Origin of the sequence: Pseudovibrio flavus (assembly GCF_009711345.1) — a bacterium.
In the GTDB taxonomy this organism is placed as follows: domain Bacteria; phylum Pseudomonadota; class Alphaproteobacteria; order Rhizobiales; family Stappiaceae; genus Pseudovibrio; species Pseudovibrio flavus.
On record NZ_SMMA01000058.1, the window covers coordinates 49,794 to 102,800 of the forward strand.

The 53,007-nt window shown below is 53.7% G+C and carries 47 protein-coding genes; 31 read left to right on the forward strand and 16 right to left on the reverse strand.

Features of this window, described 5'->3' with window-relative positions; genetic code table 11:
• The first annotated feature begins 548 nt into the window (after nucleotides 1–548).
• The 3 genes from E1162_RS06890 to moaA all read left to right on the forward strand — a co-directional run bounded on the left by E1162_RS06890 (nucleotide 549) and on the right by moaA (nucleotide 4,404).
• Nucleotides 549–2,183, forward strand: coding sequence for a fumarate hydratase (locus E1162_RS06890; protein WP_155128659.1), 1,635 nt, complete (start codon nucleotides 549–551; stop codon nucleotides 2,181–2,183).
• Between the two features lie 378 nt (nucleotides 2,184–2,561).
• Complete coding sequence (locus E1162_RS06895; RefSeq protein ID WP_155128661.1) at nucleotides 2,562–3,164, forward strand: L,D-transpeptidase; 603 nt, start codon at nucleotides 2,562–2,564, stop codon at nucleotides 3,162–3,164.
• Nucleotides 3,165–3,396: 232 nt separating this feature from the next.
• On the forward strand, nucleotides 3,397–4,404 hold the full coding sequence (gene moaA / locus E1162_RS06900; protein WP_155128663.1) for a GTP 3',8-cyclase MoaA: 1,008 nt from the start codon (nucleotides 3,397–3,399) through the stop codon (nucleotides 4,402–4,404).
• A 95-nt stretch (nucleotides 4,405–4,499) separates the two neighbouring features.
• Here moaA and E1162_RS06905 read toward each other — a convergent pair whose 3' ends face one another.
• The 3 genes from E1162_RS06905 to E1162_RS06915 form a co-directional block, all read right to left on the reverse strand.
• Nucleotides 4,500–4,658 (reverse strand): Flp family type IVb pilin, encoded by a 159-nt coding sequence (locus tag E1162_RS06905; RefSeq protein ID WP_155128665.1) that lies wholly within the window; start codon nucleotides 4,656–4,658, stop codon nucleotides 4,500–4,502.
• A 417-nt stretch (nucleotides 4,659–5,075) separates the two neighbouring features.
• Nucleotides 5,076–6,017, reverse strand: coding sequence for a DMT family transporter (locus E1162_RS06910; RefSeq protein WP_155128667.1), 942 nt, complete (start codon nucleotides 6,015–6,017; stop codon nucleotides 5,076–5,078).
• 398 nt (nucleotides 6,018–6,415) lie between these two features.
• A complete protein-coding gene (locus tag E1162_RS06915; protein WP_155128669.1) occupies nucleotides 6,416–7,537 on the reverse strand; it encodes an Mrp/NBP35 family ATP-binding protein in 1,122 nt (373 codons plus the stop codon).
• Nucleotides 7,538–7,791: 254 nt separating this feature from the next.
• Between E1162_RS06915 and E1162_RS06920 the strand changes: the two genes are divergently transcribed.
• Complete coding sequence (locus tag E1162_RS06920; RefSeq protein WP_155128671.1) at nucleotides 7,792–9,765, forward strand: bifunctional 2',3'-cyclic-nucleotide 2'-phosphodiesterase/3'-nucleotidase; 1,974 nt, start codon at nucleotides 7,792–7,794, stop codon at nucleotides 9,763–9,765.
• Nucleotides 9,766–9,874: 109 nt separating this feature from the next.
• Here the strand turns inward: E1162_RS06920 and E1162_RS06925 are convergent, their stop codons facing one another.
• On the reverse strand, nucleotides 9,875–10,450 hold the full coding sequence (locus E1162_RS06925; RefSeq protein WP_155128673.1) for a hypothetical protein: 576 nt from the start codon (nucleotides 10,448–10,450) through the stop codon (nucleotides 9,875–9,877).
• 366 nt (nucleotides 10,451–10,816) lie between these two features.
• Between E1162_RS06925 and E1162_RS06930 the strand changes: the two genes are divergently transcribed.
• The 7 genes from E1162_RS06930 to E1162_RS06960 all read left to right on the forward strand — a co-directional run bounded on the left by E1162_RS06930 (nucleotide 10,817) and on the right by E1162_RS06960 (nucleotide 17,271).
• Nucleotides 10,817–11,275 (forward strand): BLUF domain-containing protein, encoded by a 459-nt coding sequence (locus tag E1162_RS06930; RefSeq protein WP_155128675.1) that lies wholly within the window; start codon nucleotides 10,817–10,819, stop codon nucleotides 11,273–11,275.
• A 151-nt stretch (nucleotides 11,276–11,426) separates the two neighbouring features.
• A complete protein-coding gene (gene mobA, locus E1162_RS06935) occupies nucleotides 11,427–12,098 on the forward strand; it encodes a molybdenum cofactor guanylyltransferase MobA (protein ID WP_257098724.1) in 672 nt (223 codons plus the stop codon).
• 51 nt (nucleotides 12,099–12,149) lie between these two features.
• Nucleotides 12,150–13,382 (forward strand): molybdopterin molybdotransferase MoeA, encoded by a 1,233-nt coding sequence (locus E1162_RS06940; protein ID WP_155128679.1) that lies wholly within the window; start codon nucleotides 12,150–12,152, stop codon nucleotides 13,380–13,382.
• Between the two features lie 356 nt (nucleotides 13,383–13,738).
• Nucleotides 13,739–14,515, forward strand: coding sequence for an ABC transporter substrate-binding protein (locus E1162_RS06945; protein ID WP_155128681.1), 777 nt, complete (start codon nucleotides 13,739–13,741; stop codon nucleotides 14,513–14,515).
• Nucleotides 14,516–14,603: 88 nt separating this feature from the next.
• Nucleotides 14,604–15,314 carry an ABC transporter permease gene (locus E1162_RS06950; RefSeq protein ID WP_155128683.1) on the forward strand — a complete coding sequence of 237 codons (711 nt, stop codon included), beginning with the start codon at nucleotides 14,604–14,606 and terminating at the stop codon, nucleotides 15,312–15,314.
• A 2-nt stretch (nucleotides 15,315–15,316) separates the two neighbouring features.
• Complete coding sequence (locus E1162_RS06955; protein WP_155128858.1) at nucleotides 15,317–16,204, forward strand: ABC transporter permease; 888 nt, start codon at nucleotides 15,317–15,319, stop codon at nucleotides 16,202–16,204.
• A 188-nt stretch (nucleotides 16,205–16,392) separates the two neighbouring features.
• On the forward strand, nucleotides 16,393–17,271 hold the full coding sequence (locus E1162_RS06960; RefSeq protein ID WP_155128685.1) for an NAD(P)-dependent oxidoreductase: 879 nt from the start codon (nucleotides 16,393–16,395) through the stop codon (nucleotides 17,269–17,271).
• A 66-nt stretch (nucleotides 17,272–17,337) separates the two neighbouring features.
• Here E1162_RS06960 and E1162_RS06965 read toward each other — a convergent pair whose 3' ends face one another.
• On the reverse strand, nucleotides 17,338–17,826 hold the full coding sequence (locus E1162_RS06965) for an Lrp/AsnC family transcriptional regulator (RefSeq protein WP_503328169.1): 489 nt from the start codon (nucleotides 17,824–17,826) through the stop codon (nucleotides 17,338–17,340).
• 569 nt (nucleotides 17,827–18,395) lie between these two features.
• Here E1162_RS06965 and E1162_RS06970 point away from each other — a divergent pair.
• The 3 genes from E1162_RS06970 (at nucleotide 18,396) to E1162_RS06980 (ending at nucleotide 20,443) form a co-directional block, all read left to right on the forward strand.
• Complete coding sequence (locus tag E1162_RS06970; protein WP_155128689.1) at nucleotides 18,396–18,611, forward strand: hypothetical protein; 216 nt, start codon at nucleotides 18,396–18,398, stop codon at nucleotides 18,609–18,611.
• 4 nt (nucleotides 18,612–18,615) lie between these two features.
• Nucleotides 18,616–18,921, forward strand: a complete 306-nt coding sequence (locus tag E1162_RS19755) for a DUF4410 domain-containing protein (protein WP_371311847.1) — start codon at nucleotides 18,616–18,618, stop codon at nucleotides 18,919–18,921.
• A gap of 136 nt (nucleotides 18,922–19,057) precedes the next feature.
• Nucleotides 19,058–20,443 (forward strand): MmgE/PrpD family protein, encoded by a 1,386-nt coding sequence (locus E1162_RS06980; protein ID WP_257098725.1) that lies wholly within the window; start codon nucleotides 19,058–19,060, stop codon nucleotides 20,441–20,443.
• Nucleotides 20,444–20,476: 33 nt separating this feature from the next.
• Here the strand turns inward: E1162_RS06980 and E1162_RS06985 are convergent, their stop codons facing one another.
• A complete protein-coding gene (locus E1162_RS06985) occupies nucleotides 20,477–21,160 on the reverse strand; it encodes a uracil-DNA glycosylase family protein (protein ID WP_155128693.1) in 684 nt (227 codons plus the stop codon).
• On the reverse strand, nucleotides 21,100–21,729 hold the full coding sequence (locus E1162_RS06990; protein WP_155128695.1) for a glutathione S-transferase family protein: 630 nt from the start codon (nucleotides 21,727–21,729) through the stop codon (nucleotides 21,100–21,102). Before E1162_RS06990 ends, E1162_RS06985 begins: the two co-directional genes overlap by 61 nt.
• Before the next feature lie 283 nt (nucleotides 21,730–22,012).
• On the opposite strand from E1162_RS06990, the gene E1162_RS06995 reads away from it, so the two are divergent.
• The gene (locus E1162_RS06995) at nucleotides 22,013–23,446 is read left to right on the forward strand and encodes a sensor histidine kinase (protein WP_371311838.1); all 1,434 of its coding nucleotides are present in this window, start codon (nucleotides 22,013–22,015) and stop codon (nucleotides 23,444–23,446) included.
• Nucleotides 23,447–23,540: 94 nt separating this feature from the next.
• Here E1162_RS06995 and cobT read toward each other — a convergent pair whose 3' ends face one another.
• Complete coding sequence (gene cobT / locus E1162_RS07000) at nucleotides 23,541–24,578, reverse strand: nicotinate-nucleotide--dimethylbenzimidazole phosphoribosyltransferase (protein ID WP_155128697.1); 1,038 nt, start codon at nucleotides 24,576–24,578, stop codon at nucleotides 23,541–23,543.
• A 130-nt stretch (nucleotides 24,579–24,708) separates the two neighbouring features.
• Between cobT and E1162_RS07005 the strand changes: the two genes are divergently transcribed.
• From E1162_RS07005 to E1162_RS07020, 4 genes are all read left to right on the forward strand, one after another.
• Entirely contained in the window at nucleotides 24,709–25,551 is an 843-nt protein-coding gene (locus E1162_RS07005; RefSeq protein WP_155128699.1) for an adenosylcobinamide-GDP ribazoletransferase, read from the forward strand.
• 148 nt (nucleotides 25,552–25,699) lie between these two features.
• Nucleotides 25,700–26,845: an alpha/beta hydrolase gene (locus E1162_RS07010; RefSeq protein ID WP_155128701.1), complete on the forward strand. Its 1,146-nt coding sequence runs from the start codon at nucleotides 25,700–25,702 to the stop codon at nucleotides 26,843–26,845.
• 74 nt (nucleotides 26,846–26,919) lie between these two features.
• Nucleotides 26,920–27,108 (forward strand): DUF1289 domain-containing protein, encoded by a 189-nt coding sequence (locus E1162_RS07015; RefSeq protein WP_155128703.1) that lies wholly within the window; start codon nucleotides 26,920–26,922, stop codon nucleotides 27,106–27,108.
• Nucleotides 27,108–27,830 carry a retropepsin-like aspartic protease family protein gene (locus E1162_RS07020; protein ID WP_155128705.1) on the forward strand — a complete coding sequence of 241 codons (723 nt, stop codon included), beginning with the start codon at nucleotides 27,108–27,110 and terminating at the stop codon, nucleotides 27,828–27,830. Before E1162_RS07015 ends, E1162_RS07020 begins: the two co-directional genes overlap by 1 nt.
• Here the strand turns inward: E1162_RS07020 and E1162_RS07025 are convergent.
• Both E1162_RS07025 and dusA read right to left on the reverse strand, forming a co-directional pair.
• Complete coding sequence (locus tag E1162_RS07025; protein ID WP_155128707.1) at nucleotides 27,815–28,639, reverse strand: sulfite exporter TauE/SafE family protein; 825 nt, start codon at nucleotides 28,637–28,639, stop codon at nucleotides 27,815–27,817. The genes E1162_RS07020 and E1162_RS07025 overlap by 16 nt on opposite strands.
• A gap of 91 nt (nucleotides 28,640–28,730) precedes the next feature.
• Complete coding sequence (dusA, locus tag E1162_RS07030) at nucleotides 28,731–29,747, reverse strand: tRNA dihydrouridine(20/20a) synthase DusA (RefSeq protein WP_155128709.1); 1,017 nt, start codon at nucleotides 29,745–29,747, stop codon at nucleotides 28,731–28,733.
• Between the two features lie 569 nt (nucleotides 29,748–30,316).
• Here dusA and E1162_RS07035 point away from each other — a divergent pair.
• Nucleotides 30,317–30,796: an Lrp/AsnC family transcriptional regulator gene (locus tag E1162_RS07035; RefSeq protein WP_155128711.1), complete on the forward strand. Its 480-nt coding sequence runs from the start codon at nucleotides 30,317–30,319 to the stop codon at nucleotides 30,794–30,796.
• Between the two features lie 156 nt (nucleotides 30,797–30,952).
• A complete protein-coding gene (locus E1162_RS07040) occupies nucleotides 30,953–32,095 on the forward strand; it encodes a saccharopine dehydrogenase family protein (protein ID WP_371311839.1) in 1,143 nt (380 codons plus the stop codon).
• On the opposite strand, the gene cydC is transcribed toward E1162_RS07040, so the two are convergent.
• The 3 genes from cydC to E1162_RS07055 form a co-directional block, all read right to left on the reverse strand.
• Nucleotides 32,096–33,835, reverse strand: coding sequence for a thiol reductant ABC exporter subunit CydC (gene cydC / locus E1162_RS07045; RefSeq protein WP_155128713.1), 1,740 nt, complete (start codon nucleotides 33,833–33,835; stop codon nucleotides 32,096–32,098).
• The gene (cydD, locus tag E1162_RS07050) at nucleotides 33,832–35,664 is read right to left on the reverse strand and encodes a thiol reductant ABC exporter subunit CydD (protein ID WP_155128715.1); all 1,833 of its coding nucleotides are present in this window, start codon (nucleotides 35,662–35,664) and stop codon (nucleotides 33,832–33,834) included. Before cydD ends, cydC begins: the two co-directional genes overlap by 4 nt.
• A gap of 224 nt (nucleotides 35,665–35,888) precedes the next feature.
• On the reverse strand, nucleotides 35,889–37,385 hold the full coding sequence (locus E1162_RS07055; RefSeq protein ID WP_155128867.1) for a CoA-acylating methylmalonate-semialdehyde dehydrogenase: 1,497 nt from the start codon (nucleotides 37,383–37,385) through the stop codon (nucleotides 35,889–35,891).
• Between the two features lie 181 nt (nucleotides 37,386–37,566).
• Here E1162_RS07055 and E1162_RS07060 point away from each other — a divergent pair, with 181 nt between their 5' ends.
• Both E1162_RS07060 and E1162_RS07065 read left to right on the forward strand, forming a co-directional pair.
• Entirely contained in the window at nucleotides 37,567–38,445 is an 879-nt protein-coding gene (locus E1162_RS07060; protein ID WP_155128717.1) for a LysR family transcriptional regulator, read from the forward strand.
• A gap of 8 nt (nucleotides 38,446–38,453) precedes the next feature.
• Nucleotides 38,454–38,993: an AAA family ATPase gene (locus E1162_RS07065; protein WP_155128719.1), complete on the forward strand. Its 540-nt coding sequence runs from the start codon at nucleotides 38,454–38,456 to the stop codon at nucleotides 38,991–38,993.
• Nucleotides 38,994–39,189: 196 nt separating this feature from the next.
• On the opposite strand, the gene E1162_RS07070 is transcribed toward E1162_RS07065, so the two are convergent.
• The 3 genes from E1162_RS07070 to E1162_RS07080 all read right to left on the reverse strand — a co-directional run bounded on the left by E1162_RS07070 (nucleotide 39,190) and on the right by E1162_RS07080 (nucleotide 43,309).
• Complete coding sequence (locus E1162_RS07070) at nucleotides 39,190–40,050, reverse strand: DUF6030 family protein (RefSeq protein WP_155128721.1); 861 nt, start codon at nucleotides 40,048–40,050, stop codon at nucleotides 39,190–39,192.
• A gap of 270 nt (nucleotides 40,051–40,320) precedes the next feature.
• Nucleotides 40,321–41,820 (reverse strand): phosphomannomutase/phosphoglucomutase, encoded by a 1,500-nt coding sequence (locus E1162_RS07075; RefSeq protein ID WP_155128723.1) that lies wholly within the window; start codon nucleotides 41,818–41,820, stop codon nucleotides 40,321–40,323.
• Nucleotides 41,821–41,902: 82 nt separating this feature from the next.
• Nucleotides 41,903–43,309, reverse strand: a complete 1,407-nt coding sequence (locus tag E1162_RS07080) for a mannose-1-phosphate guanylyltransferase/mannose-6-phosphate isomerase (protein ID WP_257098726.1) — start codon at nucleotides 43,307–43,309, stop codon at nucleotides 41,903–41,905.
• 179 nt (nucleotides 43,310–43,488) lie between these two features.
• Here E1162_RS07080 and E1162_RS07085 point away from each other — a divergent pair, with 179 nt between their 5' ends.
• The 8 genes from E1162_RS07085 (at nucleotide 43,489) to argE (ending at nucleotide 52,838) form a co-directional block, all read left to right on the forward strand.
• Nucleotides 43,489–44,763 carry an acetylornithine deacetylase/succinyl-diaminopimelate desuccinylase family protein gene (locus E1162_RS07085; RefSeq protein WP_155128871.1) on the forward strand — a complete coding sequence of 425 codons (1,275 nt, stop codon included), beginning with the start codon at nucleotides 43,489–43,491 and terminating at the stop codon, nucleotides 44,761–44,763.
• A 45-nt stretch (nucleotides 44,764–44,808) separates the two neighbouring features.
• Nucleotides 44,809–46,314 carry an ABC transporter substrate-binding protein gene (locus E1162_RS07090; protein ID WP_155128725.1) on the forward strand — a complete coding sequence of 502 codons (1,506 nt, stop codon included), beginning with the start codon at nucleotides 44,809–44,811 and terminating at the stop codon, nucleotides 46,312–46,314.
• 156 nt (nucleotides 46,315–46,470) lie between these two features.
• Nucleotides 46,471–47,412 carry an ABC transporter permease gene (locus E1162_RS07095; protein WP_155128727.1) on the forward strand — a complete coding sequence of 314 codons (942 nt, stop codon included), beginning with the start codon at nucleotides 46,471–46,473 and terminating at the stop codon, nucleotides 47,410–47,412.
• Nucleotides 47,409–48,278: an ABC transporter permease gene (locus E1162_RS07100; protein WP_257098727.1), complete on the forward strand. Its 870-nt coding sequence runs from the start codon at nucleotides 47,409–47,411 to the stop codon at nucleotides 48,276–48,278. Before E1162_RS07095 ends, E1162_RS07100 begins: the two co-directional genes overlap by 4 nt.
• Complete coding sequence (locus E1162_RS07105) at nucleotides 48,279–49,895, forward strand: ABC transporter ATP-binding protein (RefSeq protein WP_155128729.1); 1,617 nt, start codon at nucleotides 48,279–48,281, stop codon at nucleotides 49,893–49,895.
• 87 nt (nucleotides 49,896–49,982) lie between these two features.
• Nucleotides 49,983–50,705, forward strand: a complete 723-nt coding sequence (locus E1162_RS07110; RefSeq protein ID WP_155128731.1) for a class II aldolase/adducin family protein — start codon at nucleotides 49,983–49,985, stop codon at nucleotides 50,703–50,705.
• A 20-nt stretch (nucleotides 50,706–50,725) separates the two neighbouring features.
• Nucleotides 50,726–51,622 carry an ROK family protein gene (locus E1162_RS07115; protein ID WP_155128875.1) on the forward strand — a complete coding sequence of 299 codons (897 nt, stop codon included), beginning with the start codon at nucleotides 50,726–50,728 and terminating at the stop codon, nucleotides 51,620–51,622.
• A 64-nt stretch (nucleotides 51,623–51,686) separates the two neighbouring features.
• The gene (gene argE / locus E1162_RS07120; RefSeq protein WP_155128733.1) at nucleotides 51,687–52,838 is read left to right on the forward strand and encodes an acetylornithine deacetylase; all 1,152 of its coding nucleotides are present in this window, start codon (nucleotides 51,687–51,689) and stop codon (nucleotides 52,836–52,838) included.
• Nucleotides 52,839–53,007: the final 169 nt, after the last annotated feature.

Consider the following 53,007-nt stretch of genomic DNA (forward strand, 5'->3'; position numbering starts at 1 on the left):
AAAGCCCCCCCCGGACTTCCCTAGGCCCCGCATCAAGTGCGGGGTGACACTGGTACTGAGCAATCATTGCCCATGTTTGCCGACTCCTGCTAGTGAGTGAGGCGGAGGCTGTGCTCGTTTTTAACGACTTCCATCCAACGAGATAGTGTCCTGCTTACCGCACAGTGCCTCCACCCCTTCCGGCATACCGGACGAGCGGAGCGGTGATCCGGTATCTAGAAAGACCCGCAGCCAGCCCTAGCCCCCGCATCGGGTGCGGGGTGACGTCAGAACCGTGGGCGGGGTGACATCCGGACCGCGACAGGATGACATCAGGACCAAAGGCACAGGGTGACGATAGTACTAGGAGCGTGTTCAATAGCTCCACATCCCTTGCTTTCTGCATTTCTCCAACGGCCTATCCGTTTTGCTATCATCAATTAGTACAGGCTGACCTGCTTTTTTGAAGGTATTGATCCGTAAGTTCTTTACGATAAAGGGCAAGGCGCTTAATTAGTTGCACAAAGAGATTTTATAACTCAGTCGTTGTTTCTGCTTCGGAGGCTGCCATGTCCGATACCACCCCTCCCGCCTACAAACACACCTCTTTGTTTCCGCTTGGAACGGATGAAACCCCATATCGCAAACTCACCAGCGACTATGTGAGCGAAGTCGAGTTTGACGGCACCACCGTATTGAAGGTGGAACAGGAAGGCCTGCGCCTTCTTGCCGAAGAGGCCTTTAAAGACATCAACCATTACCTGCGCACCAGCCATCTGGAGCAGCTTCGCAAAATTCTGGATGATCCTGAGGCAACCGACAACGACCGCTTCGTTGCATTTGACCTTTTGAAGAATGCCAATATCTCCGCAGCTGGCGTGCTGCCGATGTGTCAGGACACAGGCACCGCCATTGTTATGGGCAAAAAGGGCCGCCGCGTGTGGACCAACGGCAACGATGAAGCTGCGCTTGGTGAAGGCTCACGCGATGCCTACTTCAAAAAGAACCTGCGCTACTCTCAGCTCGCGCCGCTTTCCATGTTCGAGGAAAAGAACACCAAGAACAACATGCCAGCGCAGATCGAGCTCTACAGCGAAGGCGAAGATGCTTACAAGTTCCTCTTCATGGCGAAGGGCGGCGGCTCTGCAAACAAGACCTTCCTTTTCCAAGGCACGCCGAGCCTGCTAACCCCTGAGCGTATGATCGAGTTCCTGAAGGAAAAGATCCTTACGCTTGGAACAGCAGCTTGCCCGCCTTACCACCTTGCGATTGTCATCGGTGGCACCTCCGCAGAGATGAACCTGAAGAGCGTCAAGCTCGCCTCTGCCCGCTATCTGGACACATTGCCAACCGAGGGCTCTGAAGCTGGCCATGCTTTCCGTGATCTGGAAATGGAAAAGCAGATCCACGAACTAACTCAGGCAACAGGTGTTGGCGCCCAGTTTGGCGGCAAATACTTCTGCCATGACGTGCGTGTTATTCGCCTGCCGCGCCACGGTGCATCCCTGCCAATCGGCATTGGCGTATCCTGCTCTGCCGACCGTCAGGCCGTGGGCAAGATCACCAAGGATGGCATCTTCCTGGAAGCGCTTGAGCGTCATCCAGAGCAGTTCATGCCTGAGGTGACCGATGAGCATCTGGACGATGAGGTGGTGAAGATCGACCTTACCCGTCCTATGTCGGAAATACTTGGCGAATTGACCAAGTACCCTATCAAGACGCGCCTCTCCCTCACCGGACCGCTTATTGTGGCCCGTGACCTTGCGCACTCCAAACTGCGTGATCGTCTGGAAGCTGGCGAACCTCTGCCGGATTACATCAAGAACCACCCTGTCTACTATGCAGGTCCGGCTAAGACGCCGGAAGGTATGCCATCTGGCTCCTTCGGCCCGACGACAGCTGGCCGCATGGACGCCTATGTTGACCAGTTCCAAGCTGCTGGCGGCTCCATGATTATGCTTGCAAAGGGCAACCGCTCCGCTCAGGTGCGCCGCGCCTGTCAGGCACATGGCGGGTTCTACCTTGGCTCTATCGGCGGTCCTGCTGCCCGTCTTGCTCAAGACTGCATCAAATCCGTTGAGGTGGTGGAGTTCGAAGAGCTGGGTATGGAAGCTGTATGGAAGATTGAGGTTGAAGATTTCCCTGCATTCATCGTGGTGGATGACAAGGGCAATGACTTCTTTAAGGAGCTCAAGCTCAGCTAGAGCACCAACAACAGGTTGAAATGAAAGGGCATCGAAGAAAACACTTCGGCGCCCTTTTCAATTTTATATAAAGACCGACTTACTTTTACAAAACTCAAAATAAAATCAAAGCAATGACGAAAACATTTCATCAATTACAATAGATGGATTTCGCATTAGAAAACACTGCACCACTCAATAAATAGAACAATTTTAGTATTTATTGGCGCAATGACTTCCAATTACCCTTGTTTTGCAATAACCTTAACTTGAAAGTGGAAGCACTCGCAGTGCGAGCGTTAACGCCTTCGCAATCCAAACCGGTGAACTTAAATGCACTTGACGCAGAGTATCCCTCAAGCGTTCGAGCAATAATAAAACAGCATACAGGGAACCGAAATGCGCAAACTAATCGCACTTGTCGCCATCGCCCTGAGCGCGGTGATGTTCAGCACCTCCTCCCAAGCATTTGGCTCCAGTTCGGGCAAGTTTTTTGACGCCAACACAAAGCAATGGGTCAAGTATGGACATGCCCGTTCCGGCAAATCTCCCATCCAGCGGAAAATGATCAGCTATAACGGTAAGTACTCTCCAGGTACCATCGTTATCAGCACCGCCGAACGCCGCCTCTACCACATCCGTCCAGGCGGTAAGGCAATGGTCTACGGTATTGGTGTAGGTCGTGAAGGCTTCCAATGGTCCGGCACACACCGCATTACCCGCAAGGCCGAGTGGCCGGGTTGGACACCTCCTGCAGTGATGCGTGCTCGTGAGGCCCGTAAAGGCAACATTCTTCCTGCCTACATGGAAGGTGGCCCTAACAACCCGCTTGGCGCCCGCGCCCTTTATATCGGCAGCACAATCTATCGAATCCACGGTAGTAACGAGCCTTGGACTATTGGCTCTGCAGTCTCCTCCGGCTGCATTCGCCTAGCCAACGAAGATGTGATCCATCTTTACCAGAACGTTCCGGTTGGAGCTCGTGTGGTTGTCCTTCGATAACCTGCTGATATAAATGAGTTTAATGGAGGGGCCTGCTTTCAGGGCCCCTTCTGCATAACTGGAAGGCAAAGCCCTTCCAAATCGTCGCAGAAGATAACTTCGCTTTGCGAGTAGGCAAGCATTGACCTTTCGAAACATTAAATTACATTTACCTAATAGATAGTACGTAGCAACTGGGCATCATTTCAGTTTCAAGTTGCGTCACCACCGCTATGAGGGGGCGTTCAAGATATTGACCAGCAAACCAGCACTCATAGACCCATTTGGTCGTCCGGTTTCTTATCTGCGGGTTTCAGTTACCGATCGCTGTGACCTGCGCTGTGTTTATTGCATGGCAGAGAACATGACTTTCCTTCCAAAGAAGGATGTTCTTTCGCTTGAAGAACTCGACCGCCTATGCACCGCCTTTATCGAAAAGGGCGTTCGCAAGCTACGCCTGACAGGCGGCGAGCCGCTGGTACGCAAAGACATTATGAGCTTCATCCGCAACCTCTCCCGTCATCTGGATAGCGGTGCGTTGGAAGAGCTTACCCTCACCACCAATGGTACGCAGCTGCATCGTTTCTCCAAGGAGCTTTACGATTGCGGTGTGCGCCGGATCAACGTTTCGATGGACACCCTTGATGCGGCCAAATTCAAAGAGGTAACCCGCTGGGGTGATCTTGATAAGGTAATGCAGGGTCTTGATAGCGCCGTGGAAGCTGGCCTTTCTGTCAAGATCAACGCGGTGGCCCTAAAGGGTTTCAACGAAGACGAGATCATCCCTATGCTGGAATGGGCGCATGGACGCGGCCATGACCTCACGTTGATTGAGACCATGCCGCTTGGCGAGATTGATGGCGAGCGGGTGGATCAGTATCTGCCGCTTAGCAAGGTCCGCGCTTCCATTGAAGAGCGCTTCACCTTGAAGGAAATTCCATACAAGACCGGCGGCCCTGCTCGCTATACTCAGGTTGAAGAGACTGGCGGGCGCTTGGGCTTCATCTCTCCGATGACACATAATTTCTGCGAGGGCTGTAACCGCGTTCGCGTCACATGTACCGGTATGCTCTATATGTGCCTTGGACAGGAAGACAGCGCAGACTTACGTGCAGCTCTACGCGCCTCGGAAGGCAACGAAATTCTCAATCAGGCTATTGAGGAAGCGATTTCCCGCAAGCCTAAAGGGCATGACTTTGTGATTGACCGCAACACGAAGACACCTGCCGTTTCGCGCCACATGAGCATGACCGGCGGCTAACGGTTACAACCACTTCCCTTTTTTAAAGAAGCTTTGAGCAACAAAAAAACCGCTGGCAGTACCAGCGGTTTTTTGGTGTTTCAGCTGAATGGCTATTAGCCCTTCATTGCAGTACCGATTTTGGTGAACGCTGCTTCCAGATCGTCAGCGAAAATACCAAATGCAGTGATGATAGCTACTGCCATGATACCAGCGATCAGACCGTACTCGATAGCAGTTGCACCGGACTCGTCTTTAAGAAACTTAGCAAACATTTTTCTACTCCAACTTAACCCTTAAGCCCCGTGTGCTCCGGGGATGAGGACAATCTAGAGCTGAGAAAGTTGCCAATGTATGAATCCCAAATCGGAAATTTCCCATCAGTACATCCTGCATATTGCAGTTGTTTTTTATTAGACAAATATACCTAGACAAGAGATCCATAAGCCACTGTTTTCATTAGGGTAATTATTAAATAAAAACTATAGATCTAAATTTACTATGCATTAACCCTAGCAAAAACTCGCCATTTTTCGGGCTCTAAAACACCGCAATAAAAAGAGACTCACCTGCGCTTGTTAAAGAATCCCCTCTCCTAGCGTCACTCATCCAGTAAAGTTTTGCGCGGAAAACCGCAGAAATGAAAAAGGCGCCCGTAGGCGCCCGATTCTGGTTTTCGTTTTTGCTAGGCCTTACTCGGCCGGAACGCCGTGAAGATCTGGCGTTAGAGGCTTGTCTTCCTCTTTCAGCTTGTGGCCCATCTTTTCTTCTCGCAGACCCACGCGTTCGCGGTGAACGATATAAAGGCCGGAACCTACAACAATCACCATACCCATGATGGTCAGTGCGTTTGGAGAGGTTCCCCAAACAATCACACCAATGACTGTTGCCCAGATTAGGCCTGTGTAGCGCATTGGTGCGACGGCTACGATATCGCCGGCGCGGGTTGCCACAACAGCAAAGAAGTAAGCGCCAATAACGAATACGGAGGCCGCAAGAATTGGTGCCCAGTGCCATGCCTCAACGGTGCCCCACTGTTCCCGAGTACCAAGACCAAGGCCCATAAACGTAACAGCAAGACAAACCACAAAGGTAACGCCCATAGATGGGGTACCCTTTGGCATACGGCGGGTTACCAGATCACGCATAGCCATGAAGAAGACCGCGCCAATGGCCAACAGAGACCAAGCATCAAAGCCCTCAAGACCCGGCTGGATCATAAGCAGCACACCGAAGAAACCGAAGGCGACGGCGCTCCAGCGCCTCCAACCAACAACCTCACCGTAGAATATGGCAGCGCCTGCCGTCATCATTAGCGGCATGACCTGCAACATTGCTGTAGCGTTAGCGATAGGCATCTTGGTCAGGCAGGTCAGATACATGCCCGAGCCGATCACCTCCAAAATGGAGCGAGCCAGCACAACAGGGTGCAGCAGCCTACGGCCCATGCGGAAGTATCCGAAGTAGAGACACACGGCGAACATGGCGCTTGTGGTGACCAGACCTCGAAGGAAGATAAACTGGCCCATTGGCATGCTCTCAGTCGCGAACTTGAAGACTGCGTCGTTGAACATGAAACAGGCTGTCGACAAAAACATGGCGAGCATCGCTCTGCCATTCTCTTTTGCGAACATTGGCTTTCAATGGCTCCTTGGAGCGGGCCCTACAGACCCCGCCTCAGCAGCCCCTGTAGCCCATGTGTAACCGCCTTACGGATAATCCGCCTTACGGAATTTCACGGGCACCATACTGCAGGTAAAAGCCCCCATTGAACGTGACATGGTGCCACGTCCCACAAGATATTTTTTGAAATATCACAGCAAGTTAACTGCTATTAAATTGTATCGGGAATGCAATTTTCTATTGTCTCCAATACGCATATCTTAGAGGCATGCGTAAAGGAACCTATGACAAAGCCGAGGACAGAAGAGCGGGACATACGCCCTACCCTCTCTCCTCGGCTTCAATTATTTCTCTACGGTCAGCGATGCGGAAACGCACAGCAGGTTGAACGAGCCTCTTGCGTTAGCGGTTAGGCTTCCAACGAGCCTTTCAGCTGCTGTGCAATAGAACGGTAAGCCTGCGCAGCGCCACTTTCCGGGTTTGCAGCAAAAATCGGTACACCTGCATCAGATTGAGCGCGTACATCCATAGTCAGCGGCACTTCACCAAGGAACGGTAGGCCAAGCTTTTCCGCCTCTGCACGTGCACCACCATGACCGAAGATATCATGACGGCTGCCACAGTCAGGGCATACAAAGTGGCTCATATTCTCGATCAGGCCGAATACAGGAATATCGACCTTCTGGAACATTGCGATACCGCGGCGAGCATCAAGCAGTGCCAGATCCTGCGGCGTTGAAACGATAACGGAACCTTGTAGTGGCACTTTCTGCGCCATCGTCAGCTGCACATCACCGGTGCCCGGTGGCAGATCAACGACGAGAACGTCCAGCTCACCCCAAGCCACTTCGCGCAGCATTTGGTTAAGAGCGGAAACCACCATCGGGCCACGCCAGATCATCGCCGTTTCTTCATCTACCAAGAAACCAATGGACATCAGCTTGATGCCATGAGCCTCAAGCGGTTTCATGATCCGGTTTTCCAGCACCTCTGGCTGGCCGCTTACGCCCATGAGCTTGGGAATGGATGGGCCATACACGTCTGCGTCCAGCAGGCCTACACGAAGCCCTGCTTCTTGCAGTGCGAGCGCGAGATTGACCGAGGTTGTGGACTTGCCCACACCGCCTTTGCCTGAGGCAACAGCGATGATGTTTTTAACGCCGGGAACTGGAACGCGGTTAACCGGAGAAGGTGCCGCTGGTTTGTTGCGAGGGGGCGTACTACGCGAAGGAGTTGGGGGTGGCGGTGGAGGCGTCGGTGTTGGCGATGCAGAACACGGTGCTTTTTCGGCTGTCAGCGCCACCATCACTTTTTCTACGCCCGGCAGAACAGAAACAATGCGCTCTGCTGCACGGCGAAGGCCTTCCAGCTCTTCCGCTCGATCTGCTGGTACACGGATGGAGAAAACAACGCGGCCACCGGAGACAAACAGGTCTTGCACCAGACCCAGCTCAACGATGTTGCCCGCCCCGTCAGGTCCTTTGACCTGTTGTAGAACTTCCTCAATCCGCTCTTTCGTCAGTTCAGACATGAAAAGACAACCCCTCTTCGTTCTTAGCGTTTCCTGAAACTGTCACGGGAATCGCGTAGCCCCTTCTAAAGGGCGGGTCAATATTTAAGGCGTTTTTGCCCCCCTCACAGCGTGCAATGCACCGGAAAGTTCAGAATTGGACAACAGCATTGCATACTGTAGTCTTACGTATATCTTGAGATATTCAGCTCTTTGGGAACATGTTCGCCGACCTCCTAAGGTCCAGAGTTATTCCGTTGTAATGGATTTATAAAATGTCTTTGAAGTTTCAACTCAATCGTCGCACTTTTTTGGGTGGTCTTGCAGCCAGCGGAGCGGCCGCGTTTATGCACCCGTACTCAGTGCTGGCAAGCGAAGGCACAGCTCACCTGCGTCTTATGGAAACGACTGACCTGCACGTTCATGTCTTTCCCTACGACTACTATAGCGACCGCGCTATCGATACCGCAGGCCTTGCCCGTACCGCCGCGATTGTAGAGCGTATCCGCTCAGAGGCCAGCAACACCATGCTGGTAGACAATGGCGACTTTCTTCAAGGCAACCCGATGGGCGACTTTATTGCCTATGAGCGCGGCTTGAAGGAAGGTGATGTTCACCCTGTCATCAAAGGCATGAACGCACTTGGCTTTGATGCAGCAACCCTCGGCAACCACGAGTTCAACTACGGTCTGGACTTTATGTTCAAGACCCTCGCTGGCGCCAACTTCCCGTTTGTTTGCGCAAACCTCACCAAAGGCTCCTTGGCTTCCAACGGCCGCGGCGATGACCTTTTCCTCAAGCCATATGTGATTGTCGACAAGACCATTCGCGACGGTGCAGGCAAAGAGTACCCGATCAAGGTCGGCTTCATCGGCTTTGTTCCGCCGCAGATCATGAACTGGGATCAGCGCCACCTTACCGGTAAAGCCAATGCCCGCGATATCGTTGATGCGGCGAAGGCTTGGGTTCCTGAAATGAAGGAAAAGGGCTGCGATATCATCGTTGCGCTATCCCACTCCGGTATTGATGCAAACAGCTATCACGATGGTATGGAAAACGCCTCTCTGCACCTTGCTGGCGTAGAGGGTATCGACGCCTTGTTCACCGGCCACCATCACCTTGTGTTCCCTGGCCCTGCCTATGAAGGCCTGCCGGGTGTTGATGCCGAAAAAGGCACGTTGATGGGTAAGCCTGCTGCAATGGGTGGCTTCTGGGGTTCCCACCTTGGCGTTATTGACCTGATGCTGGAGCGTGATGGCAACAGCTGGCGCATTGCAAACTTCATGAGTGAAGCGCCGGGCATTTACATGAAAGACGGACGCAAGAAGATCCCAACCGTTGAGAGCGTTCAGTCTGTTCTGGATTCTGTGAAAGAAGACCACGAGGCCACTCTTGCCTACGTTCGTCGTCCGGTAGGCAAAACCGCAGCCCCTCTTCACTCCTACTTCGCTCTTGTAGCGGATGACCCATCCGTACAGGTCGTCTCGCAGGCGCAGACTTGGTACATCAAACAGATGCTTGCAGGCGGTGAACATGCAGCCCTGCCTGTTCTTTCTGCAGCAGCTCCGTTCAAAGCAGGTGGCCGCGGCGGACCAGACTACTACACCGACGTTCCTGTGGGCTCTGTTGCTATCAAGAACGTAGCCGACCTTTACCTTTACCCGAACACAGTTCGCGCGGTGAAGATCAACGGTGCTGGCGTGAAAGAATGGCTGGAACGCTCGGCTGGTATCTTCAACCAGATCACCGCAGGTGGTGCGGACCAGACGCTCATCAATCCGAAGTTCCCAAGCTACAACTTCGATGTGATTGATGGCGTGACCTACAAGATCGATCTCACCCAGCCTTCCAAGTACGACCCTAAAGGCAATCTGCTTGATGCAAACGCATCCCGTATTGTTGACCTGATGTTTGAAGGCAAACCGATCGACCCTGATCAGGAGTTCATCGTTGCAACCAACAACTACCGTGCTGGCGGTGGCGGTAACTTCCCGGGCATCGGTGAAGAGGTTGTTGTCTTTGTTGGTCCAGACACAAACCGCGACGTGTTGGTTCGCTACATCGTTGAGCAAGGCATCATCAACCCAACAGCAGATGCCAACTGGTCGTTTGTTCCAGTTGCAGACACTTCTGTATTGTTCGACACCGGACCAAAGGCAAAAACCTTTATGGCCGATGTTGAAGGCGTTGCGATTGAAGATGCTGGTGATGGCGAAGAAGGCTTTGCCCGCTATCGCATTACGCTCTAACGGCTTACCCGTTAAAACACACACCGCCGGAGATATCTTCGGCGGTGTTATTATTTGAACTGGAATATGGGCGCTCGCCAATGAGCGGACACCACGTTTTAACCCGAGCTTAGAACTGGTCGAGCACTGGGCTATCTGGCCAGATGACTGGTTCCCCGTTTGCCACGCGCTTCTTGCCGAAAACAATCCATGGGTCATCCAAGCTCTTGACGGTGATATCAACTCTGAGCTTATCGGGATGCTTTTGAGCGAACTCTAGCGTAGTGAGACCGCTTTCGTATTTTCCTGAAAGAAGTCCTTCTGCGATCCGCATGATCGAACTGACCGCTATTTTCTCTGGCCACGCCGATAGATCAGCATAAGCTTCGGTCGCCGGTTGCAATGCCAGCGCTGTAGGCCGTTCAACGTCTTTGCGAGTGATGACAGCAAGGTCCTTACTCGGTGAGATGAAGGTATCGACCACATGGACGCCGAACTCAAAATGGCCGCGAGCAACGACGCTGGCGCAGTCTGGGTGGACAGCAACCTGCAACAGGAAATCAGCGGCATCCGAGCGGAGCATTTCCAGCCCCTCGAAGAAGTCATCGATCAGAATAACTTCCGCATCCAAACCTCTTAGCTTGATGTATTTGCGCGTAACCATCTCGTGGTTGTTGCCACTAGGCCCCAGAGTTACAAATCTCAATTTTCTTTTCACAGCTAACATCCGCATACCGCAAAAGAACCAAACGGAAAAACTAACCGTTAAGAGGCATGGAAACCCCAGCGCTTTTCAAACTGTTGCAATTGCGGAGGGTATTCGCGGAGCCTAGGGACGCGGTGCATTAAGCTAATACCTAAGAGGACTTAGGCACCCGCTTACCTGAGACGCCCTCTTCCCAAGTCGCTAAATTTTCGCCGGCGGCGGGGCGAGTTACTCAATATTCATCTAAGCAATTATCTCTATTTTATCGCCATATGTTTCAATTACTTAGGAAGAATATGACGCAGGACTTTTACGTTTTGCCAACTTTTAGCGCGCACCCTTTGCCTAGCCAGAGGAGCTTGCTGCATGGAAATCAATCAGCTCAGTTACCGTAGTCGTATTCATTGGCCCGCCCTTCGTGGAGATTTGGACGAAGAGGTGGAAAAAACGCTGAGGCGCAGCCGCAGAATTAATCAGCGCGCTGGTGTGACAGGTGCTCTTCTGCTGACGGACACACACATCTTTCAGTTACTGGAAGGGCCGAGCGATGCGGTTCTTTCCACTCTCGACTGTGCCATGAGCGATAAGCGGCATACCGACATTTGCATTCTTGCCAAGCACAGAGCGCCCTATCGCCTCTTCCATACCAGCTGGATGCATTTTTGTGATCTGCGCGATGAACCGGAAAAGCGCTACCCTCGTTTTGTGGCAGACCTTGCCCACTATCCCACTCACATGAGCGGCGAAGAATTTTACGAGGTCTTGATGCTGCTTTCAGCAAATATGGAGCAGAGCCGCATAACAACGCGTATCGCGCTTATGTAACGCTGCTAGCCGCTGACTTTGCGACCATATTCTGTGGCCACCTTTCACAAATGTGCGGGTGCCTGCTTCCCCCTATCCGCTAAATTCCGTAGGATAGAGATGGTTGGAGACTATAGAAGTTTGGCCGATGAGTACTGAAGGTCTTTCAAAAATGTCCAGTTCTACCAAACCCGAACATGTTGTTGGCTGTTTGCTGGCCGGTGGCCGCTCCCTACGTATGGGCGGGAACGACAAGTCACTCGCGCTTCTTGGTGGCACGTCTCTACTGGAGCACGTTTACCACCGTCTAAACGCTCAGCTTGCCCACGTCGCTTTGAGCAGCAACCACCCTATGCCAGCTCATGAAGACCTTGGCATCCCGATCCTGCATGATCCGATTGCTGACTTTCCCGGCCCTCTTGCAGGGATTCTTGCGGGGCTACGGTGGGCGCAGTCTATGCCAAGCAAACCGGAGTTTGTATTTTCGGTTGCCGTTGATACGCCTTTCTTCCCGATGGATGCGGTGGAAACCCTTCTAAAGACCGCAGGACGCAACCCGGGTGTGCCCGTGGTTTCCAGTTGCCTTTCCCGTGCCCACCCTACCTGCACACTATGGCCGGTTTCACTTGCTGATACATTGCAAGCATATCTTGACGCCGGAGAGCGCCGCTTAATGGGCTTTTGTCAGGCACAAGAGGCCGTGTTCTGCCCCTTCCCGCCAATCCGGTTTGGCGAGGAGGAAGTGGACCCGTTCTTCAACATCAATGATGCTGAAAGTATGCATGAGGCCGAGACTATCCTTGAAAGCCTTGCCTTGGGCATCAATCATGAAGGCGGCCAATAAGCCGCTTTCCCCCTACAGAAATACAGGCGCTCCAGTTTCCAGGCAGCAACAATGAACAATAACAGCCAGTCCCTCACCTACACCCAAGCTCTTGAACATCTTCGGGCGCAGGCGCTCAGCAAACAAAGCGAGGAAGAGGTTCCGCTTATTTCAGCGTTAGGCCGCATTGTTTCCAGCGATCAAGTTGCACACCGTAATGTACCTGTTGCAGACAACTCCGCTATGGATGGCTATGCCATTAACGCAGAAGCCCAAAGCGCCAGTGGCCAGCGCTTTCCCGTTGTTGGACAGACCTTTGCCGGTCACCCTTTTGATCGCAGGCTCACAGAAGGCCAAGCCATTCGCATCTTCACCGGAGCGCCTATCCCTGAAGGCTGCCGCTTTGTAGCGCCGCAAGAAGATTGCGAGGCAGAAGACGGCTTCGTGACAGTCACCCGAGCCTTTGACGAAGACAGCAATATTCGCCGCTGCGGCGAGGATGTACGGGCTGGCGATACTCTCGTTTCAAGAGGCACACTCCTTAAACCTCAACACATTGGCGCATTGGCGGCTGATGGTTTAGCCACTGTGCCGGTACGCACGCCGTTACGTGTGGGGTTGCTTTCTACGGGCGATGAATTGGTGCGTCCCGGCAATTTGCTGGAGAGCGGCCAGATATACGACAGCAACACGTTTTTGCTGTTCGGGCTTCTTAGCAGTCTGCCGGTGAATGTAACCGACCTTGGCATATTGCCGGACGAACGGGACGTTGTTCGGGAGCGCCTTACAGCTCTTCAGGGCACATTTGACGTTATCATCACCTCTGGCGGCGCTGGAAAAGGTGATGCAGATATCGTTGGGCAGGTTGTTGGAGAGCTGGGCAACATCGAGTTCTGGGAGCTTGCCATAAAACCGGGCCGTCCGTTCATGTTCGGCTCTATTAACGGCTGCAACTTCATTGGTCTGCCGGGCAACCCTGTCGCCGCTGTTGTCAGCTTCTTGAGCTTTGCCCGCCCTTTCCTTCTCGCCAGAGCTGGTGCTCCGTTTACAGAGGCAGAACCTGTTTTACTGCCAGCAGGGTTCGCGATAGCCGGACGCAGACCGGGAAGACGTGAGTTTTTGCGCGCAAAGCGGCGCTTTGACGGGGCTGGCGGCGAGTTTGTAGAAAAGTATCGCCACGACGGTTCAGCGCAAATTTCCTCCCTAACCTTTGCTGATGGCTTGGTTGTTCTGGAGGAAACATTGACGGATGTAACGAAGGGCGACCCCGTTCCGTTTATCCCGTTCTCGCAGGTTGGGCTCTAAGGTAGCGGCTGGATTTCGGGCGCTGGCGGACACAGATAGCGCTCTGCTCGCACTCCCTTTCTGGCAAAACCGATTAGAATCACTTACTAATAATTGCAGCATGTATACGGATGGGTGTTTTACATAAACACGCAGAGGGAGAGAGATTTTCCTAATATGCCCGTATAGAGGGATAATTATCCCCAGCCGCCGGTAATCCGTCAATTAGCCAATCCAACCATCGGGTAAATTGCCATTAAAACGGCTGAGTAATCCGTTAAAACGGTTGAACTCCTGCGAGTTTTGTTAGAACAATGAACCCGGCTAGACAGGGAGCCTTTTATAGATCCCTGTACATAAGACCAGGGGGAAAAGTGATGCGTTTGAAGCATATTGTAGCAGTTGCTGCGTTGGCTATGGTCGCTGTTGGGGGCGCTCAGGCTAAAGAATGGAAAAAGATCCGTATGGGTACCGAAGGTGCTTACCCTCCATTCAACTACACCACTTCTGCAGGTGAGCTGGTAGGTTTCGACATCGAAATCGGCAACGCTCTTTGCGAAGAAATGAAAGTTGAGTGTGAGTGGGTAACTCAGGACTGGGATGGCATCATTCCGGGTCTGATCGCTGGTAAGTACGATACTATTCTCGCTTCCATGTCCATCACTCCAGAACGTGAGGAAAAGATCAGCTTTTCCGAAAAGTACTACAACACTCCACCAGCAATCGCTGTTCGCAAGGACTCCGATCTGAAGGGTGTTACTCCAGCTGACCTCGCCGGTAAGAAAATCGGTGCACAGTCTTCCACCACCCACTCTATTTACGCTGAGCAGACCTTTACAGACTCTGACATTGTTCTTTATCCAACTTCGGAAGAGTACAAGCTGGACCTGGAAAGCGGCCGCGTTGATGCAGTTGGCGACGACGTGATGGTTCTTCAGGGCTGGATCGATTCTGACGAAGGTTCTTGCTGCAAAATCCTCGGTACTTTGAAATCCGTAGACGAGATCCACGGTAAAGGTGCCGGTATCGGCGTTCGTAAGGGCGACGAAGACCTTGCTGCTATGTTCTCGGATGCCATTGCGGCAATTCGCGCTAACGGCAAGTACAAAGAAATTAACGATAAGTACTTCGCATTTGACGCCTACGGTGAATAAGGCGCCAGCTAGGTGAAATAACGAAGAGCAAAGGCGGAAGGAACCCTTCCGCCTTTGCCTGTAGGTGGATTATAGGACACCCTCCAGAATGGAACAAATACTAGAGCTGCTATCGTTCGGACCCGACGGGTGGGGCGACCAGATCCTGGCAGGCGTCACCATGACTGTCTCGCTGGCACTGGCCACTCTTCCAATTGGCCTCGTTGTGGGCTTCCTGATCGCTCTGGCAAAGAACTCGGAAGAACCGAGCCTACGTGCTGCTGCAAACGTCTACACTACCATTTTCCGTGGCCTTCCCGAGCTGCTGACCCTGTTTCTGGTTTACTATGGTGGCCAGATCCTCATTCAGCAGGTCCTGAAATTTTTCGGTGGCGGTACCTTTGAGGTCAACGCATTTCTTGCGGGTATGATCGCACTTGCGCTGGTCTTCTCGTCCTACGCTTCCGAAGCATTTCTCTCCGCGTTTCGCGGCATTTCAAAAGGTCAGTATGAAGGTGCATACGCGCTTGGTATCAGCCGCGGCTTGACCATGCGCCTTGTTATCTGGCCTCAGCTCCTGCGCCTTTCTCTTCCAGCACTGGGCAACCTATGGCTCATCTTGCTGAAGGAAACCGCGCTGGTCTCTATTATCGGTCTTGCCGACATCATGCGCTATTCGCAGATGGCATCGCGCACCACGAAAGAACCATTCCTGTTCTTCTCCGTCGCTTGTGCGATCTACCTCGTTCTGGCTGTTATCTCATCCAGCGGCCTTGCGCGTGTCGAAGCATGGACCCGTAAAGGGGAGGCCAAAAGATGAGCATGCAAAACAATTATGTAAGCGAGAACTTCATCGAATCCCGCAAACCGCCAGTTTTACGTTCGGCAGGCTGGTCCATCGCCCGTGTTGCAGGTACAGCTTGGCTGACGGCATGGATTATCAGCGGCCTTGGTATTTTGTGGTTCCTCGCCTATTCCAACGACGTTGTATTCAGTTTCGGCGGACCTGACGGTTTTGGCGTTACTGCCGATCCTAAGTTCCTTGAAAAGTATGGCCCTAAGCTTATCAGCGGTTTTGAGACAACGCTTAAGCTCGTCGCGATTTCAATCGGCCTTGGCGCTCTGCTTTCCATTCCGATGACTGCCATGCGCATGTCGAAGAACCGCGTTTTGTATTCCATCGCCTATGGCTATGTGTACTTTGTTCGCGGCACTCCTTTGATCGCGCAGATCTTCCTGATCTACTACGGCGCTGGCTCCTTCCGTCCGTTCCTTCAGGATATCAATCTGTGGTGGTTCTTCCGTGATGCCTGGTACTGTGCGGTATTGGCGCTGACGCTAAACACCTCTGCCTATCAGGTGGAGATCCTGCGCGGCTCGATCCAGAACATGCCTAAAGGCCAGTGGGAAGCTGCTGCTGCGCTTGGTCTGCCAAAGTGGCTCACCTTCTGGAAGATCATTCTTCCGCAGGCTCTGATCGTTTCTCTGCGCCCTTACGGCAACGAGATCGTCCTTATGATCAAGGGCTCTGCTATCGTGGCAATCATCACCATTCTTGATCTGATGGGTGAAACCCGCCGTGCATTCTCGCGCACCTATGACTTCCAGTCCTATATCTGGGCCGCGATTATGTACCTGATTATGGTGGAGACGCTTCGCCAGATCTGGGAGAAGATCGAGCAACGGCTTACACGTCATCTACGACGCTAACGCATTTGAGAAAGGCACCCATCGGGTGCCTTTTTTGTTTGTGACGCAGCTCCACCCTCACAACTTTAGGGGTATAGCTGCTTCAAAATGTGCAAATGGCGTGCATCACGCTTTGATATTTTCCCAAAACTTGGAAATAGTGGGCACCAACATAAACGACGAACGGCAAACGAAACGGGAGTAGGACAATGGCAAAAGTTGCGTTTATCGGGCTTGGGGTCATGGGATACCCGATGGCAGGTCACTTGAAGACCCGTGGCGGTCATGATGTGACCGTTTACAACCGTACAACGGCCAAGGCAGAAGAGTGGGCAAAGCACTTCGGCGGTAGTTTCGCCAAGACGCCAAAGGAAGCAGCAGAAGGCTGTGACTTTGTGTTTTGCTGCGTAGGCAATGACGATGACCTTCGCTCGGTCACTATTGGTGAAAATGGCGCGTTCCACAGCATGAAAGAAGGCGCGGTGTTTATTGACAACACCACAGCATCTGCTCAGGTGGCAAAAGAGCTTGATCTTGCAGCGCGAGACAAGGGCTTCCACTTCCTCGACGCTCCTGTTTCCGGCGGTCAGGCGGGCGCTGAGAACGGCGTTCTTACAGTGATGGTTGGCGGCGAGCCAAGCGTGTTTGAAGAAGCCAAGCCTGTTATTGATTGCTTTGCCAAATTCGTTGGCCTGATGGGCCCTGCCGGTTCTGGCCAGATGACCAAGATGGTGAACCAGATCTGCATCGCCGGTCTTGTTCAAGGTCTCTCAGAAGCAATTCATTTTGCGCAGAAGGCTGACATGAACATCGAGAAGGTGATCGCTGCAATTTCCGGCGGCGCTGCCCAGTCGTGGCAGATGCAAAACCGCTGGGAGACAATGCGTGACGGGCACTTCGAGCACGGTTTTGCCGTGGACTGGATGCGCAAGGATCTGAAGATTTGCCTTAATACTGCTGATGATATTGGCGCGAGGCTTCCAGTTACTGCCCTTGTTGACCAGTTTTATGGCGAGGTTCAGGACATGGGCGGCGGTCGCTGGGATACATCGTCCCTACTTGCCCGCATGAACAAGTCGAGCAAATAAGCCGTATTAAAAACGCAAAAAGCCCGCATCATTGGCGGGCTTTTTTCCTTAGATCAAACGATCAGCTTAAACAGCGACCGTCTTAGGCTTTTCCGCTGGCACATAGGCCAGAGGCAGCTCTGTCGTGTATTTGATCTGCTCCATGGCGAACGTCGTTGATACATCCGCGATATCGATCTTGGCAATCAGACGCTTGTAAAAGCCGTCATAGGCTTCGATATCCGGCACAACAACACGCAGCAGGTAATCCACCTGCCCTGCCATGCGATAGAACTCTACCACTTCGGGAAACTCTTTGATGACGTCTGCAAACTTGCGCAGCCAGTCGTCATTGTGTCTGCTGGTGGTAATGGCAACAAACGCGGTGACCTTGGTGTTCACCTTATGGGGATCAAGAAGGGCAACACGGCCTGTAATCACGCCGTCCTCTTCCATCTTCTGAATGCGCCGCCAGCATGGTGTGGTTGAAAGTCCTACGCGCCGTCCGATCTCTGCAACTGGTACAGTGCAGTCTTCCTGCAGGATTGCCAGAATTCTGCGGTCTATACGATCAATCATGTCAGCTTTCTCTCACACCTAGTAAATGTCTGCGCCCTATTTTACGAGCAATACGGGAAATGTATAGGCGGCAGAACGCGAAGAGTGACAGAATGTAGAAAATTTTCCTTCCATCACGCCAATTTCGGCAATGATGACCTACTGCTGAAAGCCTGAATGCCCGTTTATGAAAACTGATACTCCTATTGCGACTCTCTTTGGTGGAATTATCTAAAATAGCAGCAAGGCACGTTACAGGTAGCTAACGCTGCCTTTCGCTACCCGTCACAGGGTGATCAACACGGTGCAGTAACAGGGCATAAGGGGCTCTTTGGTATAAAGGGTCCCACCTCTTTCCCTTGGCACCTACGCTGTCCGGAATGCAGCCGTAGACCACCGGCTTTTAAGGGTCTGTTAGCATTTCCCTCCAGAGCTAAACTCTCCGCATATTTTGATGGTTTCTCGATTCTGGTGTTTCTAATAAGCGGTACATTCATTCAAGCGTTCGGCGCGCACTCTCTTTCTTTATGAGCATGCTTGCGGTGGTCGGCCTTCTCTACTTGGCCGGCTGCGGAAGCACATCAAGTATGGACGGACCGCCCTCTATGGCTGCGGCAGCGCCTAAGCCAAAGCTCACCAAATACACCAAGGTCTATGTGCAAGACATTCAGACTTTCAAAGCCCAGAGCGATGTCAGCCCTGCTGAAATGGCGAGGGTGGGCAAAGATTTCTCTGATATGATTTCTGACAGAATTACCGCCTCCAACGCCTTTACCAGTTTGGAGAGGATCGGACCGAAATAACGATCTGGCAGCTCTTGCTGAAAGCGTTGAAGAAGAAGCCATTATTATTCGTGGCAATATCAGTCGCTTTAAAAACGGTAGTGCTCTTGCTCGCGCGGTAGTCGGTTTTGGGGCTGGCAGCTCGTACCTTGATGCCAACGTAGATGTTGTTGATGCAAAGACTGGGGCAAAGCTGGGCAAGATCGTCGTTGATAAAAACAGCTGGCCTTTGGGTGGCATGTTGGCAGCAACCCAAACCGGAGAAAGCTATCTTACCGGTGCTGCAAGTAAAATCGCTGAGGAACTACACCACGCCAAAACAGCTATCTAGCTACTTGCTATAAGAGAGAGGGCTTCTTTGTCCTCTCTCGGCTTGGTTGGGAAGTGCCTCTTCTTTCCTGATCTTTCTAAAGGAAATGGAGAACCTTACGAATTGCGCGAGCCCTCACCTTCGCTCAAAAGGGCGTATGACCAACATCTCGTATTCCCGTCGCTACGCACGCTTTGGCCTAGCCCTCGACACCTCCGATATTCCGCAGGCTGATACGCGCTACGCCAAGCTTTTGCTGCTTGATCTTTTGGGCTGTGCCGTTGGCGCACTCAAAACCAGTGAGGCAGAAATCTGCGCTCGATACACGCAGGCAACCGGTAACATTTCCGGCCCCGCCTCGATCTGGTGCACAGGCACCAAGACCAGCGCAGACAACGCCGCGCTGACGAATGGTATCATCGCCCACACTTTGGAGCTTGATGATTTCTTCGGTATCGATCACTCAGGCGCGGTAATCATCCCCGCACTCGTCGCTGCTTGCGAGCAGGTTGGCCCTGAGAAGGTTTCTGGCGAAGATTTCCTCGCCGCCATGATCTTTGGCTATGAAATCGGGCGCAGGCTTCTTGACTGTATGGGTGGTTATCGCGCTCACAACAGAAGTGGCTGGCATACAACAGGAACGCTAGGAGCTATCTGCGCCGCCGCAGCAGTTGGCCGTTTGCTCAAGCTAACTGAAGATCAGCTGGTGCATGCTATCGGCATCGGTGGCAGCTTTACCGGCGGCACATGGGCATTCAATGCAGATGGCGCTATGACCAAGCGTTACCACGCTGGCAAAGCGGCCGAAACCGGGCTGAAAGCTGCCCTGCTCGCCCGTGAGGGGTTTACGGGGCCTGAACAGATAATAGAAGCAGAATGGGGCGGTTACCTCACCACCTATTGCGGTGGCAACACTCCAGATGAAAGCAAGCTGCTTGATGGTCTGGGAGACGATCTTCGCATCCATTGGGCAGGCGTAAAGGCGTATGCCTGCTGCCGCGGTATTCACTCTTCGCTTGACGTCATTTTGGGTATGAAACGAGAGCACGGCCTCACCGCAGAGCAGATCGAGAAGGTCGAGATTGTTTTGACACCGGGCCAGTTACGCCAGCTCGGCAACTGCGCTCCGAAGGCACGTTTAGAGGCTCAGCTCAGCCTACCGTTTTCTATCGCGATTGCTTTGATTACCGGACGCGCCGATTATGATTGCTTTGATGAGGCTTGGCTCTCAAACCCTGAGGTTCTAGTAGTTCTCTCAAAAATCACGCTCATTGAGCAAACCGGTCTGCCTGACAGTTACGAGCCTGTTGTGACCGTTTCTCTGCAAGACGGTGAGCAGCTTTCAGGACAGGTGCACAAGGCGCTTGGAGATCCTGAGAACCCTGTTCCTCCGGAAGATATTATCGCGAAGTATCGCGGCCTTGCTCAGCGTTCTATTAGCGAAGACGACACGCTTGAGCTGGAGGGGATTGTTCTTTCCCTCGAAGAGAGCCAGAGTATTGCCAAACTCTGCGCCTTTTTGAGAAAACAGCGCGTTCACTAGTATTTACGAGAGGGGCTGCTTTCGGTGGCCCCTTTATCTATCTGGACGAAGTAGCGTTTTCACATGCTCTTGCAGGAAAGGAACGACCTCTCCATCAAACCAAGAGTTCTTTTTTAAAGCCGTGTTGTTGCGCCAGCTGGGATGGGGAAGCGGCAAAATACGAGGTCCCTCGCCTGCTTCATAGCGTTTGCTCGTCTCCTGCCAGATCTCCTTCCAAGCAGCCACGCGCTGCCAGAGGCCAAGGCCATTTGCGGGGCCAAGGTGATAGTCTTGCGCGTACTTGCCAATGGCAATAACCGTTTCCACCTGGGGCATGGAGCGGAACACTTGCGGGTGCCAATTACGCCTACATTCTGTACGTGGCGGTTTGTCTCCACCCTTGCTATCTAGGCCGGGAAAACAAAAGCCCATGGGAACAATGGAGACCTTGCTGCTATCGTAAAAGGTCTCCTCGTCAATACCAAGCCAGCTACGCAGCCGATCGCCTGAAGGGTCGGTGAAGGGCCTGCCGGAGGCATGAACACGGGTTCCCGGTGCCTGTCCGCTCAAGCATAGGCGGGCAGTGCTGGAAAGCACAACAACAGGTCTTGGTTCGTGAGGTAAAGGCGCGCGCACCGGCGTTTCCACGCAGATGCGGCAAGCGCCTATTTGCTCTTTCAGGCTGGCGATGTCGCCTTGGCCGCAATGCTTGGCCGCTCTTCCATTACCTTCAGCCATCTTTGAAGCCCATCAAGTCCTTCTGGAATATCTACCTTAGCAGGTCGGCAGAACTTTACTCCAACATAGGCCGAGATGTCGGCAATAGAAAACCGGTCACCAGCTACAAACTGTTTTTTTTCAAGCTGATCGTTGATCATGGCAAGACCTTCAATAGCTTTTGGACGGTTTGCCTTGGACCATTCTTCGATCTGCGGCTTCTCCAACTCAGCCATTGCCGGATGCCCGTGGCGGAAGACGTGGAAGACTGGCATGAGGAAGTTGAGCTCTGTTCTGCGGTTCCACATTTCTACGGTTGCGCGCTCAACTGCGGTAAGGCCAAAAAGCGGGCGCAGAGGATACATTTCCTCGAAATAGCGGCAAATTGCGACTGTCTCACTAATGCAAGTACCGCCGTCAAGCTCTAGAACCGGTATCCGCTGCGCCGGATTTTTCTTCGTGAATTCCTCCCCTTTCAACTCGCCTTTCATGAAGTCGACCTGAACGGTTTCTACCTTGATTTGCTTTTCACGCAGAAAGATATGCACGCGGCGCGGATTAGGCGCCTGCTCGTGTGTATACAGTTTCATTCGTCCCCCAGCACAACCTTAATATGCACTTCCCTGAAGGGAGATTATGTTCTGTTTCTTTATGAAGCAACTCCCCTTGGGGATCATAGGTTTTTTAACGCATTAATTACCAAAAAACGCAGAGCATTCTTAAGGCATTACATGCAAACTAGAGGAACTTGGTTAGCTTGATGAAACTTTTACACTTCCCCTAGGGCATTTAGAGTAAACGGTCTTGGCTCAATCTTCGCAAAAACAAGCGAATTCTGTAAATCGCCAACGTGCCTTCAAACGGCGCGAGGCCGTGCGAGCACTGAATAAACTGCGCGGAATTGAGGAAACACCGGATACGCTGGCCGATGGCTTCATTCCCGATCTGCTATGGATGGCGCTGAAAAACCGCATCAGCACTGCTATGGCTATGCCATTGTTCGTTGTTGTCGTAGGCGCAATTTCAAGTCTCTGGATACCTGTTGCATGGGTTGGGGTGTGGCTGTTCTTCGTGCTTGGTATCCATCTTGCCGTTTATATCGCCTCCCAAAAGGCCGAGCACCACCTTGCCAGAGGTGGCAATTTTGAAAAGGCCCGTCCCGTGGTGGTTGGAGGAGACTTGCTCTACGGCATTGGCTGGGCCTGCTTTTTCCTGCTCAACCTCAACAGTGTCGCGCTCATCGGGTTTGAAGTCTTCCAGTTTGCAACCGTTCTCATCGTGATTGCGATGACCACAATGCTATCGGCCCCCGTTCCCCGCGCACTCGCAGCTGGCACCCTGCCTATTACCTTTGCGCTGGTCTACTGCTTCCTCAGCTACGGAACGCCAATTCACTACGCCATGTCAGCAATGGCGGTTGGTGCACAGGGCTTCTTCTTCATTTTATCGCGGCAGCTTTACGCCTCTGCCCTCACAATGCTGGAATACCGAGCCGAGAAAGATGACCTGATCGCGGAGCTTGAACAAGCTAATGCGGTTTCCCTTGAATCGCGCTACCGCGCAGAAGAGGCCAACCAAGCGAAATCCCGTTTTCTTGCGACTATGAGCCATGAGCTTCGTACGCCACTTAACGCAATTTTGGGCTTCTCCGAGGTTATGACCAATGAAGTCATGGGCCCAATGGAGAACAAGGTCTACAAGGAATACGCCAGCGACATTCACCGCTCCGGTGTGCACCTGTTGAACCTCATCAACGAGATCCTCGACCTCTCACGCATTGAGGCGGGACGCTATGAGCTGCAAGAGGCCCCAGTGGATCTGATTGAGGTTGCCGATAGCTGCAAGCAGATGATGCAGATGAAAGCTGCTGCAAAGTCCATCCGCCTGCATAACAGCTATGAGGGCGGGCTTGATCTCATCATGGGTGACGAACGCTCACTGCGGCAGGTGGTTCTCAACCTGCTGGGCAACGCCATCAAGTTTACCCCTGCAGGGGGCGAAGTCTCTGTCTATGTGGGCAGTCTTATAGATGGGTCACAGGTCGTGACGGTCAGTGATAACGGGCCCGGCATTCCATCAGATGAGCTTCCTCTTGTCATGGAAGCTTTTGGCCAAGGTTCTCTTGCTATCGAGAGCGCAGAACCGGGTACAGGGCTTGGCCTTTCCATTGTTCAGGCCCTTACCCAGATGCACGGGGGCACATTCTCTCTGGATTCCGAGGAAGGCAATGGAACGCGGGCGAGCATTATTTTACCGCCGCATCGTTCGATGAAGGGTGAGCGCCCTTCAAAAGCCGCGGGCATGTAGGCAGGCATGTAGGCGAACACCAGCCAACCGACAAAAAAGGGCAGAGGTACGGCCCCTGCCCCAATTTCAAATCCTATACTTAGATATGTCTGGTTTATGCTGTTTCAGAAGCGTCAGTCACGCCAGCATCACCAAAGGTTGCCATGCCGGAATGGGTCTGTGCAGCAGCTTTAACAATGCCAGCAGCAACAGCTGCACCAGAGCCTTCACCAAGGCGCATGCCAAGGTCTAGCAGCGGCTTGCCGTTCATCGCTTCTACCGCGCGGCGGTGTGCAGGTTCTGCGGAGATGTGCGCAAACAGGCAGTGGTCAAGCGCGGTTGGGTCCATCTTGTAGAGCACAGCTGCTGCTGCCGTTGTTACGAAGCCATCGATGATGACAGGGACCTGCTGCATGCGGGCTGCCAGAATAACACCGGCCATCGCAGCCAGTTCACGGCCACCCAAACGGCGCAGTACTTCAAGCGGATCAAGCGCCAGCGGGCCACCACAACGGCTTACTGCCTGTTCGACAACGCGTCGTTTGTTTTCCAGCGCATCGCCAGCAACGCCGGTGCCCGGACCAACCCAGTCTTCAGCGGTACCGCCAAACAGCGCATAAAGCATTGCAGCAGCAACAGTTGTGTTGGCGATGCCCATTTCCCCGATGGCAAGAAGGTCTGTACCGCCAGCAAGTGCTTCCATGCCGAAAGCCATAGTTGCAGCACAGCCTGCTTCATCAAATGCGTCTTCCTCGGATATGTCACCGGTTGGCACTTCCAAAGCAAGTTCGAACACCTTCAAACCAAGGTCATAGGCGATGCAAAGCTGATTTACTGCGGCGCCGCCATTGGAGAAGTTTGCAACCATCTGCTTGGTTACTTCTGGCGGGAAAGCTGAAACGCCCTTTTTCGCGACACCGTGGTTACCAGCAAAAACCGCAACGAGCGGACGGGTTACCTTTGGCTTTGGCTGCCCTTGCCACGCTGCCAGCCATTCCACGATTTCTTCCAGTCGTCCCAGTGATCCGGCTGGTTTTGTCAGCTGGGCATCACGAAGGCGAACAGCTTCCACTGCCTCAAGATCAGGACCTGGCATAGCCTCTACCAGTGCGCGAATATCATCGAACGGCAGGGCAGAATTGGATGGCGACATGCGGTGCTCCCCATGGATTTGAAAGGGCCTAACGCCCTAGTGCTAGTCTTTAAGCTGTTCTATAAGCAAGAGATAAGGAATGCCAATTTCTTGAAGGGGCGATCCTCATGAATTTTGGGGAGAGCCTTATTTGAAGGGGAAAGAGCACGTGGATCAGGAAAACAAACCAAACGGCACCCGACCTTTGGACTACGTAAAGTCCATCGCAATCGACCTTGCCGCAAATATTCGGTTTTTCTCCCGTGTTCCCCTGCCCGCTTTGGTTGAGGGGGATGACCCACAAAAAGCGCCTGACTTTACAAATCAGTCACGGGCTTTGCCTCTATGCGGGCTAGTGGTCTCCTTCCCCGCTGCGCTAATCCTGCTGGCACTGGGGGCGAGCGGCTTATCTGCAAACATTGTTGCTCTGCTGGCAGTTGCCGCGAGCTGCGCGGCCATGGGCTTTTTACACGAAGACGGGTTTGGCGATATTTGCGATGGTTTTTTTGGCGGGCATACCAAGGAGCGCCGTCTGGAGATTATGAAAGACAGCCGCGTTGGTGCCTTTGGTGCAGGTGGCTTGATCCTCATTCTAACATTGCGCTGGCAACTCATTGCCGCACTGCTGGTCTCTCTTCCTCTCTTGCCTGCTGTCCTCGTCTATTTATGCGCGGAGATGGTTAGCCGCCTTTGCCTGATGGGCCTTTGGAACAAGCTTGGCCCCGCCTACACCGGCGGGCTTGGCACACGCTTTGGCAAGCCCAGCACAGATGCTTTGACTTTCGCGGGCCTTTCCACCTTGCCCCTGCTGATACTTGCCGGTCTTTATGATGGAGTAACGGACCCGCTCGTCGCCCTTGTAGTAAGCCTTGTCGCCACGTTCGGCCTCGCGAAACTGGCTGAAAGCAAAATTGGCGGCTTTACCGGTGATGTGCTTGGAGCAGCCCAACAGGTGGGTTTTGTGGCTTTTCTCATCGGCTGGCAGCTTTTCTAAGCGGGTAAGCGCCCAAACCTCATCAACCCTAACCAATTGAATTTTAGTGGCTCGTTGAAATACCTGTAGGGAATCGAAGGTGTGCCTTGTTGGCCCGCCACTTGGCTGGCAAAATCGCGGCAAAATTTATTCGATTTCTGGAACTCACGTGCAACGCTCACTCGCAGTCATTCTTTGTGTCCTTACTCTTGCTGGCTGTACGAGCCGCCCGCAATATGGCGCTCTCGCCGTCAATTCAGAACCCGCTGTCGAGGCAACAGAGCATAAGCTGCTTATCGCCACCACGCGCGAGCGGGCTGGTGAACCTGACACTTTCTTCAATGGTGAGCGCTCCACTCAGCTGGATTACGCAAGCACGACGGTTTCCATTCCTGCAAGCCATCAACCCGGCGCAATTGAGTGGCCGAAGACGCTACCGGGTGATCCAAACACCGACTTTGTGGTGCGCGATGCTCACTACATCAACGGCAATGATGCATTTCGCGCGACCTATAAAAAACAGCTAAACGCTCTACCGAAAGCGAACCGGTCCACCATGGTCTTTATTCATGGATACAACACGCTGTTTGCCGAGGCTGTATTCCGCTATGCCCAGTTTGCCAACGACTCCGGCTTTAAAGGCGTTCCGGTACTGTTTACATGGGCGTCTCGCGGAAGCGTTGCCAACTACGTTTACGACAACAACAGCGCAACCGTTGCTCGTGACGGGCTGGACCAGTTGCTGACGAACATCGGCAAAGACACCGATGGCCCGATCATGATTATCGCTCACTCCATGGGCAATTGGGCACTTTTGGAAACATTGCGCCAGATGCAGCTTTCTGGAAACTCCATCACCAAGCGCAAGAACGTCTATATCATCCTCGCCGCGCCTGACGTGGATGTAGATGTTTTCAAGAACCAAATGCGCTCTATTGGCAAACTGGCAAATCCGCCTCTTATCCTGCTTTCCAAGGATGACAGGGCTCTGAAGCTCTCCAACCTCATTGCTGGTGACGAGGGCCGCTTGGGCTCTTATGCCGACGATAGTGAGCTTGCCGACCTTGGCGTTATCGTTTTGGACCTCACCAACGTAGAGACCAACGATTCGAGCCGTCACAACAAGTTTGCCGAGATCGCAGTGGACTTGCCTAAGCTACGCGAGGTTCTGGAAGCCCATAACATCAACGTTTCCAAGTCCAATCGCGGCTTTAGCCAGAGCGTTGGCAATGCGGGACGAAGCCTTGGCACATTCATCAAGAGCGCTGCGGATGTGGTGGTTACGGTTCCTAGGTCCTTGATTGTTGCTGATTGAACGCCCACTCTATAAGCAACTAACCTGAGCGCTGCCGTCCAAGCTGACGAATTGAGAGGAAGACCAATCGCACCATGTTAAGCCCTTGCGTGAAAATGTGCAGACTGGATGAAGAAGCGCGGTTTTGTACCGGCTGTCTTCGCACGCTTGAGGAAATCCGCGATTGGAGCACCATGAGTGATACCCAGCGGCGTGATGTGATGGCCACTCTTGAAGAGCGCCAGCACGTCACCCGAGCCACTGTGACAAACGGAGCAGAATAATGGTTTATGTCATTGGTCTTGTGCTGCTCGTTAGTGCCATGGTTCTGGGTGTCATCACCGGCTACATGGACGGGCCGGATTTCATGAAGACCGATATTCACGACAAAGGCCCGCAGATTGTTTCGCTCGTTACCGTTTTGCTGCTTGTAAGCGCGGGGCTGGTTGCCCGTCGGCCAAGCGTTTTGCATATGCTGCGCGGTTTTTTGATGTGGGGTGCTCTTGGGCTGCTGCTCGTGGTGCTTTACGCCTTTCGCCACGATCTTGCTATGGTGAAAGATAGAGTTCTGGCGGAGGTTATGCCAGGCTCTATTATCGAGAACAGCAACGGCGAGATCACCGTAACCAAGGGGCTTAGCGGGCAGTTTGTTGTAGAAGCATCGGTTGATAACGCACCCGTCACCTTCCTCATTGATACAGGCGCCAGTCACCTGACTTTGAAAGAAGAAGATGCTCGCCGCGCAGGTTTCAATACCGGTAGCCTGAATTATTCGACACCTGTTTCGACCGCGAACGGGTTGGGCTATGTGGCGCCCATTCGTCTTGAGGAAGTACGCCTTGGTCCTGTTGTACTGACCAACGTTCGGGGATTTGTTGCGCAGCCGGGCATGCTCAACACAAGCCTATTTGGCATGAGCACACTTGGAAAATTTGCAGGTTGGCGTGTTGAGGGGGACCGGATGATATTAACGCCGCGCCCCGGTATGAATCAAAGCAGGCTGTAAAGAAAACGCAGGCAAACCAGCAGCAAAAAGATACCAAAGCCGATCTCGAGCTGCCTTTTGTTAAGTTTATGTGCTGCAGCCGCACCAAGCGGAGCGCAGTAAATAGACGCCGGAATGATGACGGCTACCGCCAGCACATTCACATAGCCCAAAGATAACGGCGGCAGACCAGCAATGCCCCACCCTGCCCAGATCATTCCAAATACTGCCGGAATGGAAATCAGCACACCAACACCAGATGATGTTGCCACTGCCTGATGGATTGGCCTGCCGAACAGTGTCATGAAGGTATTATTCATGACACCGCCACCAATGCCCATCAAAGTAGAGAGAAACCCGATTATCATGCCAATACAAAAGCGGATCGGGTTTGCAGGAATATCCGTTCCCAGCCGCCAGCTATCACGGTTAAAGAGCATGCGCATTGCCACCAGAAACGCGATAGCGACAAAGATCGCCTTCATCTGCTCGCCGTTGATGATGGAAGCGACCCAAGAAGCGATAAGTACACCGGCAGGAATAGCCATGACCCAGCTACGCAGGAGCTGTTCATCTACCGCGCCGCGCTTTCTATGGGAGAAGTAGGACCGCAAGGATGTAGGTACGATTACAGCAAGCGAAGTAGCTACTGACACATGCATGACGACACTGGCATCCACGCCTGCAAGAGACAGGATGGTTGCCAATACGGGAACAAGCACAGCGCCGCCACCAATGCCGAATAGACCGGCAAGAAAACCCGCAATGGCTCCGGAGAAAACCAGCGCTACAGCCATAATGAAAAATTGATAGGACAGTAGCGTAGCCATGCACCCTCCGCAGCTTTCAATAGAAACAACTTTGGAGGGTACTAGAGTGTTTACTAGCCTTTGGGAAGCAATTCCCCAAAACCTTTGTGAATTACGCTAGAGCAAGCCGCTCCGGACGCTCAACAGCATCGAGCGCCTCAAGCACAACATCAAGCCCCGCACCCGGCTTATTGGCGTTTACTGTAAGGATGCGGCGGAACACGCGTGCACCCGGCACGCCCTGATAGGTGCCAAGCATATGGCGAGTGATGTGAGAAAGACGGGTGCCCTTTTCAAGTTCTGCTTCAATGTATGGCAGATACTGACGAATAGCGTCAGCAGGCAAAATGGCTTCGCTCTCGTCACCATAGATCTCGCTATCAACCAAAGTCAGCATGGCAGGGTTCTGATAGGCAGCACGGCCCAGCATCACACCATCAACATGGGTCAGGTGATCCTTGCACTCTTCCAAGGTCTGGATACCGCCGTTAATGCCGATAAACACCTCTGGCAGACGCTGCTTCAAACGGTAGACAAGGTCATAGTTGAGCGGCGGGATATCGCGGTTCTCTTTCGGGCTTAGTCCCTTAAGCCACGCTTTGCGAGCGTGGACCCAGATGCCATCAGTTCCGGCCTTCAGAACATCGTCAACCAGCGCATTGAGCGCCTCTTCCTCGTTCTGCTCGTCAACACCGATACGGCATTTGGTGGTAACCGGAATAGAGACCACCTCTTTCATAGCGGCGATACATTCGCCCACCAACTGAGGTTCAAGCATAAGGCATGCGCCAAAGCTGCCGTTCTGTACGCGGTCAGACGGGCAACCGACGTTGAGGTTCACCTCATCGTAGCCCCAGTCCTCAACCATCTTTGCTGCTTCTGCTAGGTCTTTAGGATTGGATCCACCAAGCTGGCAGGCAACCGGCTGCTCGCCCTTGTTAAAGTCGAGATGACGGGCGCGATCTCCGTGGATCAAAGCACCAGTGGTCACCATCTCTGTATAGAGGAGCGAACGGCTGGTTAGAACACGGTGGTAGGAACGGCAGTGACGGTCAGTCCAGTCGAGCATCGGCGCGACGGAAAAGACAGGAGAGCCGACCTTGTAGAGAGTATCTTTGTGTTCCGACATTAAAGCAGTACCAGCTAGCTAATCTAAGAATTCTTCGAGTGTGCCACACTCACATAGCACGGCCTTGCCTCTCTTGAGGCGGTTAAGGCTCTAACATATGCGGAAGTGGCGACAGCGGGACCAATCGCGGCCCAGCACGCTGCGGGCCAGAGATACGGCATTAACGCAGCAAAACACAAGCAATTTTTGCGATCCGTCTTCATGGGCAGGTTCAGACAGCCTCTATGACAGCTACTCATGCGCCTAACGTTAGCTCTGCTCTTTTCAGATTTACTGTAGTATCTGCGAGAACAATTAAATATTCAGCGCCTTAAAAACGATAGACGCGCACGCGGCAGCCGCCTAAATACCTCTTTAAAGACAAATATAAACAGAGCGATAAGCGAGTTATCGCGGCTCATGCTCTCGCAAGTTGTTTCTGGGCCTTACCTTTACCTGCAACTCTTGAAGAAGCTGACCAAGAACCGTAAATGCTCGTTTACAAACCGACCATTTTTGTTGATTACACCCGTGTTTTTCTGAGGAATTGACGGACACTCTGTTATATTGCCGAAAAAAGGGACGCCGCAATGCCTGAGATAAAAGACGAACTCGATCGAAAATTGATCGCCATCCTGCAAGCAAACGCCAGAGAGCCGGTATCTTCCATATCCCGCCGCCTTGGTGTGCCACGCTCTACAGTGCAGGAACGCATCTCCCGCTTGGAGAGAAACGGTGTTATTGCCGGTTATACCGTCATTTTGGGCGACGACCACGCGACCCGTCCCGTTCAGGCTCTTGTGATGCTTTCTGTATCCCAGCAGATATCCAAGGAGTTGACCCAGCGTTTGGAATCTTACCCTGAAATTCGCAGCTGCATGACCATTTCCGGTGAGTTTGACCTGTGCTTAGTGGTGGAACCCTCCCGTTTGGAAGAGCTGGACGACCTGCTTGACGAGATCGCGACAATTCCGGGCATTCAGCGCACACGCTCTTCGATTGTTCTTTCCCAGCGTTTCGTTCGTCAGCGCAAGACGCTCTCAACCGCCTTCCTGAACGCACCAATTTAACGAGAAATAGATTCTATCCGACAACTTGCCCACCTTGACTTAACCACACATTCGTCAAAATAACATTTTTTTCGTTATTTGAACGGAACTTTCCGTCAAATTGGCAGATTGCACTCTCCATTTCGTTCGTAATTGCACGTAGAATTATGGCAATTCATGATTGATTGGAGGGACATGATGGAGAAGTGGGATATTGCCATCGTTGGGGCAGGCAAAATTGGCAAAATGATTGCCAGTTTGCTGGTTCAAAGCGGAGATTACTCTGTAACGGTTATTGATCATAGCGAGCAGGCGCTTGCGGCCTTTGCGGTGGACCACTGCGCCAAGCTATGTATTGACGTTGCAAATGAAGAACAGCTCACCAAGGCACTGCTTGGCAAGGAAGCGGTTCTTTCTGCTGCACCGTTCTTCCTGACAGAGGTTATTGCGAGGGCCGCGAAGGCGGCGGGCACCCATTACTTTGACCTTACCGAAGATGTGGCAGGCACTCAGAAGGTGTATGAACTGGCGCAAGGCGCCGACGTTGTGTTTGCGCCGCAGTGCGGGTTAGCGCCGGGTTTCGTTTCCATTGCTGCTCATGATCTTGCCAAGCGCTTTGACAAGCTGGAAAGCCTCACCTTGCGCGTTGGCGCTCTGCCGCGCTTTCCGACCAACCGGTTGAAATACAACCTCACTTGGTCTACCGACGGCCTCATCAACGAGTACTGCAACCCGTGCCTTGCTATTGAAGACGGAAAGCTGGCCAAGGTCGCTCCGCTTGAAGGGTATGAGCGCTTTTCACTTGAGGGCGTTGAATATGAAGCTTTCAACACATCTGGCGGTCTCGGCTCCCTTACTCAGACCCTTGATGGCAAGGTGGAAGACCTCAAGTATCTATCCATCCGCTATCCGGGACACCGCGAGATCATCAGCCTACTTCTCAAAGACCTTGGCCTTGAGAAGCGACGTGATCTACTGAAAGAGGTTATGGAAACGGCTATCCCAGCAACCCATCAGGACACGGTTCTGGTGTTCATCACCGCAAGCGGTATGAAAGACGGACAGCTGGAAGAAATCTCCTACCTCAACCGCGTTGAAAGCCGCGAAATTGGCGGCACACTCTGGAGCGCTATTCAGATTTCGACGGCGGCAGGGATCTGCGCAACACTGGACCTGCTACGTGAAGGCAAAATCGCCAGCAAGGGCTTCGTAAAACAGGAGGACATCCGCCTTGATGACTTCCTCGCCAACCGCTTTGGGGGTCTCTATGAAGGACGTGATCTGGACCACGGCGGTCATGACCGCCGCGAGGCTGCCTGATCAGTCCTCCCGCAAGCGTGCGAGAGTTTTGCTATCCAACGGCAGGGGCGCTTCATTGAGGCGCCCTTCCTCTAACACCAGTAACCGATCTATGTGCTGAAGTTCGATAGCGCGGTGAGAAATCACCAGAACGCTCTGGTCCTTCGTCATTTCAAAGAAGCTCTGCAAGACTGATCGGGCGGTTGCCTCGTCCAGCCCTTCTGTCAGTTCGTCAGCGATCCATAGCTTCGGCTTTTTTAGAAACGCACGAGCTAGAGACAAGCGCCGCGCCTCACCGCCTGATAGTCCAAGGCCGCCTTCTCCAAGCACCTCCTCTAGCTGATTAGACTTCGCTGTGATGGTTTCCTTCAAACCTGCTCTTTCCAATGCCAGCCACAGGTCATCGTCACTCGCCATTGGATTGGCGATGCGAAGGTTCGCAGCAACCGTGTCATGAAAAATCTGCGTACGCTGACCGACCATGACAAGCTGATCACGCAGCGATGCTTCGTCGATCTGCTCCAATGGAACGCCCTGAAAGAGAACGGTGCCCTGCTCAACAGGAACGAGGCGGGCGATGATGGATGCAAGCGTAGATTTGCCCGACCCGCTAGCGCCGATGATTGCCGTGCGGCTTCCGCTCTTCAGTTCAAGGTCAACATCCGCCAGAACCGGCTTTTCGCTCTTCGGCCATCCATAGCTGAGGGCTTTGATGCTTACCAGCTTGTCATGCGCAGCCTCAGGAAGCTCCTCTCCCGTTTCAAAGAGCGCATGATTTGAAGTGCCAGCTTCCACGAGGTCTTCCACCCGCTTTGCTGCCGCACTCATGCGGTGCCAGTTGGATACGCCTGCTGCGACCGAGCTGAGGGTTTCAGGCAATGCGAAGGCGATCAACACAAACAGAGCGATGTACTTCAGCTCCATGTGGCCTTGAGCATAGGAAAGTGCTGCGAAAAGGAAGGTTAGTGCGACCATTGCCTGCCCGATGCCTGCAACAATGGCAGCGCCTTTGTTTTCCTTCTCCTGCTGCTCTGCTACCACAAGGCTTTGCGCGTCTGCCGCTTTTTGAACCGCGTCGCGCTGGCGTTCCAGACCGCCGTAGACTGAAAGATCGCGGCGACCACGCACCATGTCACTGGTGCGGACGCGCAGAGCATCGTTTACGGCAGCGGCCCACTTGGCCCGCGCCTGCGGCCGCTCACCAGAAAGGCGCGCCAGCAGTAGCAAGCCGACGCCCTGCAGCAAACCGATGGTTAGAACTGCAAATGGAGCGCGTACCCAAAGCAGGTAAAGCGTGATGGCGCTCACTGCGATGGAGCTGAATAGCGGCACGGCAAGGCGCAAATAAAGGCCGTCGAGATGTTCTACATCGCTCACGATGCGTGACAGTGCGGTTGCCTGTCTTCCCGCTCCTTGCTTGATGCTCTTTAGCACCACACCGCGAAACACGAGCGTGCGCAGACGTTCCAGAAAGCGGAAGGTGGTATCGTGCGTAACAAGACGCTCCAGATAGCGCCCGAGGATGCGCACAGCTGCATAAAGGCGAATATTGGAGGTCGCGATGGAGTAATTAAATGCGAGCCCTGCCCCAGCTAATCCTGCAAGAGCTGCGGATGTCATAAACCAGCCGGAAATTGCGAGCAGCGCAATACCAGCAGCAGTTGGCAGAATACATAGATGCAGGCCGAACCAGAACGCAAACGGTGCCTGCTTTTGCAGTCTCCAGATGACAGAACCGGATGCACGAAGGGAGCTGATCATGAAAGCACCTCCTGAAGCATACCGTCTTGCAAACGCAAATGCCTATCTGCCATCGCCATCACGCGCTTATCATGGGTTACACAAAGCACCGGCGCAGATTTGGAAAGCGTGACAAGCCCTTCCAGAATGACAGCGGCGGTTTTCCCATCAAGGTCCGCTGTTGGCTCATCAGCAATTACGAGAGGCGCGTCTTTGCGCAGGAAAGCGCGAGCCATAGCAACGCGGCGTAGTTCACCAAGCGAGAGGCCGGACCCATCCTCCCCAACCACTGCGGAAAGACCACCTTCCTTCTTCAACAAAACGGCGCGGGCGTGGCTGGCATCAAGGGCAGCTATCAGCTCTTCATCGCTGGCGTTTTGTTTCGCAAGCTTTAGATTGGCGCGGATAGACCCGTGAAAGAGCTGCGGGGCTTGTGACACAAGAGCAAGAGACTGCTGCCAATTGGAAAGGCCGTAAGCACCGAACGGCTGATCGCCATAAAGAACACGGCCGCCCTCTGGCTGCAAAAAGCCGAGAAGCGCATCAATCAGGGTGGACTTACCCGCTCCGCTTGGACCAGAGATCACAACAAGCTCAGGGCGCGAAAGCGTGAGGTTCACATCACGCAGCACTGGACGACCAGCCCGAGAGACGCAAAGCCCCTCCAACACGACCGCGCCCTTGGGAGGGAGAGGTAACAAAGTAGACGCGGCCTGTGTGCCCTCCACTTCGCCGCTTGCGCCTTTCAGCGCTGCATCCTGTTCCGCCAGATGGTCACCGGCAGCAATAGCCGATGCGCGGTCATGATAAGCGGCGGAAAACAGGCGGAGCGGCGCAAAGAACTCTGGCACCAGCAACAGCATGAAGAGCCCCGTGGTAAGGCTGATTGGTTGGCCATAGCTGCCGAAGCTCCAATAACCCAGCAGAGAAAAGCCCACATATATGGCAGTTGTGGCAACACCAATTGCAGCGAAAAGCTCTAGCGCGGTGCTGGAAAGGAATGCAATGCGCAGCACCGCCATGGTGGACTTTCTGAATTCACCGCCCAGCTCTGCAATCTGGTTTTCGGTACGCTCCACAGCTCCAAAAAGGCGCAGGGTTTCGAGACCACGTAGCCGGTCCAGTAGCACGGCGCTCATATTGGACATAACAAAGAACTGGCGATCGCTCGCCTTCTTCGCTCTGATGCCAATGATCGCCATAAATGCCGGTACAAGCGGAGCGCACAGCAGTAGCACAAGAGCGACAAACCAACTGACACAAGCAACAGCTAACAGGATAACCAATGGAACGAGCACCATACGGTTCTTGATTGGCAGGTAGCGGGACATGTAAGGCCCAAGCGCCTGAACATGATCCACCAACACACTTGCCACTGCGCCACTCGCAGGCACCTGATGGGCAGGAGAAAGAGACGCCAGCCTATTGATGAGCCGTCGCTGCAGGGTATCGCGTGTTTGCGTCGCTGCGTTCAGAGAAAGGGAAGTCCCCTTCTTGCGCAGGACATGGCGAAGAACCGCGATGAGCAGAATGCAAATGGCTGTAAACAGCGGTGAGAATGCAAACTGGGAGAACTTCGCCTGCGGGTCTACAAACGCTCCGATACCAAGCGCGAGCAAGGCTGCCTGCGGTATCCAGAGCAACTCCGCTAAGGCTTGCAGGCGTGCCGAGCGGCCAATGGTTTTAGCTTGGAGTGCCGTTTGTTCGTCCAGCCAGATTTGCCCTTGACTGCGGGCGCGCCGTTTTTTTGCACGCCCCGCCTGCTTCGCCTTGTCAGCACTCGGCGCAAATTTGCTGCTTACTCGTTGTTCCGGCTCGTCTGGCGTATCGTCCACCCTAATAACGCTCACAGACACCCCACAGTCTCGATAGGTTATATTACCTATTCTTGTTAGCGATGATCTGAGGCTCCGTCATCCCTTCCTTAGGCTATTACCTGCGAGACAAAACAGCGCACCCAACCTTGCAACAAACAAATAACGCAGGGTCTTCTGCCTTAAATGCCAAGGCACAAAAAAGGCGCTCTGAATTATCCAGAGCGCCCAATTTAGCAAAGCAGCCTTAATGAACTGGCTTATTCCATGGTTGGAATGGTGAACTGAGCACCTTCCTTAACACCAGACGGCCAACGGGTGGTGACGGTCTTGGTGCGGGTGTAGAACTTGAAGCCATCTGGGCCGTGCTGGTTGAGGTCACCAAATGCAGAGCGCTTCCAGCCGCCGAAGGTGTGGTAAGCAAGCGGCACAGGAATTGGTACGTTCACGCCAACCATGCCGATGTTGATACGGGAAACGAAGTCACGCGCTGTATCACCATCACGGGTGAAGATTGCGGTGCCATTGCCGTATTCATGGCTCATAGGCAGGTCGATTGCTTCTTCATAGGTCGCAGCGCGTACCACGGAAAGAACAGGACCGAAGATTTCCTGCTTGTAGATTTCCATGTCCTTGGTGACGTTGTCGAACAAGCAGCCGCCCATGAAGTAGCCGTTTTCATAGCCCTGCAGTTTGAAGTCACGGCCATCAACAACGAGGCTCGCGCCTTCTTCAACGCCGCCGTCTACGAGACCGCGAACACGCTCCATTGCCTGCTTGGTGATCAGCGGGCCGAAGTCAACATCATCACCTGCGGAATAAGGCGCGATCTTGAGCGCTTCAACGCGTGGTGCCAGCTTCTCAACCAGACGGTTTGCGGTTTCTTCGCCAACTGGAACGACAACGGATACGGCCATGCAGCGTTCGCCAGCAGCGCCGTAGCCTGCGCCGATCAGAGCGTCTACTGCCTGATCAATGTCAGCATCCGGCATGATGATCATGTGGTTTTTCGCGCCGCCGAAGCACTGAACGCGCTTACCGTTAGCTGTGCCACGGGTGTAGACGTATTCCGCAATTGCGGTGGAGCCTACGAAGCCAACAGCCATGATGTCCGGATCATCCAGAATTGCGTCTACGGATTCCTTGTCGCCGTTTACAACGTTCAGAACGCCGTCCGGCAGGCCAGCTTCTTTCATCAGCTCTGCAAGCATCATCGGAACCGATGGGTTACGCTCGGACGGCTTGAGGATGAAGGAGTTACCAGCAGCAATCGCGGTGCAGAACTTCCACATCGGGATCATTGCAGGGAAGTTGAACGGGGTGATGCCCGCAGCAACGCCCAATGGCTGACGTATGGAGTACATGTCGATGCCAGGACCGGCGCCTTCAGTGTACTCGCCCTTCATCATGTGCGGTGCGCCGATGCAGAATTCAGCAACTTCCAGACCACGGATAACATCACCCTTCGCATCAGGAATGGTTTTGCCGTGCTCGCGGGAAAGAGCTTCTGCCAGCTTGTCCATATCACGGTGGAGAAGGGCAACGAACTTCATCATCACACGTGCGCGGCGCTGTGGGTTGGTAAGGCCCCACCCGATCTGCGCTTCGCGGGCAACTTCTACAGCTGCACGAACTTCTGCGGTGCTTGCCAGCGCAACGCGGCCCTGAACCTCACCGGTGGCAGGGTTATAGATATCGGCAAAGCGGCCAGAGGTGCCTGCTACTTCTTTACCTGCAATGTAATGACCTACTTCCATCACTAGGATCCTCCCTAATGTCGTTGAGAGTGCCTGCCCCCGCAGGCATAAACTTATCCGTGCCACCACAGTGCTATATTGCTAATTGCAAATCAATCTCCACATCCGAACTACCGTTGTGCATTTTTATAGATAGATAGTTGGTGTAATCTGCCGGCAAGCGATTCAAAAAGGGCAATTCATGAACTGGGATGACACCCGCATTTTTCTAGCTGTTGCGCGTAGTGGGCAGTTTTTGGCTGCAGCACAGCGCCTTGGCATCAACCACGCAACTGTAGCGCGGCGCATTACAGCGCTGGAAACTTCCATTGCCTCCAAGCTGCTAGACCGTCGCACTACTGGCTGCGTGCTGACGGAAGATGGCGAGCGGTTTCTAGAATTTGCCGAGCGCATGGAAGCCGAAATGCTGAATGCCCGCACAGCTATTGGTGGGTCTAGCGTAGAGCTTTCCGGCAGTGTGCGCATTGGCGCACCAGACGGGTTCGGTGTGCATTTTCTAGCACCCAAGCTGGTTAAGCTGTCAGATCGTTTCCCCGCTCTTACGCTTCAGCTTGTTCCGCTTCACCGTAGCTTCTCCCTTTCCCGCCGTGAAGCTGACATTGCCATTACCGTGGGCAGACCAGAACAAGGGAGACTGATCTCCCGAAGCCTCGTCACCTATCGGTTGGCGCTCTATGCCTCTCGCTCTTATCTGGAACGGGCTGGCGTACCGCAGAGCTTGGAAGACCTCGCCCAGCACCGCTTGGTGGGTTATGTGGAAGACCTCGTTTACACCCCTGCCCTTAACTACAGCGAGGAAGTGATGAAGGGCTGGCACTCGTCGCTTGAATGCTCCAGCGCCCTTGCGCAGACTGAAGCGGTGCGCGCTGGCGGCGGCATCGGCGTGCTGCACAGTTACATCGCAGCCAAAGACCCTGATCTGGTGCAGATCCTGCCCGAGACTTTTCTCACCCGTACCTATTGGCTTGTCTATCACGAGAGTGTTAAGGGCCTTCGCCGCATTCGCGAGACCTGCGACTTCATTACCGAAGAAGTGAAGCGGGCTAGCAGCGAGTTTTAACAGAGCCGATGACCAGAAGAGTTGCAATTACAGGAGCCTCTGGTGGAGGCAAATCTACCCTCCTTAGCGAGCTAGAGCGCAGGGGCTATTCCGTACAGCCTGAGGTCGGCAGGCAGATCGTTGCCGAACAGATTGCCAGTGGAAGGAACGCCCTGCCGAGTAAAGACCCCATCGCCTTTCGCGATCTCCTGTTTGCGCGGTCCATCGAGGCCTATGACCGCTGGACTGACAGCGAGAGGGGGATCACCTTCTTTGACCGGACCTTCATTGAGGCTATCGCCTACAGCAGTCTGATTGGTGCCGAAGTACCAGAGCTGATGATGGAGCAAGCCAATCAGCGGCGTTTTGAACAGACCGTCTTTGTCTGCCCGCCGTGGCCGGAAATTTATGCAACGGATCCAGAACGGCAGCATGGTTTTGACTTTGCGCTGAAGGACTATGAAGCGAACGTCACGGCCTACGCCGCACAAGGGTACGAACTGGTTGAGCTACCCAAAAGCCGTGTAGAGACTCGGGCTGACTTTCTGCTAGGTGCGATAAGAGGATAGCCTCGATAGCTATCGGCAACTCGCATAGGCGTCGCTACTATTTCGATTCACATTAAGCCTTCAAGCGACTGTAATAGCTTTTCTTTTTTGTTGCTAATTGCTCAGTGCATTCTTTTCATCAGTAGCGACAGGTTTAAAGAAACTGATTCAAGTGAAGCGCCTAAGCCTTTGATGCAGTGTCTCTTTCCACTCTTCCTTACCGGTAGCGCTTTAGCCTTCGAGAACCGTCGAAAAATACGGGTGTTTTGAGTTCCAACACCAGATTGAGACCATAGTTCTTCCGCCCCCCAACCTCAGATTGCCCTGTCCCTGTTCGATTAGGCAGCACTGCAAGGTGCAGGTGGCTATGCTCTTCCTCCCATCTTTGAGAGCCGAGCAGTGCTTGTTGCCATTGAAGTGATACGGGCTGCATGAGCTGCGGCAAGCTACGCGAGATAATCGACACAAGGTTCTGCTTGGCGAGGCGTAGGGAAGCGGCATCACTCCCCTCTATCTGAAAGCGGATAATATCCACCTGCAGCGCCGTTCGCCCCCTCAATGCGACGAACAGCGTCACCTGCTCAGGCCCATTTTCGGTGGTCTCGTCTCCCCCATCGCTCAACGCGCCTGCATCCTGCCGAGCGAAAACCACCAGCGGCGAAACACAGGTGAAGTGCCCTTCAAGCAGCGGTGCTTGTTGCCATGGCGAAAGACTGATGCCTGCTTCCTCGAAAGCGCTGCACAACGCAGAAGGATCACGACTGGGCCATAGCATACCAACGCTATCAAGAGAGCGCCGGTAGAGCGGATCATCCCTCTTGGGCTCCACCTTGTTTTTATCGGCGACCTTGGCTTTCGAGTAATATTCAGATAGCGAGATTGCCTCTGGCCTGCTCACAACTGGCTCTTCTGCAAAATACGCCGTAACAGCCCAGATTGCCGAGACTGGAGCCGCCACAAGAATGAGCGCATACCAGCAGATGATAATGAGGCGACGGACTATAAACCCGCGGTAAGGTTGCTCCGCACGGCTAGACCGAGGCGCCTTTGCATCCTGCCCGTTTTTAGCCCGTGCCACGACTTGCGCCCCTTCGCATCACAGGGTGCATGACCACCCCGTTCTCAACTGCATACCGTTGACGATAGGGGCAGTTTATCGTGAAAGCGCTTAGCGACGCGCCCTCACCTTTTTATTTGCGAAAAGGGCTGGATCCTGTGCGGGGCAATCAGGCATTCCTTTCCCATGAAAGGAACCGCCAAAACGATAGAAGCGCACGGAGTTTCCCCCATGCGCTTCCAAATTTTTCCAGCCTAAGCAAGCACTATAGACGCCATGCGGCGACAACCTTTAGAGGGTCTGGTTGTACTCGCCAACTTCCTCGTTCTCGCGCAGAATAGCGTCTACCGCGTGGAACATTCCTTTCAGGCGTTCTTCTGAAACAGGGCTTTCGACCACCACAACCAGTTCCGGCTTGTTGGAGGATGCACGAACGAGGCCCCATGTACCGTCGCTGGTTACAACGCGCACACCGTTAACGGTGATGAGGTCAACAATGTCATAACCGCCAACCTGCTCGCCATTTTCCTTCATGGCTTGGAAGCGGGCAACAACGCGGTCCACCACATCGTACTTCTCCTCGTCAGCGCACTTCGGTGCCATGGTCGGGGAACCCCAAGTCTTAGGCAGAGCGCGGCGCAGGTCAGCCATGGTTTTATCCGGATTACGGTCAAGCATATCCAGAACTGCAATGGCAGAGACAAGACCATCGTCATAGCCACGGCCAATCGGCTTATTGAAGAAGTAGTGGCCGGACTTTTCAAAGCCGACCAGCGCACCCAGCTCAGTCACGCGGCGTTTGATGTAGGAGTGACCGGTTTTGAAGTAATCGGTCTTGGCGCCCTGCGCTTGCAGCACTGGGTCGGTGAGGTAGAGGCCGGTCGATTTCACGTCCACGACGAACTGGGCATCCTCGTAGATTTTGGAGATGTCGCGAGCGAGCATAACGCCCACTTTATCTGCGAAAATTTCCTCACCCTCGTTATCCACGATACCGCAGCGGTCACCATCACCATCAAAGCCGAGGCCAACGTCTGCCCCTGTTTCCAGAACCTTGTCACGAAGAGCATGAAGCATCTTCATATCTTCAGGGTTCGGGTTGTATTTCGGGAAAGTATGGTCCAGATCGCAGTCGAGCGGGATCACTTCAATGCCGAGCTTCTCCAAAATCTGCGGCGCAAATGCACCGGCCGTGCCGTTACCACAGGCAACTACTGCGCGGATTTTGCGCTCAATCGGGCTACGGTCAGTCAGGTCTTTGATGTAACGCTCGGCAAAACCGTCAACGAAGGTGTAGCTGCCACCGCCGCGCAGTTCAAACTCTGCGGCGAGCACCAGTTCCTTCAAGCGGCCCATTTCATCCGGACCGAATGTCAAAGGTGGGTTCACACCCATTTTCACACCGGTCCAGCCGTTGTCGTTATGAGATGCTGTGACCATTGCAACGCATGGCACGCCAAGCTCGAACTGGGCGAAATAGGCCATTGGTGACATAGCAAGGCCAATGTCATGCACCTTGATACCGCTGGCCAAGAGGCCATTGATCAGCGCCATCTTGATAGATGCGGAATATCCGCGGAAGTCATGGGCCGTAACCAGCTCAGGGCGTACACCCATTTCATGAATCAAGGTACCAAGCCCCATGCCCAGCGCCTGAATGCCCATGAGGTTGATCTCTTTTTCAAAGAGCCAGCGAGCGTCATACTCGCGAAAACCCGTTGGTTTCACCAGAGGTGTGGTTTCGTACTCGTAGGTGTTCGGTGTCAGCTGAGAGACTGGTTTTGGGAACATTTTACGGCCCTTATACGTTTCAATTCTTCAAAGAATGCGAGTTGGCCCCTGTCCTGTGGCATTTTCAGGAGCCTAATTTGATTTAGTTGTTCATGCCTTCGCGCTCGATGTCATCATCTGCGATGTAAGCGCCAGATTGCACTTCAATCATTCGAACTTCGATCTTACCCGGATTGAACAGCTGATGGGTAGCGCCCAGCGGCACAAAGACAGACTGGTTTTCCGTAACCAGCTTGGAAACACCATCAATGATAACCTTAAGCGTACCTGAAACCACAATCCAATGTTCAGCGCGGTGGATATGCCGCTGAATACTCATCCCCCTATCCGGTTTGATAGCAATGGACTGCACCTGAAAGCGATCCCCCTTGGCAATCTGTTCAGTCCAGCCCCATGGACGGTAGACACGGCGGTGTTTGACGGTTTCAGAGCGTTTTTGCGCGTCTAGCGTTTCCACCACCTTCTTCACGTCCTGCGCATGGCTTTTGCTGGCAACGAGAAGTGCGTCCTTAGTGTTGACCACCATAACGTCATCAAGGCCTAGCACTGCGACATACGCATCATCGGAGTAAACAAGACAGTTGCGGCTATCAATGAAACCAGTCTCAGCCAGCGCTGTGTTACCGGACGCGTCTTTTTCCATGTTCTCCCAAATGGCAGTCCATGAACCAAGGTCACTCCATTTAGGTTCCATAGGAACACAGGCGACCTGCTTTTCCTTTTCCATGATTGCGTAATCGATGGAATCACTTGGAACCTGCTTGAAGAGTTCTTCATCCAGACGCAGAAAGTCGAGATCTTGTTTAGCGGCCTTGTAAGCAGCTTCGACACCCGACCAGATTTCAGGGGCATGCTGTTTGAATGCCTCTTTCATGGTCTGGGCACTAAAGAGGAAGATACCGGCATTCCATAGATAACCACCAACCTCTAAAAAGCGCTCTGCCTTTTCTAGGGACGGTTTTTCAACGAAAGCTTCAACAGGCACAGCACCTTTGCCGCTGGCGTCTTTAATCTTGATATAGCCGTAACCAGTGTGAGGCTCGCTTGGACGAATACCGAAAGTAACGATCTGGCCAGACTTCGCCGCGCTCACGCCTTCCGCGATTGCGGCGTTAAAAGCGGCTTCATCGCCGATGAGATGATCGGACGGTAGCAGCAAAATGAGAGCGTCTTCGTTTTTTTCCAAAGCAAATATGGAGGCAAGCGCAGCCGGTGCTGCGGTGTTACGGCCTACAGGCTCCAGCACGACGGCTAGTGGCTCAACTTCCATTTGTGCAAGCTGTTCGCCCACCAGAAAACGATGGTCCTGATTGGAGATAATCAAGGGGCTGGTAAACTGCGAACCGCTGGTACGGGAAACGGTTTTTTGAAAAAGGCTTTCGCCTTGAAAAATAGGAAGAAACTGCTTCGGGCGCTCGCGACGAGAAAGAGGCCAGAGACGGGAACCAAACCCGCCGGAAAGAATTGTTGGAATAATCTCAGCCATCATTGCCTATTTAAATCTGCTTTGCGCTCATATTGCGCCACTACTTTTGGTCGCCCACCTTACACACGCACCTATTGAATGCTACCGACCTTACTGCCGCAATAACAGGATTTTCTCTTTATCCCTTCCCCTAGAGTAAAAACCACTGCATGATACCCTTGGGGAAATTAGGGGGTATGCGTATGCTTGAGGAAGTGTTTGCCAGAGTAGAGGCAAAAAGAGATGACATTGTTCGTCTCACTCAAGAACTTATTCAAATTCCCACAATTAATCCGCCCGGTGAAGCCTATACCCCATGTGCTGAATACATTGGGCGGCGCATGGCACGGCGTGGCTTTCAGGTAGAATATGTTCGCGGTGAAGGAAGCCCCGGCGATAGTGCCCGCTACCCGCGTACGAATGTTGTTACCCGCTTTGAAGGGCGTAATCCCGGCCCGTGTGTTCATTTCAACTCCCATATGGATGTCGTAGAGGTCGGCAAGGGCTGGACAGTCGATCCGTTCGCAGGCGTTGTAAAAGACGGCAAAGTCTATGGGCGCGGCGCTTGTGATATGAAGGGCGGGCTTGCCGCCTCTATCATTGCCGTTGAAACGATCATTGAATGCGTTGGCAATCTAAACGGTGCGCTAGAGATTTCCGGCACGGTGGACGAAGAATCTGGCGGCCTTGGCGGCGTCGCCTACCTTGCTCAAAAGGGCTATTTCTCTCCACCTCGTGTCGATCACGTCATTATTCCCGAACCTCTTCAGAAAGATCGCATCTGCCTTGGGCACCGCGGTGTCTGGTGGGGTGAGGTCGAGACACATGGCGAGATCGCCCACGGCTCCATGCCGTTTCTTGGAGATTGTGCCGTTCGCCATATGGGCGCATTTATGGAAAAGCTGGAAAAGCGGCTTTATCCGCTCTTGGAGCAAAAGCAGACAGAAATGCCTGTTACACCAAAGGAAGCACGGCGTTCTACGCTCAACATCAATAGCATTCACGGCGGACAGGAACCAAGCGGTGAAGGCCTTCCTTCCCCTTGCGTACCTGACAGTTGCCGACTTGTGCTGGACCGCCGCTTCCTAATAGAAGAAAGCCTTGACGAGGTAAGAGGTGAAGTTGTTTCTCTGCTTGAGGATTTATGCCGAGAGCGTGAGAACTTTCGCTATTCGTTAAAGGACCTTCTTGAAGTCCTTCCAACAATGACGGAAAAGGACGCACCGGTCGTAAGGGCCGTGGCAGAAGGCATTGAGACCGTATTGGCAAAGCCTGCTGAATATATCATTTCTCCCGGCTCATATGATCAAAAGCATATTGCAAGACTAGGTCACTTGTACGATTGCATTGCATACGGACCGGGGATACTGGAGATGGCACACAGACCTGACGAGTTTGTGGGCATAGACGATATGATAGACAGCGCCAAAGTGATGGCGCAGGCGGCACTGGTTTTAACCGGTACCATCGCACGATAGATAAACGCACCAAGAGATCCATCGAAATAGTGGGGAGATAATTGGATGAGTTCATTGCGCTTTAGGGCCGCATTGGGAGGAGCACTTTTCGCATCCGCCCTAACCCTTTTACCAGCTGTAATGCCAGCCTATGCAGGTCCGGCAGATAACTCTGTATCTGTAGGTATGGTTTTGGAACCACCGCATCTGGACCCGACTGCAGGCGCTGCAGCGGCCATTGACGAGGTCACCTACTCCAACATCTTCGAGGGTCTGACCAAGGTCGGGCCGGACGGTGCGGTGCTTCCTGGTCTTGCCAAGGCATGGACCGTATCCGAAGACGGCCTCACCTACACTTTCACGCTGAACAGCCCAGTCAAATTCCATGACGGCACGCCGATGACCGCCGAGGACGTAAAGTTCTCGCTGGACCGTGCCCGCACTGAAGACAGTGTGAACGCGCAAAAGCCCCTGTTTGCCGATATCGAGAGCGTAGACGTTACCGCGCCTGACACCGTAGTCATCAAGATGAAGAAGCCGGTTGGCAACTTCCTCTTCAACCTTGCGCAGGGCGACGCAATTATCGTTTCCGCGAAGAGCGCCGATAACAACAAGTCCATGCCAATCGGCACCGGTCCATTCAAGTTCGACAAATGGATTCAGGGTCAAGAAGTACGCCTTGTAAAGAACCCTGACTACTGGGGCGAGCCGGTTGCGCTAAACTCTGCAAGCTTCAAAATGATCTCCGACCCTAATGCTGCTTTTGCTGCGATGATGTCCGGCGATCTGGATGCATTCCCGAACTTCCCAGCACCTGAAACGCTGGTGCAGTTTGAAATGGACCCACGCTTCAAGGTTTCCATCGGCTCCACCGAGGGTGAAACCATTCTGGCGATGAATAACAAGGCTGGCCCTCTAGCTGATGTACGTGTTCGCCGTGCCATTTCCCATGCCATTGACAAGCAGGCCATCATTGATGGTGCAATGTTTGGTCAGGGCACTGTAATTGGTACCCATTTTGCGCCGCATCATCCTGCCTATGTCGACCTGAAAGACACCTACGCGCTGGACATTGAGAAGGCCAAGGCCCTTCTTGCCGAAGCTGGATACCCTGAAGGCTTTACCGCAACGCTGAAGCTACCTCCTCCACAGTACGCCCGCCGCGGCGGCGAGTTGATCGCCTCTGATCTCAAGAAGATCGGTATCAATCTGGAAATCATTCCGGTTGAGTGGGCGCAGTGGCTCTCTGAAGCATTCCGAGAAAAGAACTACGATTTCACCATCGTCTCCCATGTGGAGCCAATGGACATCGGCATCTATGCGCGTGACGGCTACTACTTCAACTATGACAGCCCTGAAGTGAAAGCCATGATCAACAAGCTGAACGCGACGGTTGATACCGAAGCACGCTATGCCCTGCTTGGCGATATCCAGCGCAAGATCACCGAGGATGCGGTCAACGTATACCTTTTCCAGCTTGGAAAATCCGGCGTTTGGAAGGCCGATCTGGAAGGTCTTTGGGAAAATACCCCTGTTCCAGCGAACGATCTGACCAAAGTCCACTGGAAATAAGCTGAAAACAGCGGCGCTGGCGTGCATAACTGCGCCATGCCAGCGCCCTTAATTTGATATTAGGGCACGCCTTTGATAGGAACGCCCATCCATTAATATTCACCGGAAAGCCTGCGTTCGTTTTGCTGGTTTTCTGCCTTTTTTACGAGACTGCCAATGCTTCTTTACGGCATTATGCGATTTGCAGGTCTGCTTGCCACGCTGTTTGCGGCAAGTCTCGTGCTGTTTCTCATTCTCGAAGTCATACCGGGCGACCCTGCCGAGTTGATGCTGGGCATGAACGCGCAAGAAGATACGCTTGCCGCGCTTCGTGAGCAGCTTGGCCTCAACGCCCCTGCCTTCACCCGTTATATCGACTGGGTCACGGGCATGTTTTCCGGTGACTTCGGCATCAGCTACACTTACTCGGTTCCCGTCTCTGATCTCATCGGAGATCGTGTTCTCGTGAGCCTTCCGCTTGCCCTTATCGCGCTCGTTCTTTCTACCGTCATCGCGATCCCTGTTGGTGTGTTAAGCGCCAAGTATCGCGGTAAAGCGCTGGATACCGGCATTATGGCAGGCGCGCAGATCGGCATTGCTATTCCAAACTTCTGGTTTGCGATCCTGCTGGTCTTCGTTTTCTCCATCACCCTGCGCCTTCTGCCAAGTGGCGGTTTTCCGGGGTGGGAAGCTGGTGTCTGGCCAGCGTTGAAATCGCTTATTCTGCCCGCTGTTGCTCTGGCGCTACCTCAAGCAGCGATCCTTGCTCGTGTGATGCGCTCCTCATTGGTCGAAGTGCTGCATGAAGACTATATTCGCACCGCCCGCGCCAAGGGCCTTTCCAAGCGCTCTACGTTATGGCTACACGGCGTACGCAACGCGCTCATTCCGGTGCTCACCATTCTTGGCCTGCAGTTCTCGTTCCTCATTGCTGGCACTGTCATTATCGAGAACGTCTTTTATCTGCCCGGCCTTGGCAGGCTTATCTTTCAGGCCATTACCCAGCGCGACCTTATTGTGGTGAAGAGCGCGGTTATGCTGCTTGTTGCCTCTGCCGTCTTCGTCACTTTTCTGGTGGATTTGGCGTATGCAGCTATCGACCCGAGGTTGCGCCGATGAGCCAAGGAAACTCTTCTCTTTCCATGCGCCCTCGCCGCCTTGCACGGGTCCTTGCCAGCAAGTCCTTCATGGTTGGCGCGGTTATGGCCTCGCTTATCGTCATTGCAGGCGTTGTCTCTTTCTTCTGGACGCCGCATGCCATTGACGCGCTGAACGTCTCCAAGCGCTTGCTGCCACCAAGCAGCACCTACCTGCTGGGCACAGACCAGTATGGACGAGACATTCTCTCCATGCTGATGATTGGTGCACGTACCTCTATCATCGTTGCGCTGATTGCTGTCGGCATCGGCATTGTGATCGGCGTTCCGCTTGGCCTATTGGCCGCCACCAAACGCGGCCTGCTGGAAGAAGGCGTTATGCGCCTTAATGACCTTATCTTTGCCTTTCCGGCTATTCTTTCTGCTGTTCTGATTACTGCCCTGCTCGGCCCCGGCATCATGAACGCCGTGATCGCCATCGGCATCTTCAACATTCCTGTGTTCGCCCGCGTAGCCCGTGGCGGTGCGCTTGCCCTTTCCAGCCGTGACTTTTTGCTTGCAGCCCGTGTTGCGGGCAAAGGCTCCCTGCGCATCACGCTTGAGCACGTTCTGCCGAACATCGCCAGCTTGCTTATTGTGCAGGCGACCATTCAGCTGTCCCTCGGCATTCTGGCAGAGGCTGGTCTTTCTTATCTCGGTCTTGGCACGCAGCCGCCCCTTGCGAGCTGGGGCCGCATGCTGAACGAAGCCCAGACCATGGTGGCTTTCGCACCACAGCTGGCGCTCTATCCCGGCCTTGCCATTGTTGTTTCGGTACTTGGCTTTAACTTGCTGGGTGATGGTCTGCGCGATCTACTTGACCCGAAACTGCGCCGGAGGATTGCATAAATGGCACTTCTCCAAGCAACGGACCTCTGCCTAGAAATCCGACAGAAGCAGATTCTGAAGAACGTCAGCTTTTCTATCGAGAAAGGCGAGGTTCTCGGCCTTGTTGGAGAAAGTGGCTCAGGAAAATCCATGAGCGCCCTTGCGGCTATGCAGTTGCTGCCGGAAGGTGCGACGCTTAAGGGCTCCATCTCCTTCTTGGGACAAGAGATTGTTGGTCTTGAAGATCGGAAAATGAACGCCATTCGCGGGCGCGATGTTTCCATGGTGTTTCAGGAGCCTATGACGGCGCTAAACCCGACCAAGACCATTGGCGAGCAGGTTGCCGAGGGTATTCGCCTTCATACCCGCGTTGGTTGGAAGGAAGCCTATGCTGAAGCAGGTAAAGCGCTGGAGCGTGTTGGCCTTGGCAGTGATCGCACTACCATGCACCGGTTTCCGCATCAGCTTTCCGGCGGCCAGCGCCAGCGCGTTGTCATCGCAATCGCCATTGCATGCGGCCCTAAGCTGCTGATTGCCGATGAGCCGACCACCGCTCTCGATGTTACTATTCAGGCGCAAATTCTCACCCTGCTGCGTGATATCGTACGCGAGCAGGATATGGCTCTGCTGCTGATCTCTCACGACCTTGCTGTTGTTGCAGATATGGCAGACCGTGTGGCCATTATGAAAGACGGCGAGATTGTCGAGCACGGCGCGACCACCAGCCTCTTCAGCAACCTCAAGCACCCGTATTCCAAGAAGCTCGTTGAGGCGTCCAGCCACTGCCCGCCAGCACGGCGTAAACCGCTGGACCTGACCCGCGAGCCGATCCTTAGCGTTGACGAGCTGGTGCGCTCTTACCCGCTGCCACGCCGCACGTTCTTCGAAAAGCGCCGCAGACATACCGCCGTTGACCATGTGAGCCTGAGAATTGCGGAGCACCAAAGCCTTGGCCTTGTAGGCGAAAGCGGCTGCGGAAAGTCTACCCTTGCTCGCACTTTGCTTGGCCTTGAGCTACCGGAGAAAGGCTCCGTCAGCTTCCTTGGCAAAGATCCGTTTAAGGCGGGCGGGCATGAGCGAGCAGAACTGCGCCGTGGCATTCAGGCTGTTTTCCAAGACCCTTATGGCAGCTTTGACCCGCGCCACAAGGTAAGCCGCATCATCGGCGAACCGCTCTTCCTGCTTCGCGGTGAGATCAGCGCTAAAGAAGCCGAGAAACGTGTTCACACAGCGCTTGAGTCCGTTGGCCTTACCATCAGCGACGGCGAAAAGTACCCGCACGAATTTTCCGGCGGCCAGCGCCAGCGCATCGCCATTGCCCGTGCCCTTGTAACCGAGCCAAAGCTGATTGTTGCTGACGAACCGGTCTCCGCTCTGGATGTATCAATTAGGGCACAGATTCTCGATCTTTTTGCCGATCTTCGTGATCGTCTGGGTGTCGGCTACCTCTTCATTAGCCACGATCTGTCTGTGGTTCAGGCCATCACCGACCACGTCATTGTAATGAACAGCGGCGTAATTGTTGAGGAAGGCCCTACGGAAGAAGTGTTCGCTAACCCTTCCCACCCTTATACGCGTTTGTTGCTTTCAGCCGTTCCTAAACTGGAAGATGTGCTCAAGCGTCGCCTTAATTCCTAAAAGTGGTGCTCTTGACGCCTTAGGGATGATAGGGATAGACCGTATCTTTCACAGATAAACATACATCGGTATCAGGGCATTCAGCCAATGACTGGCAATGGGTTAGAAGGGAAAAGCGACGTTATCCGCTATGCGCAGCTGCTGGCGACAAGCGGCTTGACGCACGGCACCTCCGGCAACGTGAGCGTGCGCAGCAAGAACGGCTTCCTTATCACCCCATCCGGCATTCCCTACGAAGACCTTACCGAGAACCTCATTGTCGAAATGAGTCTCGATGGTGGTTATTGGGGCGACACCCTGCCTTCCTCCGAATGGCAGATGCACCGCGATGTGTACCGCTCCTACCCTGACGCTACTGCAGTTATTCATTGCCACTCGGCCCGTGCGACCGCGCTTTCGTGTTTGCGTCGCTCTATTCCCGCATTTCACTACATGGTTGCGGCGGCTGGCGGTAAGTCTATCGAATGCGCCGAGTATGCGACCTTCGGCACCAAGGCGTTGAGCGAAGCCATGCTTGCAGCGCTCGGCCCGCGCCGTGCGTGTCTGCTTGCCAACCACGGCCAGATTGCCTTTGGCGCTTCCCTCTACAGAGCCTTTGCGCTTGCTGTTGAGGTTGAGGCGCTGGCAGACCAGTATATGAGCGCTCTTTCTATTGGAGAGCCGGCGATTTTATCGCAGGAAGAGATGGACCGTATCCTCGCCAAGTTCCGCAGCTACGGCAAACAGCTGGATGAACTGAGCGACGATGCGCCGGACGCCTTCGAGCATCCCCGCCACCTTGGTGCCAGCGACACAAAGGGCGGGCTATGAGCAACACAGGGGCAGCGACAATGCGGCTAGGCATTGACTGGGGCGGAACCAAGATGGAAATCATCGCCCTATCAAATGAGGGCGAAGAGCTTTTCCGCAAGCGGGTTCCTACGCCGCGTGACGATTACGATGGCTGCGTTCTGGCAGTTGTGGAGCTTGTTGCCGCCGCCGAGTTTGAAACAGGACAGCGCGGCACGCTTGGCATTGGCATTCCCGGCTCCATCTCCCCTTCCAGCGGTCTTGTGAAGAACGCCAATTCCACATGGATGAACGGCAAGCCGCTCGACAAAGACCTTGAAGCAGCGCTTGGCCGCGTTGTGCGCATTCAAAATGACGCCAACTGCTTGGCCGTTTCTGAAGCAACAGATGGTGCAGGTGCAGGCTTTGATGTGGTGCACGCTATCATCGTTGGCACTGGCTGCGGTTCTGGCATCGCCATTCATGGACGCCCTCTCAAAGGGGCCAACGGCATTTCAGGCGAATGGGGTAGCACGACCGTTCCTTGGTTACAGGAAGACGAGTTTCCCGGCCCGATCAACTGGACAGGTGCCAGAAGCGCCATTGACCTGATGTGCTCTGGCACTGGCTTCCAGTGGGACTATGAGAACGCAACAGGGCTAAAGGTTTCTGGCAAGGAAATCATCGACCGAATGCATGCTGGCGAAGACATGGCACAGGCGACTTACCGGCGCTATGTCAGTCGTTTGGCCCGCGCCTTAGCGATGTCTGCCAACCTGCTGGACCCTGACTGTTTTGTACTGGGCGGCGGCATGTCCAACGTAGACGAGCTTTACGAGGACCTGCCAGCAGCCATGCGCCCTTTCATCTTTTCTGATGGCTACGACGTAGTCATCCGCAAAGCCATGCACGGTGACAGCTCCGGCGTTCGCGGCGCTGCCTGGCTTTGGAATTCTTGAAGAAATGCCTTAAACAATAATAGGACGAGGCAAACCGAACGCCACCGGAAGGTAAACTTTTCATATGTCTATGACGACAACCGAAATTCTGGAAAAACTTGTAAGCTTTGATAGCGTTAGCCGTAACTCCAACCTGCCTTTGATGGACTGGGTTGAGGAATACCTGAGCCAATTCGGGCTCAAAGGCCACCGTGTTTACAATGAGGACCGCACCAAGGCGAACCTGTTCGTCACCATTGGTCCGGACGCAGATAACGGCTTTATTCTCTCCGGTCACACCGACGTTGTGCCTGTTGACGGACAGGACTGGACCAGTGATCCGTTCACCCTCGTTGAGCGTGATGGCACGCTGGTGGGCCGTGGTTCTTGTGACATGAAGGGCTTTGTTGCGACCTGTCTGGCAAAAGTACCTGACATGTTGAAGGCGCCGCTGACACGCCCATTCCACCTCGCCTTTTCCTATGACGAGGAAGTAGGCTGTATTGGTGTGCAGGGCCTGCTTTGGGACCTCAAAGAAAAGGGTCAGAAGGCTGCGGCCTGTTTTGTGGGTGAACCGACTGAAATGCAGGTTATTGTCGCGCACAAGTCCAAGGCATCTTACCGCGCTATCTTCACCGGCCTTTCCTGCCACTCCTCTCTTGCTCCGCAGGGCGTAAACGCCGTTAACTACGGCGCCCGCCTAGTCAACAAGCTGGAGCAGATGGCAAAGGAACTAGCATCTGGCCCGCGTGACGAGCTGTTTGACCTGCCATACTCCACCGCCCACACAGGCGTGATGACTGGCGGTACGGCTCTCAACATTGTGCCAGAGCGCTGCGAAGTGATCTTTGAATTCCGCATCCTGCCAACAGAAGACCTGAAGGCTTGCGTGAAAGAAATCCAGCGCTACGCAAATGAAGAGCTTCTGCCGGAAATGCAGGCGGTCTATCCGGAAGCCAATATCGAGTTCATCTGCAACTCCGAAATTCCGGGCCTGAACACCAACCCTGATGATGATGTGACCGCTCTCGCAAAGCGTCTTGCTGGCCGCAACGACCACGCAAAAGTTGCTTACGGCACCGAAGGCGGCTTGTTCCAGACCATTTTGGAAGTGCCTACCGTCGTTGTTGGTCCAGGTTCCATTGAGCAGGCTCACAAGCCGGATGAATTCATCAAAATCTCTGAGCTGCAAAAGTGCGAGAAATTCCTCGACAAGCTCATCGAGCAGGCCTGCTGAGCCTGCCGCTTGAGATCCTGTAAAGACGCTAAAAATCCCGCGGTACACTGCGGGATTTTTTTATGCTGACACCCCACGCTATCGTCATGCCGGACTTGATCCGGCATCCAGACTGCCAGACGCGCCTAATTCAGTGCTGGATCCCGCATCAAGTGCGGGATGACCCGAG

Coding starts and splice junctions, on each gene's coding strand:
- E1162_RS06910 (WP_155128667.1), bottom strand. CDS start 6,017: ATGTTCGCAAAAGAGAATGGCAGAGCGATGCTCGCCATGTTTTTGTCG.
- cydC (WP_155128713.1), bottom strand. CDS start 33,835: ATGATCAGCTCCCTTCGTGCATCCGGTTCTGTCATCTGGAGACTGCAA.
- E1162_RS06905 (WP_155128665.1), bottom strand. CDS start 4,658: ATGTTTGCTAAGTTTCTTAAAGACGAGTCCGGTGCAACTGCTATCGAG.
- E1162_RS07095 (WP_155128727.1), top strand. CDS start 46,471: ATGCTTCTTTACGGCATTATGCGATTTGCAGGTCTGCTTGCCACGCTG.
- E1162_RS06990 (WP_155128695.1), bottom strand. CDS start 21,729: ATGAAACTGTATACACACGAGCAGGCGCCTAATCCGCGCCGCGTGCAT.
- E1162_RS06890 (WP_155128659.1), top strand. CDS start 549: ATGTCCGATACCACCCCTCCCGCCTACAAACACACCTCTTTGTTTCCG.
- E1162_RS07105 (WP_155128729.1), top strand. CDS start 48,279: ATGGCACTTCTCCAAGCAACGGACCTCTGCCTAGAAATCCGACAGAAG.
- E1162_RS07020 (WP_155128705.1), top strand. CDS start 27,108: ATGGTTTATGTCATTGGTCTTGTGCTGCTCGTTAGTGCCATGGTTCTG.
- E1162_RS06945 (WP_155128681.1), top strand. CDS start 13,739: ATGCGTTTGAAGCATATTGTAGCAGTTGCTGCGTTGGCTATGGTCGCT.
- mobA (WP_257098724.1), top strand. CDS start 11,427: ATGTCCAGTTCTACCAAACCCGAACATGTTGTTGGCTGTTTGCTGGCC.
- E1162_RS07085 (WP_155128871.1), top strand. CDS start 43,489: ATGCTTGAGGAAGTGTTTGCCAGAGTAGAGGCAAAAAGAGATGACATT.
- E1162_RS07075 (WP_155128723.1), bottom strand. CDS start 41,820: ATGTTCCCAAAACCAGTCTCTCAGCTGACACCGAACACCTACGAGTAC.
- E1162_RS07115 (WP_155128875.1), top strand. CDS start 50,726: ATGCGGCTAGGCATTGACTGGGGCGGAACCAAGATGGAAATCATCGCC.
- E1162_RS06985 (WP_155128693.1), bottom strand. CDS start 21,160: ATGGCTGAAGGTAATGGAAGAGCGGCCAAGCATTGCGGCCAAGGCGAC.
- argE (WP_155128733.1), top strand. CDS start 51,687: ATGTCTATGACGACAACCGAAATTCTGGAAAAACTTGTAAGCTTTGAT.
- E1162_RS07065 (WP_155128719.1), top strand. CDS start 38,454: ATGACCAGAAGAGTTGCAATTACAGGAGCCTCTGGTGGAGGCAAATCT.
- E1162_RS06970 (WP_155128689.1), top strand. CDS start 18,396: ATGGACGGACCGCCCTCTATGGCTGCGGCAGCGCCTAAGCCAAAGCTC.
- E1162_RS07080 (WP_257098726.1), bottom strand. CDS start 43,309: ATGATGGCTGAGATTATTCCAACAATTCTTTCCGGCGGGTTTGGTTCC.
- E1162_RS07060 (WP_155128717.1), top strand. CDS start 37,567: ATGAACTGGGATGACACCCGCATTTTTCTAGCTGTTGCGCGTAGTGGG.
- E1162_RS06980 (WP_257098725.1), top strand. CDS start 19,058: ATGACCAACATCTCGTATTCCCGTCGCTACGCACGCTTTGGCCTAGCC.
- E1162_RS06930 (WP_155128675.1), top strand. CDS start 10,817: ATGGAAATCAATCAGCTCAGTTACCGTAGTCGTATTCATTGGCCCGCC.
- E1162_RS07100 (WP_257098727.1), top strand. CDS start 47,409: ATGAGCCAAGGAAACTCTTCTCTTTCCATGCGCCCTCGCCGCCTTGCA.
- E1162_RS07015 (WP_155128703.1), top strand. CDS start 26,920: ATGTTAAGCCCTTGCGTGAAAATGTGCAGACTGGATGAAGAAGCGCGG.
- cobT (WP_155128697.1), bottom strand. CDS start 24,578: ATGTCGCCATCCAATTCTGCCCTGCCGTTCGATGATATTCGCGCACTG.
- E1162_RS07025 (WP_155128707.1), bottom strand. CDS start 28,639: ATGGCTACGCTACTGTCCTATCAATTTTTCATTATGGCTGTAGCGCTG.
- E1162_RS07090 (WP_155128725.1), top strand. CDS start 44,809: ATGAGTTCATTGCGCTTTAGGGCCGCATTGGGAGGAGCACTTTTCGCA.
- E1162_RS07035 (WP_155128711.1), top strand. CDS start 30,317: ATGCCTGAGATAAAAGACGAACTCGATCGAAAATTGATCGCCATCCTG.
- E1162_RS07110 (WP_155128731.1), top strand. CDS start 49,983: ATGACTGGCAATGGGTTAGAAGGGAAAAGCGACGTTATCCGCTATGCG.
- E1162_RS06895 (WP_155128661.1), top strand. CDS start 2,562: ATGCGCAAACTAATCGCACTTGTCGCCATCGCCCTGAGCGCGGTGATG.
- E1162_RS06960 (WP_155128685.1), top strand. CDS start 16,393: ATGGCAAAAGTTGCGTTTATCGGGCTTGGGGTCATGGGATACCCGATG.
- E1162_RS07055 (WP_155128867.1), bottom strand. CDS start 37,385: ATGGAAGTAGGTCATTACATTGCAGGTAAAGAAGTAGCAGGCACCTCT.
- E1162_RS06955 (WP_155128858.1), top strand. CDS start 15,317: ATGCAAAACAATTATGTAAGCGAGAACTTCATCGAATCCCGCAAACCG.
- E1162_RS07040 (WP_371311839.1), top strand. CDS start 30,953: ATGATTGATTGGAGGGACATGATGGAGAAGTGGGATATTGCCATCGTT.
- E1162_RS06940 (WP_155128679.1), top strand. CDS start 12,150: ATGAACAATAACAGCCAGTCCCTCACCTACACCCAAGCTCTTGAACAT.
- E1162_RS06950 (WP_155128683.1), top strand. CDS start 14,604: ATGGAACAAATACTAGAGCTGCTATCGTTCGGACCCGACGGGTGGGGC.
- dusA (WP_155128709.1), bottom strand. CDS start 29,747: ATGTCGGAACACAAAGATACTCTCTACAAGGTCGGCTCTCCTGTCTTT.
- E1162_RS06920 (WP_155128671.1), top strand. CDS start 7,792: ATGTCTTTGAAGTTTCAACTCAATCGTCGCACTTTTTTGGGTGGTCTT.
- E1162_RS06915 (WP_155128669.1), bottom strand. CDS start 7,537: ATGTCTGAACTGACGAAAGAGCGGATTGAGGAAGTTCTACAACAGGTC.